General features: G+C 72.5%; 45 protein-coding genes, 2 tRNA genes and 1 pseudogene (2 of these 48 only partly in view). 41 read left to right on the forward strand and 7 right to left on the reverse strand.

The window, feature by feature from the left end; translation table 11 throughout:
* The 18 genes and pseudogenes from BLW57_RS41505 to BLW57_RS25695 form a co-directional block, all read left to right on the forward strand.
* A protein-coding gene (locus BLW57_RS41505) for a hypothetical protein (protein WP_176985715.1) crosses the window boundary here: on the forward strand, nucleotides 1–115 show its 3' portion. It extends 50 nt beyond the left edge of the window; the window shows 115 of its 165 coding nt (coding positions 51–165); the start codon falls outside the window, past its left edge; the stop codon is at nucleotides 113–115.
* Nucleotides 116–253: 138 nt separating this feature from the next.
* Entirely contained in the window at nucleotides 254–2,893 is a 2,640-nt protein-coding gene (locus tag BLW57_RS42510) for a SpoIIE family protein phosphatase (protein ID WP_256339587.1), read from the forward strand.
* Between the two features lie 65 nt (nucleotides 2,894–2,958).
* Nucleotides 2,959–3,456, forward strand: a complete 498-nt coding sequence (locus BLW57_RS25620; RefSeq protein ID WP_143051622.1) for a hypothetical protein — start codon at nucleotides 2,959–2,961, stop codon at nucleotides 3,454–3,456.
* A gap of 100 nt (nucleotides 3,457–3,556) precedes the next feature.
* Nucleotides 3,557–4,669, forward strand: a complete 1,113-nt coding sequence (locus BLW57_RS25625; RefSeq protein WP_093477702.1) for a hypothetical protein — start codon at nucleotides 3,557–3,559, stop codon at nucleotides 4,667–4,669.
* Between the two features lie 46 nt (nucleotides 4,670–4,715).
* Nucleotides 4,716–5,492, forward strand: coding sequence for a TIGR03936 family radical SAM-associated protein (locus tag BLW57_RS25630; protein WP_093477703.1), 777 nt, complete (start codon nucleotides 4,716–4,718; stop codon nucleotides 5,490–5,492).
* Nucleotides 5,493–5,755: 263 nt separating this feature from the next.
* Complete coding sequence (locus BLW57_RS25635) at nucleotides 5,756–9,919, forward strand: ribonuclease E/G (protein ID WP_176985716.1); 4,164 nt, start codon at nucleotides 5,756–5,758, stop codon at nucleotides 9,917–9,919.
* A gap of 228 nt (nucleotides 9,920–10,147) precedes the next feature.
* Complete coding sequence (gene rplU / locus BLW57_RS25640) at nucleotides 10,148–10,468, forward strand: 50S ribosomal protein L21 (protein WP_030653874.1); 321 nt, start codon at nucleotides 10,148–10,150, stop codon at nucleotides 10,466–10,468.
* 14 nt (nucleotides 10,469–10,482) lie between these two features.
* Nucleotides 10,483–10,737 carry a 50S ribosomal protein L27 gene (rpmA, locus tag BLW57_RS25645; RefSeq protein WP_093477705.1) on the forward strand — a complete coding sequence of 85 codons (255 nt, stop codon included), beginning with the start codon at nucleotides 10,483–10,485 and terminating at the stop codon, nucleotides 10,735–10,737.
* 122 nt (nucleotides 10,738–10,859) lie between these two features.
* Nucleotides 10,860–12,308 (forward strand): GTPase ObgE, encoded by a 1,449-nt coding sequence (gene obgE, locus BLW57_RS25650; RefSeq protein WP_073893898.1) that lies wholly within the window; start codon nucleotides 10,860–10,862, stop codon nucleotides 12,306–12,308.
* Nucleotides 12,309–12,428: 120 nt separating this feature from the next.
* Nucleotides 12,429–13,401 (forward strand): annotated as a pseudogene (locus BLW57_RS25655) (alkaline phosphatase).
* 767 nt (nucleotides 13,402–14,168) lie between these two features.
* A complete protein-coding gene (locus tag BLW57_RS25660; RefSeq protein ID WP_093477706.1) occupies nucleotides 14,169–15,665 on the forward strand; it encodes a bifunctional cytidylyltransferase/SDR family oxidoreductase in 1,497 nt (498 codons plus the stop codon).
* A gap of 212 nt (nucleotides 15,666–15,877) precedes the next feature.
* Entirely contained in the window at nucleotides 15,878–17,968 is a 2,091-nt protein-coding gene (locus tag BLW57_RS25665; RefSeq protein ID WP_093477708.1) for a hypothetical protein, read from the forward strand.
* 315 nt (nucleotides 17,969–18,283) lie between these two features.
* On the forward strand, nucleotides 18,284–19,444 hold the full coding sequence (locus BLW57_RS25670; RefSeq protein ID WP_093480885.1) for a glycosyltransferase family 2 protein: 1,161 nt from the start codon (nucleotides 18,284–18,286) through the stop codon (nucleotides 19,442–19,444).
* A gap of 117 nt (nucleotides 19,445–19,561) precedes the next feature.
* Nucleotides 19,562–20,695, forward strand: coding sequence for a glutamate 5-kinase (gene proB, locus BLW57_RS25675; protein ID WP_093477709.1), 1,134 nt, complete (start codon nucleotides 19,562–19,564; stop codon nucleotides 20,693–20,695).
* Between the two features lie 168 nt (nucleotides 20,696–20,863).
* A complete protein-coding gene (locus tag BLW57_RS25680; protein ID WP_093477711.1) occupies nucleotides 20,864–21,289 on the forward strand; it encodes a hypothetical protein in 426 nt (141 codons plus the stop codon).
* A 121-nt stretch (nucleotides 21,290–21,410) separates the two neighbouring features.
* Nucleotides 21,411–22,697 carry a glutamate-5-semialdehyde dehydrogenase gene (locus tag BLW57_RS25685; protein ID WP_093477712.1) on the forward strand — a complete coding sequence of 429 codons (1,287 nt, stop codon included), beginning with the start codon at nucleotides 21,411–21,413 and terminating at the stop codon, nucleotides 22,695–22,697.
* Nucleotides 22,698–22,790: 93 nt separating this feature from the next.
* Complete coding sequence (locus tag BLW57_RS25690; protein ID WP_176985717.1) at nucleotides 22,791–23,393, forward strand: SCO2584 family spore wall biosynthesis protein; 603 nt, start codon at nucleotides 22,791–22,793, stop codon at nucleotides 23,391–23,393.
* Between the two features lie 89 nt (nucleotides 23,394–23,482).
* Entirely contained in the window at nucleotides 23,483–24,550 is a 1,068-nt protein-coding gene (locus BLW57_RS25695; protein ID WP_093477715.1) for an SCO2583 family membrane protein, read from the forward strand.
* Between the two features lie 37 nt (nucleotides 24,551–24,587).
* On the opposite strand, the gene BLW57_RS25700 is transcribed toward BLW57_RS25695, so the two are convergent.
* Nucleotides 24,588–25,673 (reverse strand): M48 family metallopeptidase, encoded by a 1,086-nt coding sequence (locus BLW57_RS25700; protein WP_093477717.1) that lies wholly within the window; start codon nucleotides 25,671–25,673, stop codon nucleotides 24,588–24,590.
* A 100-nt stretch (nucleotides 25,674–25,773) separates the two neighbouring features.
* Between BLW57_RS25700 and BLW57_RS41510 the strand changes: the two genes are divergently transcribed.
* The 9 genes from BLW57_RS41510 (at nucleotide 25,774) to BLW57_RS25740 (ending at nucleotide 30,831) form a co-directional block, all read left to right on the forward strand.
* Nucleotides 25,774–25,941: a hypothetical protein gene (locus BLW57_RS41510; protein WP_093477718.1), complete on the forward strand. Its 168-nt coding sequence runs from the start codon at nucleotides 25,774–25,776 to the stop codon at nucleotides 25,939–25,941.
* Between the two features lie 165 nt (nucleotides 25,942–26,106).
* Nucleotides 26,107–26,271, forward strand: a complete 165-nt coding sequence (locus BLW57_RS41515; protein WP_093477720.1) for a hypothetical protein — start codon at nucleotides 26,107–26,109, stop codon at nucleotides 26,269–26,271.
* A 56-nt stretch (nucleotides 26,272–26,327) separates the two neighbouring features.
* Nucleotides 26,328–27,014, forward strand: coding sequence for a nicotinate-nucleotide adenylyltransferase (gene nadD / locus BLW57_RS25715; RefSeq protein WP_093477721.1), 687 nt, complete (start codon nucleotides 26,328–26,330; stop codon nucleotides 27,012–27,014).
* Nucleotides 27,015–27,030: 16 nt separating this feature from the next.
* Complete coding sequence (locus tag BLW57_RS25720; protein ID WP_093477723.1) at nucleotides 27,031–28,758, forward strand: LytR C-terminal domain-containing protein; 1,728 nt, start codon at nucleotides 27,031–27,033, stop codon at nucleotides 28,756–28,758.
* A gap of 99 nt (nucleotides 28,759–28,857) precedes the next feature.
* On the forward strand, nucleotides 28,858–29,301 hold the full coding sequence (rsfS, locus tag BLW57_RS25725) for a ribosome silencing factor (RefSeq protein WP_093477724.1): 444 nt from the start codon (nucleotides 28,858–28,860) through the stop codon (nucleotides 29,299–29,301).
* Nucleotides 29,301–29,969 (forward strand): histidine phosphatase family protein, encoded by a 669-nt coding sequence (locus tag BLW57_RS25730; protein WP_093480886.1) that lies wholly within the window; start codon nucleotides 29,301–29,303, stop codon nucleotides 29,967–29,969. The genes rsfS and BLW57_RS25730 overlap by 1 nt, the downstream gene beginning before the upstream one ends.
* 93 nt (nucleotides 29,970–30,062) lie before the next feature.
* Nucleotides 30,063–30,135: transfer RNA gene (locus tag BLW57_RS25735), tRNA-Ala, on the forward strand.
* A 285-nt stretch (nucleotides 30,136–30,420) separates the two neighbouring features.
* The gene (locus BLW57_RS40620) at nucleotides 30,421–30,594 is read left to right on the forward strand and encodes a hypothetical protein (protein ID WP_101376964.1); all 174 of its coding nucleotides are present in this window, start codon (nucleotides 30,421–30,423) and stop codon (nucleotides 30,592–30,594) included.
* A 3-nt stretch (nucleotides 30,595–30,597) separates the two neighbouring features.
* Entirely contained in the window at nucleotides 30,598–30,831 is a 234-nt protein-coding gene (locus BLW57_RS25740; protein WP_006136074.1) for a hypothetical protein, read from the forward strand.
* On the opposite strand, the gene BLW57_RS25745 is transcribed toward BLW57_RS25740, so the two are convergent.
* The gene (locus tag BLW57_RS25745) at nucleotides 30,810–32,033 is read right to left on the reverse strand and encodes a glycosyltransferase 87 family protein (RefSeq protein WP_371127813.1); all 1,224 of its coding nucleotides are present in this window, start codon (nucleotides 32,031–32,033) and stop codon (nucleotides 30,810–30,812) included. The two genes, BLW57_RS25740 and BLW57_RS25745, sit on opposite strands and share 22 nt — an antisense overlap.
* A 115-nt stretch (nucleotides 32,034–32,148) precedes the next feature.
* Between BLW57_RS25745 and BLW57_RS25750 the strand changes: the two genes are divergently transcribed.
* Nucleotides 32,149–32,221 (forward strand) — tRNA-Ala (locus tag BLW57_RS25750).
* Between the two features lie 118 nt (nucleotides 32,222–32,339).
* On the opposite strand, the gene BLW57_RS25755 is transcribed toward BLW57_RS25750, so the two are convergent.
* On the reverse strand, nucleotides 32,340–33,950 hold the full coding sequence (locus BLW57_RS25755; RefSeq protein ID WP_093477727.1) for an NADH-quinone oxidoreductase subunit NuoF family protein: 1,611 nt from the start codon (nucleotides 33,948–33,950) through the stop codon (nucleotides 32,340–32,342).
* Nucleotides 33,947–35,239 carry a ferric reductase-like transmembrane domain-containing protein gene (locus BLW57_RS25760; RefSeq protein ID WP_176985718.1) on the reverse strand — a complete coding sequence of 431 codons (1,293 nt, stop codon included), beginning with the start codon at nucleotides 35,237–35,239 and terminating at the stop codon, nucleotides 33,947–33,949. Before BLW57_RS25760 ends, BLW57_RS25755 begins: the two co-directional genes overlap by 4 nt.
* A 416-nt stretch (nucleotides 35,240–35,655) precedes the next feature.
* Here BLW57_RS25760 and leuS point away from each other — a divergent pair, with 416 nt between their 5' ends.
* The 7 genes from leuS to BLW57_RS25800 all read left to right on the forward strand — a co-directional run bounded on the left by leuS (nucleotide 35,656) and on the right by BLW57_RS25800 (nucleotide 46,331).
* On the forward strand, nucleotides 35,656–38,529 hold the full coding sequence (leuS, locus tag BLW57_RS25770; RefSeq protein ID WP_093477732.1) for a leucine--tRNA ligase: 2,874 nt from the start codon (nucleotides 35,656–35,658) through the stop codon (nucleotides 38,527–38,529).
* Nucleotides 38,530–38,716: 187 nt separating this feature from the next.
* Complete coding sequence (locus tag BLW57_RS25775; protein WP_093477733.1) at nucleotides 38,717–39,445, forward strand: hypothetical protein; 729 nt, start codon at nucleotides 38,717–38,719, stop codon at nucleotides 39,443–39,445.
* A 69-nt stretch (nucleotides 39,446–39,514) separates the two neighbouring features.
* Nucleotides 39,515–40,360, forward strand: coding sequence for a DegV family protein (locus tag BLW57_RS25780; RefSeq protein WP_093477735.1), 846 nt, complete (start codon nucleotides 39,515–39,517; stop codon nucleotides 40,358–40,360).
* A gap of 136 nt (nucleotides 40,361–40,496) precedes the next feature.
* Nucleotides 40,497–41,660 (forward strand): ComEA family DNA-binding protein, encoded by a 1,164-nt coding sequence (locus BLW57_RS25785; protein WP_093477736.1) that lies wholly within the window; start codon nucleotides 40,497–40,499, stop codon nucleotides 41,658–41,660.
* Nucleotides 41,657–44,491, forward strand: coding sequence for a ComEC/Rec2 family competence protein (locus tag BLW57_RS25790; RefSeq protein WP_256339588.1), 2,835 nt, complete (start codon nucleotides 41,657–41,659; stop codon nucleotides 44,489–44,491). Before BLW57_RS25785 ends, BLW57_RS25790 begins: the two co-directional genes overlap by 4 nt.
* Nucleotides 44,492–44,570: 79 nt before the next feature.
* On the forward strand, nucleotides 44,571–45,407 hold the full coding sequence (locus BLW57_RS25795) for an arylamine N-acetyltransferase family protein (RefSeq protein ID WP_093477738.1): 837 nt from the start codon (nucleotides 44,571–44,573) through the stop codon (nucleotides 45,405–45,407).
* 54 nt (nucleotides 45,408–45,461) lie between these two features.
* Entirely contained in the window at nucleotides 45,462–46,331 is an 870-nt protein-coding gene (locus tag BLW57_RS25800) for an IS5 family transposase (RefSeq protein WP_093477739.1), read from the forward strand.
* Nucleotides 46,332–46,407: 76 nt separating this feature from the next.
* Here the strand turns inward: BLW57_RS25800 and BLW57_RS25805 are convergent, their stop codons facing one another.
* The gene (locus BLW57_RS25805) at nucleotides 46,408–46,896 is read right to left on the reverse strand and encodes a DUF4265 domain-containing protein (protein ID WP_176985719.1); all 489 of its coding nucleotides are present in this window, start codon (nucleotides 46,894–46,896) and stop codon (nucleotides 46,408–46,410) included.
* 273 nt (nucleotides 46,897–47,169) lie between these two features.
* Here BLW57_RS25805 and BLW57_RS25810 point away from each other — a divergent pair, with 273 nt between their 5' ends.
* Together BLW57_RS25810 and holA are read left to right on the forward strand one after the other, a co-directional pair.
* Nucleotides 47,170–47,415 (forward strand): hypothetical protein, encoded by a 246-nt coding sequence (locus BLW57_RS25810; protein ID WP_093477741.1) that lies wholly within the window; start codon nucleotides 47,170–47,172, stop codon nucleotides 47,413–47,415.
* Between the two features lie 84 nt (nucleotides 47,416–47,499).
* A complete protein-coding gene (gene holA, locus BLW57_RS25815; protein WP_180361918.1) occupies nucleotides 47,500–48,489 on the forward strand; it encodes a DNA polymerase III subunit delta in 990 nt (329 codons plus the stop codon).
* 499 nt (nucleotides 48,490–48,988) lie between these two features.
* Here the strand turns inward: holA and rpsT are convergent, their stop codons facing one another.
* Nucleotides 48,989–49,255, reverse strand: a complete 267-nt coding sequence (rpsT, locus tag BLW57_RS25820; protein ID WP_073893866.1) for a 30S ribosomal protein S20 — start codon at nucleotides 49,253–49,255, stop codon at nucleotides 48,989–48,991.
* Between the two features lie 227 nt (nucleotides 49,256–49,482).
* Between rpsT and lepA the strand changes: the two genes are divergently transcribed.
* From lepA to hemW, 4 genes are all read left to right on the forward strand, one after another.
* Entirely contained in the window at nucleotides 49,483–51,357 is a 1,875-nt protein-coding gene (gene lepA / locus BLW57_RS25830; RefSeq protein ID WP_093477745.1) for a translation elongation factor 4, read from the forward strand.
* 261 nt (nucleotides 51,358–51,618) lie between these two features.
* Nucleotides 51,619–53,493: an AMP-dependent synthetase/ligase gene (locus BLW57_RS25835; RefSeq protein WP_093477746.1), complete on the forward strand. Its 1,875-nt coding sequence runs from the start codon at nucleotides 51,619–51,621 to the stop codon at nucleotides 53,491–53,493.
* A 235-nt stretch (nucleotides 53,494–53,728) separates the two neighbouring features.
* Nucleotides 53,729–55,549, forward strand: coding sequence for a SpoIIE family protein phosphatase (locus BLW57_RS25840; protein WP_176985971.1), 1,821 nt, complete (start codon nucleotides 53,729–53,731; stop codon nucleotides 55,547–55,549).
* 27 nt (nucleotides 55,550–55,576) lie between these two features.
* A complete protein-coding gene (hemW, locus tag BLW57_RS25845; RefSeq protein ID WP_093477748.1) occupies nucleotides 55,577–56,809 on the forward strand; it encodes a radical SAM family heme chaperone HemW in 1,233 nt (410 codons plus the stop codon).
* A 12-nt stretch (nucleotides 56,810–56,821) separates the two neighbouring features.
* On the opposite strand, the gene BLW57_RS25850 is transcribed toward hemW, so the two are convergent.
* Nucleotides 56,822–57,671: the 3' portion of a DUF3097 domain-containing protein gene (locus tag BLW57_RS25850; RefSeq protein WP_256339589.1), read on the reverse strand. The gene runs 11 nt beyond the window's last position; 850 of the gene's 861 nt are visible here — the last part of the coding sequence; its start codon lies off the right edge, out of view; the stop codon is at nucleotides 56,822–56,824.

Here is a 57,671-nt window from a genome sequence, read left to right on the forward strand (position 1 = left end):
GCTCAGACTCGGGGAACGCCCCAACTCCAAGGACAAGGAGCATCCACAGGGCAACGACCCGCAGTCGCAGTGGGCCGCGGTCTCGCCGCAGCCGACTCCCTGGCCCCACCCGTAACCGATGAAGAAAGCGGTCCCCGCCGGCCGGGCAGGGCGGGGGCCGCCCCTCGGGCGACCGTCGACGCGGCCCGCGAGCGGGAACGCCCATCGGCTGCCGCGCTGTTGCGCGGCGCGGCGGCCCGGCGTGGAATCAAGTGTGAGGCTCTTCGGCAGCGCCGTGTCCGCCGACCGCCCCGCTCCCGGCACCGGGGTCGGCCGGAAGGGGCTCAAGAACGACGCCCTGGGCCTGTTCTCCTCGGTCGTCATGGGGCTGGCCTCCGCCGGCCCGGCGTACAGCCTCGCCGCCACCCTGGGCATCATCGTGGCGGGGGTCGGACTCCAGACCCCGATCGTCACCATGCTGGCCTTCGTCCCGATGCTGCTGGTCGCGTGCGCCTTCCGGGAGCTCAACGCGAGCGACGCCGACTGCGGGACGACCTTCACCTGGGGCACCCGCGCCTTCGGGCCGCGCACCGGCTGGATGGGCGGCTGGGCCCTCATCGTCGCCAACGTCGTCGTCATGGTGAACCTCGCCGAGATCGCCGGCATCTACGGCTTCCGCCTGGTGGGCCTCGACGGAATGGGGGAGAGCCGGCTCTGGGTCACGGTGGCCGGCATCGTCTGGATCGCCGTGATGACCGCGGTCTGCTACGTCGGCATCGAGTTCTCGGCGACCGTCCAGCGCTGGCTGCTCTGCGCGGAAGTGCTGATCCTGGTCCTGTTCGGCGCCGCCGCGCTGGTCCGGGTGTACACCGACCCCCCGCCGACGGCGATCCACGTCTCCGCCTCCTGGTTCAACCCCTTCGAGGTCCCGTCGATGAGGGACCTGACCTCGGGCCTCCTCGCGGGGGTCTTCATCTACTGGGGCTGGGACACCGCCTTCTCGGTCAACGAGGAGACCGTCGACAGCACCCACGTCCCGGGGCGCGCCGCGGTGACGTCGATCGTACTGCTCCTGATCATGTACGGGCTGGTGTCCACCTCGGCGCAGGCGTTCGCCGGAGTGGGCGGCTCGGGCATCGGGCTCGGCAACCCGGCGAACTGGGACGACGTGTTCTCCGGGCTGGGCGAGGCCGTGTTCGGGAGTCAGGTCACGGGGCTGATCCTCTCCCGGGTGCTGCTCCTCATGGTGCTGACGTCCGCGCTGGCCTCCGCGCAGACCACCATCCTGCCCCTGGCCAGGACCGTCTTCTCCATGGCGGTCCACAAGGCCGTCCCCGCCCGGTTCGCCCGGATCCATCGCCGGTACCTGACGCCGACCTGGGGGACCCTCGGCATGGGTGCCGCGTCGATCGTGCTGCTGGTCCTGCTGTCCTCGTTCAGCCGGAACATCGTGGCCGACTCGATCGAATCGGTCGGACTCGCCATCGCGTTCCAGTACGGAGTGACCGGCTTCGCCTGCCTCTGGTACTTCCGCAGGCTGCTCACCCGCAGCTTCCGGGACCTCGTCCTCAAGGGCGTGTTCCCGGCGCTCGGCGGGCTGATCATGGTCCTGCTGTTCCTGTACGCCGCCTTCGACGTCTACGCGAACCCCGAGTACGGCGCGACCAGCGTCGACGTGCCGCTGATCGGGCCGATCGGCGGGGTCACCGTGCTGGGCCTGGGTGCCCTGCTGATCGGGCTGCTGCTGATGCCGGTGGTCACCCGCGGCCACACGGTGGCCCTCAAGCTCCAGCGGAACCTGCTCCCGCGCCGGCTGCCCCCGCACGTCGCCGTCGACTCGGCGAGCCGCTACCTGCCCGCCGACAGCGGGTCCGGCGTGGGCGGCGACTGGTACGACGTCATCCCCCTGTCGGGGACCCGGGTCGGCCTGGTCGTCGGGGACGTGCTCGGCCATGGCCTGCGGGCCGCGGCCACCATGGGACGCATGCGCACCGGCGTCCAGGTGCTGGCCCGGCTCGACCTCAGCCCGGACGAGCTGCTGTCCCGCCTGGCCGACCTGCTGGAGCAGACCGCGCGGGAGAGCGCGGCGGCCCGCGACCCGGGCCGCCCGCGGACACCCGCCGACGAGGCGCTGGGCGTGAGCTGCCTGTACGCGGTGTACGACCCCCTCACCGGCAGGTGCAGCCTGGCCCGGGCGGGCGAGCCGGTGCTGGCCGTCGTCGCACCGCACACGGGAGTCGTCGACCTCCCCGACCTGCCCACCGGACCGCCGCTGGGCATCGGCGGCCCGCCGTACCGGACCACGGAGATCCAGCTGGCGCCGGGCAGCACGGTCGCCCTCCTCACGGGCGGCCTCCTCCAGGCGGCCGACACCTGGGGCGCCGGGCTGGCACAGCTGTCTCGCATCCTCGCGGGCACCGACCGGACCCCCCTGGAGGAGCTGTGCGACCGGGTGGTCACCACCCTGCTGCCCGGGCCGGTGGACGAGGACGCGACGCTGCTGGTGGTCCGCACCCGTCTGCTCGACCGGAACAGGTTCACCCAGTGGGAACTGCCTCCGGACCCGGCCGCGGTCGGCAGCATCCGCACCGCCGTCGGCAAGCAGCTGGGCGACTGGGGCTTGGAGGACCTGGCGTTCGCCAGCGAGCTCATCATCAGCGAACTGGTCACCAACGCCATCCGTTATGTCGGCGGTCCGGTCCAGGTGCGCCTGATCCGCGACCGGACGCTGATCTGCGAGGTCTCCGACACCGGCCACACCACGCCCAACCTGCGGCACGCCGCGAGCGACGACGAGGGCGGCCGGGGCCTGTTCATCATCGCCCAGATGACCCACCAGTGGGGCACGCGCTACACCCCCACCGGCAAGACGATCTGGACCGAGCAGGACCTCTCGCCGGAGGACGGCCTCTAGGGGCAACTGCCGTCCGGCGGGAGCCCGTGGTGCCGGCGGGCGCCGTCGGCATACGGTTGCGCCCCATGGACTGGACTACGCCCGTCAGCACGCTGATCGGCGCCCTGGTGGGAGTCGGATCGACCCTGCTGAGCGAGAGCGTGCGCGCCAGGCGCGACCGGGGGAACCAGTCGCACCAGCTCAGGCGCCAGCTGTACGCCCGCTATCTCGAAGCCCTCACCAGCACCGACAGCGACCTGCAACTGCTCGCCGTCCGCGAGCGGGCACCAGTGGCGGAGGCCGACCTCCGGGCCGCCTGGCGCGGGCACTCCCTGCTCGCCCTGCACTACGAGATCGGGCTGGTCGCCCCGCCGCCGGTCACCGGCGCGGCCGACACGGCGTACCGGGCGCTGCGGGCGGCACGCAACGCCCTGGTCGCGGCCGGCGCCACCGCCGGCGACTCCGGAACACCGGACGGCCACCCCCGCCCCGCCGGGCCGCGGGACGTCCGCGGCGGGTACATCGACGCGCTGGCCGCTCTGCGCGCGGCGATGCGCGCCGACGTGGGCGACGGCCGGGGCTGAACCATCCGGCAGGACAAGGCAGAACGGCCCGCCGTGAGACGTGACGGCATCGCAATCCGGGAGCCGAACCCGGACCGGCCGCCCGCGCGTCCTTGCGGGTATGGAACCGCAGAAACCGCTGCCCGCGCCCCGGCAGCCCGAGGGGTGCCTCGTCGTCGCCATCCGGATCCCGGTGCGGATCGTCGTGCTCGTGCTCGTCGTGCCGGTGCGCATGGCGTGGGACGCGCTCGTCGTCGCCGGAAGGTTTCTGCGTGACACCGTGCTCCGACCGCTCGGCCGGGCCCTGCTGTGGGCCGGCAAGGCTCTGCTCGTGTGGCCGCTGGTGGGTCTGTGGCGCCACGTCGTCGTCCCGGTCGGCAAGGCCCTCGCTCTGCTCGCCACCGTCCTCCTCGTCGTCCCGGCGGTGTGGCTGTACCGCCGGGTGCTCACCCCCGTAGGCCACGTCGTCGTCCGGCTGGCGCGCGGGGTGCTCGCCGGGCTCTGCTGGCTGTACGCGCGGGTGCTCGCCCCGCTCGGGCACGCGCTCGCCCGGCTGCTGAAGGGCATCGGCGCCGTCCTCGCCGCCATCGGCCTCGGGTTGTACACGGCCCTCGCCTGGCTGGCACGCCACCTGATCGCCCTGCTCGCCCACTGGCTGTACACCTGGATCCTCACCCCCGTGGGGCACGCCGTCGCCTGGTGCGTGCGCGGACTCGGCCGGCTGCTGGGGCTGCTGGCCACCGGGATCGGGCTGGCCCTGTACTGGACCGTCCGCGTCCTGCTCGTCCTGCCCGCGCTCGCCCTGTGGCGCTGGGTCCTGGCACCCGCCGGCCGGTTCCTCGCCCTCGTCGCGCGGGAGGTGGGGGACGCCCTCGGGCACGCCTGGCGGATCGCGGGACGAATTTCGCTGGCCGTCGGACGAGCCCTGGCGACCCTCTTCCGGTGGATCCTCGTCGAGCCCCTGCGCTGGGTGTACCGGACCGTCCTCACCCCGCTCGGGCACGTCGTCCGGGACGCCGTCCTGCGGCCCGCCGCGGCCGGCCTGCGCGCGGTCGGCCGGGTCACCCGCGAGGCGCTGACCACTGCCCGCGCCACCGTGCGGCAGGCCCGCGCCGACTTCCGGCGGATGCTCTTCGGCGAGCCCCCGCCGCCGGTCGCCGTGGACCGGCGGGAACCTCCGGGCCCCGGGACACGTACTCTTGGTAGCAGTACGACCGCTCTCACGAAGGACTAGGACACTGGGCAAGCGACAGCCCGAAGGCCCGCCGCCCGCACCCGCGGTGCAGCGCATCCGACTGCGCTACACCAAGCGCGGCCGCCTGAGGTTCACCAGCCACCGAGACTTCCAGCGCGCCTTCGAGCGTGCGCTGCGCCGCGCCGAGGTGCCCATGGCGTACTCGGCCGGTTTCACGCCGCATCCGAAGGTGTCGTACGCCAATGCCGCACCCACCGGCACGGGCAGTGAGGCGGAGTACCTGGAGATCGCGCTCACCGCGACGCGCGATCCGGAGAAGCTGCGCGTCCTTCTCGACGAGTCGCTGCCCCCCGGGCTCGACGTCGTCGACGCGGTGGAGGCGCGGACCTCGGGTCTCGCCGACCGGCTGACGGCCTCCGTATGGGAGCTGCGGCTGGACGGCGTCGACCCGGCCGACGCCGAACGCGCGGTCGAGGCCTTCACCGGGGCCGACACCGTCGAGGTGCAGCGGATGACCAAGAACGGCGTCCGCACCTTCGACGCCCGCCCGGCCGTGGTGAGCCTGGAAACGCACGGTTCACCGGCTGATAGGCCGACCGACCGGCCCTGTGCGATACTGCGGCTGGTTGTTCGGCACGTGACGCCTGCCGTACGACCCGACGACGTCCTGTCCGGTCTCCGCGCCGTGGCCGACCTGGCGCCGCCGGTCCCCGCAGCGGTGACCAGGCTGGCGCAGGGGCTGTTCGATGAAGAGACCGGCACGGTGACCGACCCGCTCGCGCCCGACCGCGAGGCAGCCGGGGCCATGACGGCCGCATCTGCTGCCGCCGCGACGGCGCCGACGCCGGAAGGTCCCGCGTAGGGACGGACGTCGTAGCGCCGCCCTCGTACTCGGGAGCCATCTGGGTCGGGCAGCGCACCCCACCAGAAGACTTTCGCCAGGCCGTACCGACAAGGCGTACGGAACCGGCGAGACAGGACACAGAGTGCTCCCGTGCGGCGCCCGCGCCCCGGACGGCGGCCATCGCGCATCGCGCGGGCCGCGGACGTCAACGGCGGCCGGTCTCCAGAGACCGGCGCCGGGCCAGGCGCGGCGCCCGGGGGCCTGACGGGAGAAACGCCCGCATGCTCGAGCCGACCGAACCCAACGAGGGTTCCGAACTGAACACTCCCAGCGACACCCTGCCGCCGCGCAGGCGTCGCCGTGCCGCCTCCCGCCCGGCGGGTCCGCCCGTCGCGGCCGAGGCGCCCGCCGAGGTCACCGTGCCGGCCATACCGGCCGCCGACGCCGACGAGGTCACCGAGGTCGTCGAGACCGAGGCGGCCGAAGAGGCAGCGGAGACAGCGGCGACCACCGGGACCGAAGAGGCACCCGAGGAGACCGCTCCCGCCGCGCGTCCGCGCCGCCGTGCCACCCGCCGCGCGTCCGCGCCCGGCGGGGCCCCGACGGCCGCCGAGGGCGCCGAGACCGTCGTACCGGCCGCCGCCGAGGCGGAGACGCCCGCCGCAGTCGCCGAGGGCGGCGAGGTCGTCGTCGGCGAGGAGGCCGCCCCGCGCCGCACCCGCCGCCGTGCCACCCGCACCGTGGCGACGCCCACCGGTGGCGCCGCTTCCGCCGAGGAGACGGCCGCTCCCGCGGACGAGGCGGCTCCCGCCCAGGAGCCCCCCGCCGAGGCCGCTCCCGCCGCGCGTCCGCGCCGCCGTGCCACCCGCCGTGCGGCCGCGCCCGCCGGGGCCCCCGAGGCCGTCGCGGCCGAGACGGTCCAGCAGACCGAGGCCCCGCAGGAGACCGGCGCCGCCGAGACGGCCGCCGTCGCCGAGGAGGCCGCTCCCGCCGCGCGTCCGCGCCGCCGTGCCACCCGCCGTGCGGCCGCGCCCGCCGGCGCGCCGGAGGCCGCCGAGACCGCGCCCGTGGAGGAGACCCCGGCCGCCGAGCAGGCGGAGGAGACCGCTCCGGCCGTCGCCGAGGAGGCCGCGCCCGCCGTCGAGGAGGCCGCTCCGCGCCGCACCCGGCGCCGGGCCACCCGCCAGGCGTCCGCGCCCGCCGACGCCCCTGCCACCGAGACCGCCGCTCCCGCCGCGGCCGAGGCCCCGGCCGAGACCGCCCCCGTCGAGGAGGCCGCCCCGCGCCGCGCCCGGCGCCGGGCCGTGCGTCCCACCTTCGGCTTCTCCGAGCCGGCGCAGCCCGCCGCCGAGGCCGCCGAGGGCGAGGGCCGGCGCCGCCCGGCCCGCCCCTCCGTCGCCGTCTTCCAGGCGCCGGTGTTCGCCGAGCCCAAGTTCCAGACCCCGGAGCGAGCCGCCGCCGAGGCCGCCGCGGAGGCCGTCGAGGCCGTGGAGGAGCAGCCCGAGGAGCACGCGGAGGAGCGCGCCGACGCCGGTTCGCGCCGTCGCCGTCGCCGCCGGGGCGCCGACCGGGCCGAGGAGACGCAGGCCGTCGAGACCGCCGCCGAGGACGAGGAGACCGAGGAGGCCGAGGAGCCCACCGGCGAGTCCGCCGAGGGCCTCGCCGACGGCGAGGAGTCCGAGGACGGCGACGAGGCCGAGGGCTACGAGGAGTCCGGTTCGCGCCGCCGCCGCCGCCGTGGCGGACGCCGCCGTCGCCGCGGTGACGCCGGTGACGGCGAGGGCCCGGACGGCGAGGGCGACGAACTGGCCGCCGAGCAGGCCGAGCAGGACGCCGAGGACACCGCCGAGCAGGAGGAGGAGGACGCCGAGGACGCTCGTGGCGACGAGTCCGGCGGCTCCAGCTCCAGCCGCCGCCGGCGCCGCCGTCGCCGTCGCGCAGGGGACAGCGGCCCGGACTCCGAGACGTCCGCCGACGACCCCGAGCGCACGGTCGTCAAGGTCCGCGAGCCGCGCAAGCCCAGCGAGCCGTCCGACGAGGTGCAGTCAATCAAGGGCTCCACCCGTCTGGAGGCCAAGAAGCAGCGCCGCCGGGAAGGCCGCGAGCAGGGCCGCCGCCGCGTCCCGATCATCACCGAGGCCGAGTTCCTGGCCCGCCGTGAGGCCGTCGAGCGCGTGATGGTGGTCCGCCAGCACGGCGACCGCACCCAGATCGGCGTCCTGGAGGACAACGTCCTCGTCGAGCACTACGTCAACAAGGAGCAGTCGACCTCCTACGTCGGCAACGTGTACCTCGGCAAGGTGCAGAACGTCCTGCCCTCGATGGAGGCCGCCTTCATCGACATCGGCAAGGGCCGCAACGCCGTGCTGTACGCCGGTGAGGTCAACTTCGAGGCGCTGGGCATGGCCAACGGCCCGCGCCGTATCGAGGCCGCCCTGAAGTCGGGCCAGTCGGTCCTCGTCCAGGTGACGAAGGACCCGATCGGCCACAAGGGCGCGCGCCTGACCAGCCAGGTCTCCCTGCCGGGCCGCTACCTCGTGTACGTCCCCGAGGGCTCCATGACCGGCATCAGCCGCAAGCTGCCCGACACCGAGCGGGCCCGGCTGAAGACCATCCTCAAGAAGATCGTCCCCGAGGACGCCGGCGTCATCGTGCGCACCGCCGCCGAGGGCGCGAGCGAGGAGGAGCTGCGCCGCGACGTCGAGCGGCTCCAGTCGCAGTGGGAGGACATCCAGAAGAAGTCCAAGAACGGCAACGCGCCGACGCTGCTGTACGGCGAGCCGGACATGACCGTCCGGGTCGTCCGCGACATCTTCAACGAGGACTTCACCAAGGTCGTCGTCAGCGGTGACGAAGCCTGGTCGACCATCCACGGGTACGTCTCGCACGTCGCGCCGGACCTGGCCGACCGCCTGTCGAAGTGGACCTCCGAGGTCGACGTCTTCGCCACCTACCGGATCGACGAGCAGCTCGCCAAGGCGCTGGACCGCAAGGTCTGGCTGCCCAGCGGCGGTTCGCTGGTGATCGACCGGACCGAGGCGATGGTCGTCGTCGACGTCAACACCGGCAAGTTCACCGGCCAGGGCGGCAACCTGGAGGAGACGGTCACCAGGAACAATCTGGAGGCGGCCGAGGAGATCGTGCGCCAGCTGCGGCTGCGCGACCTCGGCGGCATCATCGTGATCGACTTCATCGACATGGTCCTGGAGTCCAACCGCGACCTGGTGCTGCGCCGCCTGCTCGAGTGCCTGGGCCGGGACCGGACCAAGCACCAGGTGGCCGAGGTGACGTCGCTGGGCCTGGTCCAGATGACCCGCAAGCGGGTCGGACAGGGCCTGCTGGAGTCCTTCTCCGAGACCTGCGTCCACTGCAACGGCCGCGGTGTCATCGTGCACATGGAGCAGCCGGCCTCCGGCGGTGGTGGCGGTGGCGGCGGCAAGCGCAAGAAGCGCGGCCGTGGCGGCGACGGGCAGGAGCACGTGCACGAGACGGCCGCGGTGGCCGTGGAGACCGGCGAGGCCGTCGAGCCGGAGACGGAGACCGCCGTCGAGGTGGCCGCCGAGCTCGCCGAGCCCGTGGCCCTGCCCGCGCCCGAATTCGCGCCCGACGAGGAGCTGTACAGCAGCGTCGCCGAGGCGGAGGCGGCGGCCGGCCGTGGCCGTTCGCGCCGCCGTGCGAGCCGCCGGGCGTCCGCTCCGGCCGGTGCGCCGAAGGCGGAGAAGGCCGAGCGGGCGATGGACCGGAAGGTCGAGGCCCCGCAGCCGGAGGCCGCGGAGCCCGAGGCCGCCGTGCAGGCCCCGACCGCGCAGGACGTCACCGCCGACGAGGCGGCGGCGCGCCCGGTGCGGCCGGAGCCGGCCGCCGAGGCGCTGGCCGAGCCCGCGGCCGCCGAGGACCAGGTGGTCCCGGCCCCGCAGGCCGAGGCTCCCGAGGAGGCCGCGCCGAAGGGCCGTACGCGCCGCCGGGCGACCCGGAAGGTGTCGGCCCCGGCCGGTTCCCCCGCGGGTGCCGAGGCGGCCGTCCTGACGGTGGCCGAGACCGCGCCCGCGGCCGAGGCACCGGCCGAGCAGCCGGCGGCCCCGGCCGAGGAGGCGCCCGCCGAGAGCGCCGCCCCGGCCCGCCCGCGCCGCCGTGCCGTGCGCAAGGCCACCGCGCCGACCGCGTCCGAGGAGACGGCCGTCGTGGTCGTGCCCGCGGCCGCGACCGAGGAGACCGCGGAGGCCGGCGAGGAAATCGCCGAGGCGGTCGCCACGGCCAAGAAGACCGCCCGCAAGGCGGCGAAGAAGGCGACGGCCAAGAAGGCCGCCACCAAGAAGACCGCGGCCAAGAAGACGGCCGCCAAGAAGACGACGGCCAAGAAGGCGGCCAAGACCGCCAAGACGGCCGCCGCGAAGGCGACGGCGAAGAAGACCACCACGGTCTCCACCGCCGCCGACGAGGGCTGACACCCGGGGTGTGCGCCCGGTCCGAGTGACCGGGCGCACATCCGTGGGGCCCGGTTTGACCCCCTCGGCCGTGCCCCGTAACCTGGACCGTCGGCGTGTCCACTGAACACGCCACATCCCCGTAAACCTTCTCCTCCCGGGCGCAGTACGGGCCGGGAGAGGTCGCCCCTGTTTCCTGGGCGGCTGGCCTTCGGGGGTGCCGTTTCTTCGAGCGAAAGAGAGATCCGCGTGTACGCCATCGTGCGCAGCGGTGGTCGCCAGCACAAGGTTGCTGTCGGCGACATCGTTGAGGTTGACAAGATTTCCACCGCCAAGGTGGGCGACACGGTCGAGCTCTCGACCCTGCTCGTCGTCGACGGCGACTCCGTGACCAGCGACCCGTGGGTGCTGGCCGGCATCAAGGTCCAGGCCGAGGTCGTGGACCACCACAAGGGCCAGAAGATCGACATTCTGCGCTACAAGAACAAGACCGGCTACCGCCGTCGTCAGGGCCACCGCCAGCAGTACACGGCGATCAAGGTCACGTCGATTCCCGCGGCTGCGAAGTAAGGGACTGAGGAGAAATGGCACACAAGAAGGGCGCATCGTCCACCCGGAACGGTCGCGACTCCAATGCCCAGCGGCTCGGCGTGAAGCGCTTCGGCGGTCAGGTCGTCAACGCGGGTGAGATCCTGGTCCGTCAGCGCGGCACCCACTTCCACCCCGGCGCCGGTGTCGGCCGTGGCGGCGACGACACGCTGTTCGCCCTGCAGGCCGGTGCGGTCCAGTTCGGTACCCACCGTGGCCGCAAGGTCGTGAACATCGTTCCGGCTGCCTGAATCAGCTGATTCGGCACCGAACGCATTCGCGAGGCGGACCTCACTTCCCGTTCGGGAAGGCGGGTCCGCCTTTCGCGTGTTAACACAGGTACAACCCGCATCGTTTCTGGAGGCACCCCACCATGACCACCTTCGTGGACCGCGTCGAGCTGCACGTCGCCGCGGGTAACGGAGGTCACGGCTGTGCCTCCGTCCACCGCGAGAAGTTCAAGCCGCTCGGCGGCCCGGACGGCGGGAACGGCGGGCGTGGCGGTGACGTCATCCTGACCGTCGACCAGTCCGTGACGACGCTCCTCGACTACCACCACTCGCCGCACCGCAAGGCCACCAACGGCAAGCCCGGCGAGGGCGGCAACCGTTCCGGCAAGGACGGCCAGGACCTGATCCTGCCCGTGCCGGACGGCACGGTCGTCCTGGACAAGGCGGGCAATGTGCTCGCCGACCTGGTCGGCCACGGCACCTCGTACATCGCCGCCCAGGGCGGCCGGGGCGGGCTCGGCAACGCGGCGCTGGCCTCCGCCCGCCGCAAGGCGCCCGGCTTCGCGCTGCTCGGCGTGCCCGGCGACCTGCACGACATCGTCCTGGAGCTGAAGACCGTCGCCGACGTGGCCCTCGTGGGCTACCCGAGCGCCGGCAAGTCCTCGCTGATCTCGGTGCTCAGCGCGGCCAAGCCGAAGATCGCCGACTACCCGTTCACGACGCTCGTGCCGAACCTGGGCGTGGTGACGGCGGGTTCGACCGTCTACACCATCGCCGACGTGCCCGGGCTCATCCCCGGCGCCAGCCAGGGCAGGGGCCTCGGCCTCGAGTTCCTGCGGCACGTGGAACGGTGCAGCGTGCTGGTGCACGTGCTGGACACCGCCACCCTGGAGTCCGACCGCGACCCGGTCTCCGACCTCGACATCATCGAGGAGGAGCTGCGGCAGTACGGCGGCCTCGACAACCGGCCGCGGCTCGTCGTCCTGAACAAGGTCGACGTCCCCGACGGCAAGGACCTCGCCGAGATGGTCCGCCCCGACCTGGAGGCCCGCGGCTACCGCGTCTTCGAGGTGTCGGCGGTCGCCCACATCGGGCTTCGGGAGCTGTCGTTCGCGCTCGGCGACCTGGTCGGCAAGGCGCGTGCCGCCAAGCCGAAGGAGGAGGCCACGCGCATCGTCATCCGGCCCCAGGCCGTGGACGACGCGGGCTTCACCGTCACCCGTGAGGAGTCCGGCGGCGAGCCGCTGTTCCGGGTGCGGGGCGAGAAGCCGGAGCGCTGGGTCCGCCAGACCGACTTCAACAACGACGAGGCCGTCGGCTACCTCGCCGACCGCCTCAACCGCCTCGGGGTGGAAGAGCAGCTGATGAAGGCGGGTGCCCGGTCCGGCGACGGCGTGGCCATCGGTCCCGACGAGAACGCGGTCGTCTTCGACTGGGAGCCGTCGGTGATGGCCGGCGCGGAGATGCTGGGCCGTCGTGGCGAGGACCACCGTCTCGAAGCGCCCCGGCCCGCGGCCCAGCGCCGCCGGGACAAGGACGCGGAGCGGGACGAGGCGCTGCGCGAGTACGACGACTTCGACCCGTTCGAGTAGCGGCCCCTCCGGGCCGGGCACGCGCCCGGCCCGGGCCGAGCGGCGCGGAGAGGATCCCGATCCTCTCCGCGCCGCTCTCGTATGCCGCCGTGCTCCTCGCCGGCCGGCTCCGGTCTGCCGATGTGTCGTCAGGGGCCGTGCCCTGCACGGGTGTTGCCGTGCCGTCGCGGGACCTCTGCGCTGCCCGACGGGGTGTTCACCCTCGGCGTCACCTCCGGCGACCCGCTGCGTGACGGCATCGTGCTGTGGACCAGGCTCGCGCCCGACCCGCTGAACGGCGGCGGCATGCCCGACACCGCGTTCCCGGTGGAGTGGGAACCGGCCGAGGACGAGCGGTTCCACCGGATCACCCGCCGCGGCCTCGCCCGGGCCCGGCCCGAACTCGGCCACCCCCATCAGCGGGGCGGCTCGCTGCGCGTCGCCCTCGCCGCCAGAACTGGCAGCACGGCCACTTCACGCCGTACGCGGACATGCTCGCCCAGGAGCCGGACGTCGTGCTCTTCGTCGGCGACCACGTCTACGAGTCCGCGCCCTCCCCGACGGCCGTACGGCGGCACGAGGGCGACGGGGAGCCGTACACCCTGGCAGTACCGCAACCGACCCCGACCTCGCCGCGATGCACGCCGGCGCGCGTGGGTGGTCGCCTTCGACGACCACGAGGTCGACGACGACTGGGCCGGCGAGATGCCGCAGGACCCCGGCACGCAGTCGCACGACGCCTTCCAGGCCCGGCTGACGGCCGCCTTCCAGGCGTACTGCGAGCACATCGCAACGCCCTGCTGGAACAGCTCCGCGAGGTCCGCGACCCGGTGGTGCTCAGCGGCGACCGGAACCCGACGATGATCAGCGACCTCAAGGCGGACTTCGCCGACGCGGGGTCCGACGTCGTCGGCGCCGAGTTCGTCGGCACCTCCGTCTCCGGCAACGGCGAAGGGGACCAGGCCGCCTTCCACGCCCAGTGGGACCCGCTGAAGGCGGACAGCCCGCACCGCAGGTCAGGGTCGTCGACACGGTGACCGCGCCCCGGGCGGCGGCGCGCACACTGGCCCGGCTGCAGGGGGATTCGGACGAGCCGGGAGTCCGGCTGGTGTGACGATCACCGAACCGCAGGAGCCTGGGACTCAGCCGAGTCCCAGGCTGCATTCAGTCCTGTCTCAGGCAGAGGTCTTACCTTTCGTTCACCCGGGAAACGTACAGTACGACCCCGTCGGAACGGCCACCACGGAAATTGCTTATGCGCTCCTTACAACCGCAGACCGGTTCGCCGATTAATCTCCGCCGCACGGCACGGAGCCACCGCGGCACCGGTCCGTAATGCGGGCGGCCGGGCGGCGCATTGCCGTGGAATTCACCCTCGGTATTGCCGGGTATTCCGGTACCGGTCCGCCGGGTGGTCGATTCGATGCAGCCGGAACGCGCATATGAGGAAGCCGTGTGCCGTGCGGCCCGGCGAGGTGACGACAGTCGCGCGCGCAATCCGCGGTGGCCGACGGCTGTTACCGACCGGTTCGATCAAGTGCCGTACGGGACAAGGATCTTGCCGGGAGCCGGGGCGGACCCGCCCCAGTGGCCCCGCCTTGCGCACAACGGACGCCGGACGTCGCCGGAGCAACTCCCGGGCGCACCCGTACGCCCGTGCCCGAAGCGGCAGATGAGACCGCTGAACGGCGTTCCAGGAAAGCCTGTGGACTTACTCACAGCAAATTCATGGAACTTGGAGCGGCCTGTCTCCAATCAGCTGGGGTAGCAGGTGAATGAGAGGTTGCGCGCACATATGAAGCGAAGGTCACTCATCTTGCACTGCGGTTACCGTAAGTGGGAGCCTTTCACGGCTCCCTGTCGTCCCGAGGTAGGTCACCTGTGTCTCAGCACATAGCCAAGCCCCGTACCACCGCAGTGATCCTGGCCGGTGGCACCGGTCAGCGGGTCGGTCTGTCGATTCCCAAGCAGTTGCTGAAGATCGCCGGCAAGGCGGTCATCGAGCACACGCTGACCACTTTCGAGAACGCCGAGTCGATCGACGACGTCATCGTGCTGATGGCGCCCGGTTATGTGCCGGACGTCGAGAAGATCGTGGCCAAGGCCGGTCTCACCAAGGTGAGGAGGGTCATCGAGGGCGGCTCCACCCGGAACGAGACCACGGAGCGCGCGATCGCGGCCCTCGGTGAGGGCCTGGCCGAGGGCGAGGACCGCAACGTCCTGTTCCACGACGCCGTACGCCCCCTGCTCTCGCAGCGCGTCATCGACGACTGCGTGGCGGCGCTGGAGCGGTACCAGGCCGTGGACGTGGCCATCCCGTCCGCGGACACCGTCATCGTCACCCGCACGCACGGCGAGGACGGCGAGTTCATCACCGAGATCCCGGACCGCTCCCGGCTGCGCCGCGGCCAGACCCCGCAGGCCTTCAAGCTGTCCACGATCCGGCACGCCTACGAGGTCGCCGCCGGCGACCCCAACTTCCAGGCCACGGACGACTGTTCCGTCGTGCTCAAGTACCTGCCGGACGTGCCGATCCACGTCGTCGCGGGCGACGAGTACAACATGAAGGTGACGCAGCCGGTCGACGTCTTCATCGCCGACAAGCTGTTCCAGCTCGGCACCACCGCCGCGCCCGAACGGAACGGCGAGGAGACGTACCGCGAACTGCTGGCCGGTCGGACCGTCGTCGTCTTCGGCGGCTCGTACGGCATCGGCAAGGACATCGCCGAACTCGCCGAATCCAACGGCGCGAAGGTCTACGCCCTCGGCCGCTCCACGACCGGCACCCACGTGGAGAACCCGGAGGAGGTCGACGACGCGCTGTCCAAGGCGTACGCGGAGACCGGCCGGATCGACTACGTGGTCAACACCGCCGGCGTGCTGCGCATCGGCAAGCTCGCCGAGACCGACAACGCCACCATCGCGGAGGCGCTCCAGGTCAACTACCTGGCGCCGGTGCAGATCGCGCGCACCGCCTACAAGTACCTGGCGGAGACCAAGGGCCAGCTGCTGCTCTACACCTCGAGCAGCTACACCCGCGGCCGCGCCGAGTACTCCCTGTACTCCTCCACCAAGGCCGCCATGGTGAACCTCACCCAGGCGCTGGCCGACGAGTGGGCCGGCGACGGCGTCCGGGTCAACTGCATCAACCCCGAGCGCACCGCGACCCCCATGCGCACCAAGGCGTTCGGCGAGGAGCCCGCCGGCTCGCTGCTCTCCTCCGAAGCGGTGGCCCGGACTTCTCTCGACGTGCTGCTGTCGGAGCTGACCGGCCATGTCATCGACGTCCGCCAGCAGGACCCCACCGCGGGTGCCGCCAAGGCCTCCGGCTTCGAGCAGGCGCTGGCCTCGGTGCTGGACCGCCAGGACGACATGTAGGACAACCGGACGATTGTGCGCGCTCTGTTGAATTCAGGCCTCTCCGGGTATCCGATCGCCGGGTATGCGCAGAGGCCTGAATCCGTACCCCGCGCGGGAGCCCGCACCGTAGGCGCACCACCGGAATTTCCCGGCATTTCCTGTCAGAACCGGCACTCTCCCCTCCCAGAGCAGGTTTCTCCGTGATATCCACCGCTATTCGCGTCGCCCGGGTGGGCAGCGCGTCCGAGCTGGCCGCGGCGGTCCTCGTGATGCTGGGCTTCCCGGCGCTCATGCTGGCCGCGCTGGTCCCGAGCGTTCCCGCCTTCGCGGCCGTGGCCGCAGTGACGTACCTGGCGGACCACTATCTGCACCACAAGGGCAGCTACCTGATCAACCGCCTCAGCAAGGTCCGGGCGGGTCTGTCCATCCGCTTCCTGATCCGGCAGCTGCTGCTGATCCTGCTGCTGGCCCGCCTGTCGCTCTCCACCCACCTGGTCTTCTACGGCGCGGTCGCCTGCTTCATCGCGTTCTACGGCCTCCAGGCCCCGCACGGCGCGCTGGTCACCCTGATCCGCAACCGCCGCCGGATGCCGGTCGCCACCCGCAACATCGACCTCAAGGCCCGCATCCGCATCCCCGACGCCCCGCCGCGCGGCCTGCTGCACCGCTCCGCCGAGAAGATCCTCCACCTCGACCTGTTCGCGGTCGCCGGCATCCTGGTCTCCGCCGAGCTGGGCTCCGCCGTCGCCGGTTACGTCGGCATCGGCCTCACCGTGGGCCTCGGCTGTCTGTACGTCCTCGTGCTCGTGCCGTACGTGCGCGGCACGCGGATCCCGCCGAAGGCCGACGCCGTGCTCGCCGCCATGGACGACTGGCTGACCGCCTACCGGCCCGAGACCGTCCTGTACTTCTCCGGCTCCAAGGACTCCGCGTACCAGGTCAACATGTGGCTGGAGACGATGGAGCGGCTGGACACCCGGCCGCTGATCATCCTGCGCGAGCGGGTCCTCCTGGCCGGCCTCGCACCCACCACGGTCCCCGTCGTCTGCGTGCCCGGAGGGGTGCACCTGATGAACCTGGACCTGTCGACCGTGCGGGTCGCCCTGTACGCGGCGAACGTCGGCAAGAACATCCACCTGCTGCGCGTGCCCACCATGAAGCACGTCTTCATCGGCCACGGCGACAGCGACAAGCTGGCCAGCGTCAACCCGTACAGCAAGGTCTACGACGAGGTGTGGACCGCCGGCCGCGCGGGCCGCGACCGCTACGCCATCGCCGACGTCGGCGTCCGCGACGAGGACATCGTCGAGGTCGGCCGGCCGCAGCTCGCGCCCATCATGACCCGGCGCGACCTGCCCGAGGGCGGCGTCCCCACGGTCCTGTACGCGCCCACCTGGGAGGGCTGGGACGGCAACCCCGGCAACACCTCGATCGTGCTCGCCGGCGAGAACATCGTGAACCGGCTGATCGCGGCCGACCCGCCGGTCCGCGTCCTGTACAAGCCGCACCCCTTCACCGGCACCGTCAGCCCCGAGGCCGGTGCGGCCCACCGGCGGATCACCGCCCTGGTGGAGCAGGCCGCCGCCGAACGCGCCGCCGACCCCCGCTTCACCGCCGACGGCGGCGCCACGGAACGCGCCAAGGAGGAGCTGACCCGGATCGAGGCCCGGCTCGCCGAACTGGCGGGCCCCGGCAGCGAGCGGGGCGACGAGGCCGAGGCCACCCGTGACGGCGTCGTCGACGTCCGCAGGCACGAGGAGACCGCCCGGCTGCGCGCCGAGTGGAACGACGCCTACTGGCGCTCCTTCCCGGCGTACGAGCACCGGGTCGTCACCGGCGCTGAGCCGCGCCTGTACGACTGCTTCAACGTCTCCGACGCGATGGTGTCCGACATCTCCTCGGTGGTCTCCGACTTCATCGCCAGCGGCAAGCCGTACGCCGTCACCGACTCCGCGGAACTGGGCGCCGACGAGTTCAGACGGCAGAACACGGCCGTCCGCGCCGCCACGATCCTCACCAACGGCGCGGACGGCCTGGGCGCCCTGCTGGACGCCGTGCGCGACCCGGCCGGCGACCCGCTGGCGGGCGCCCGCGCGGAGCTGAAGCGGTACCTGCTGGGCCCGGACGAGCCCGCGTCGATCGACCGGTTCAACGGTGCGGTGGCCGATCTGGCCCGCAAGGCCGACGCCCGTAACGTCGGCCAGGAATCCCGGGCGGGCGCCGCGAACGCCGACCCCGCCGAGGCGGCCGAACTGACCAACGCGGTGCCGGGCCAGCGCTCCGCGTCGGCCGGTGACACGGACGGCGTGACCGCCGGCTGACCGCCCCCGCGCTTGGCGCCGGGCCCCGAGGAGCACTCCTCCGGGGCCCTCGTCATGTCCGGCCCCGGCCGGGTCTTCCCTCGCTCTTAATCCGTCCTGAGCAACTCTTACCGCCGCTGCGTACCTTTCCGGTGAGCGTGCGCACGCCTGTGACCTGCGCCACTCCGCGCCCAGGGTGAAGCAACCGCGTCCTACGGGTGTCCGTCTAACACGTTGAGATTGAGGCGATACGGGGTGAATGTTCCGTGACTGGGGGGAAGAGTGAGCGCCGTGACGCAGCCTGACGTCAGCGTGATCATCGGGGCGTACGAAGCCATGCCGTACCTGGTGGAGTGCCTGGCGTCCGTCGAGGCGCAGACCATCGACCCGGCACGCCTGGAGGTCATCGCCGTCGACGACGGCTCCACCGACGGCACGGGGGGGTGCCTGGAGGAGTTCGCGGCCCGCGCCCCCATGCCCGTCACCGTCGTCCGCCAGGACAACTCCGGCGGCCCCAGCGGCCCCCGTAACGTCGGCCTCGGCAAGGCGGCCGGACGCTACGTCTTCTTCCTGGACGCCGACGACCGGCTCGGCCCCGAGGCCCTGGAGCGCATGGTCGCCATGGCCGACGAGAACGGCACGGACGTCGTCCTCGGCCGCGTCGAGGGCGTCAACCGCACCGCGCCGAAGTCCATGTTCGGCAAGACCCTCGGCCGGACCGACGTCCACTCCTCCAACATCAAGTTCACGCTGAGCGCGCAGAAATTGTTCCGCCGCGAACTGCTGGAGAGACACGGCATGCGGTTCGACGAGTCGCTGTGGACCGGCGAGGACGCGCTGTTCACCCTGGAGGCGTACCTGCGCGCGGACGGCGTCTCCGTCCTCGCCGACTACACGTGCTACTACCTGGTCGGCCGCGAGGACGGCAAGCACGTGACGAAGACCGGCGGCTACACGCTCCGCTTCGACTCCGCGCGCGCCCTGATGAAGCTGATCGCCGACATGGTCCCGGCCGGCGACCGGCGCGACGCCCTCATGATCCGGCCCTTCCTCATCACCCTGCTGCCGCAGTTCGGGCCCACGTTCCTCACCGACGACGAGGACGTCCGCCGGCACAAGTTCGAGCTGGCCGGGCCGCTGATGGACGCCCACTGGACGCCCGGCGTCGCCCGCCTGCTGAAGGTCCACGAGCGGCTGCGGCTGCACCTGGTCGCCATGGGACGCCCCGAACTGCTGCTGGACGTCGTGCGGTTCGTCAAGGCCAAGAAGCAGGCGCCCGCCGTCCTGGAGAAGCGCGGCACCCGCCTGTACCTCATCTACCCGCACTTCCGCTCCCGGGCGGCCGGCGTCCCCGACGAGATCTACCTCGCCGAGGCCCGCGAGGCGCGCGCGTTCGAGGGCTACCGCGCGGCCGCCGCCAACACCTTCCTGCGCCGCGCCCTGCGCAAGGCGCGGCGGATGCTGCCGATCGGAGGCTTCGGAGCGACGGCCGCCTGAGCCGCTCCGCCCCCTGTCCGCGCACTGGACCGCCGCCCGGCCCGGCGGTCCCCTTCGCGTAGATTGATGCCACGCGCGAGGGAGTGGAGACAGCACGTGGCAAGGGCAAGGCAGGCCGTGGGCGAGGCCCGCAGGATCGTCGTCAAGGTGGGCTCCTCGTCGCTGACCACCGCAGCGGGCGGCCTGGACGCCGACCGCGTCGACGCGCTCGTCGACGTCCTCGCCAAGAGCCGTGGCGGGGACGGCACCGCCCGCAGCGGCAACGGGGGAGAGCGGGAGATCGTCCTCGTCTCCTCCGGCGCCATCGCGGCCGGACTCGCCCCGCTGGGCCTGCGCCGCCGCCCCCGCGACCTCGCCCGCCAGCAGGCCGCCGCCAGCGTCGGGCAGGGCCTCCTCGTCGCGCGCTACACCGCGTCCTTCGCCCGCTACGGCGTCCGCGTCGGCCAAGTCCTGCTCACCTCCGACGACATGAGCCGCCGCGCCCACCACCGCAACGCCTCCCGCACCCTCGACAAGCTGCTCGCGATGGGCGCCTTCCCGATCGTCAACGAGAACGACACCGTCGCCACCGACGAGATCCGCTTCGGCGACAACGACCGTCTCGCAGCCCTCGTGGCCCACCTCGTCCACGCCGACCTGCTGGTCCTCCTCTCCGACGTCGACGGCGTCTACGACGGCGACCCGAGCAAGCCCGGCACCTCGCGGATAGCGCAGGTGCGCGGTCCCGAGGACCTCGCGGGCGTCGAGATCGGCAATGCGGGCAAGGCGGGCGTCGGCACCGGCGGCATGGTCACCAAGGTGGAGGCCGCCCGCATCGCCGCCGCGGCCGGCATCCCGGTCGTGCTGACCAGCGCCGTCCACGCCGCCGAGGCGCTCGCCGGCGGCGACACCGGCACCTACTTCCACCCGGCGGGCAAGCGCTCCGCCGACCGGCTGCTGTGGCTCCAGCACGCCTCCACCCCGCAGGGGGCGCTGACCCTGGACGACGGCGCGGTGGACGCCGTCGTGAAGGGGCGCAAGTCGCTGCTGCCCGCCGGAATCGCCGCCGTGGAAGGCGAGTTCACCGCCGGTGACCCCGTCGAACTGCGGGACGCGGCCGGCCGGCCCGTGGCCCGGGGACTCGTCAACTTCGACGCCAAGGAGATCCCACGGCTGATCGGGCGTTCGACCCGCGAGCTGGCCCGCGAGCTCGGCCCGGCGTACGAACGCGAGGTCGTACACAGGGACGACCTGGTGCTCCTGCACGCGTGACACTCGCAAAACCGCTCGTAAACGGGAGACGAGGACGGCCCCCGGTGGGGGACGTTCCGTAAAACCACCACGCGGAGCCCTGCGGCCTGCTCAACTTTGTCTCTGGGACATGTTGAAAGGACACGTTCCGTCAAGGGGTCGGGCGAGGCATGCGCGAAGGAGGCCGTCGTGAGACGAGTGCGCCCTGGGGCGGTGTCCCGCGGGGCTCTGACCAGTGTCGCGGCCGGGGACACCTACGAGGAGCCCAAGGACCTGCCCCGCCTGTGGCACGTCACCCTCAGCGTCTCCGGACAGAAGGTCCCCCTGCCGGACCTGCGGCGGGCCCTCGAGCAGCTCGCCCACGACCACCCCTTTCTGCTGACCAGCAGATACGCGACCGACCACGCCGAGATCCGGTACTGGGAAGAGGCCCGCGACCTGCACGACGCCGCCGCCGTCGCGCTGCGCCTGTGGGGCGAGCACCGGCAGAGCGCCGGGCTGCCCTCCTGGGAGATCGTCGGCCTGGAGGTCATCGACCGCGAGACCTACCACCAGCGCATCGCCGAGGGCTACGGCCCCGCGCCGGCGACGCCCGTCGGGGTGCACCCGTTCTGAGACCCCCGTGCCCGGACTCCCGGCGCGGGGGCCCCGGGGCCGGCCGGCTGTCCCTTTTGCGGCGTCTCGGGGTGTGGGACGACCGCTGAACGGCCCGGCGCAGCGCACTACCCTTCACCCCATGACCACGCTCTCGCCGTACGACTCGATGTCCCCGGTCACCCAGGCCGCCTACCGGGCCAAGGCCGCCGCCGCCGACCTCGCGCCGCTCCCGCGCGCCGAGAAGGACGACGCGCTGCTGGCCATCGCCGACGCCCTGGAGGTCCGGACCGCCGAGATCGTCGAGGCCAACGGCCGCGACGTGGCCAAGGCCCGGGAGAACGGCACGAGCGAGTCCGTCGTCGACCGGCTCACCCTCACCCCCGAGCGGATCCGCGCCATCGCCTCCGACGTCCGCGACGTCGCGAAGCTGCCCGACCCGGTCGGCGAGATCGTCCGCGGCTCCACCCTCCCCAACGGCATCGACCTGCGCCAGGTCCGCGTGCCGCTCGGCGTCGTCGGCATCATCTACGAGGCCCGCCCGAACGTCACCGTCGACGCCGCCGCCCTCTGCCTGAAGTCCGGCAACGCCGTCCTGCTGCGCGGCTCCGCCTCCGCCTACGAGTCCAACTCCGCCCTCGTCCGGGTCATCCGGGACGCCGTCGGCGGCGCCGGGCTCCCCGCCGACTCCGTCCAGCTCGTGCCCGGCGAGAGCCGCGAGTCCGTCCGGGAGCTGATGCGCGCCCGCGGCCTCGTCGACGTCCTCATCCCGCGCGGCGGCGCCTCCCTCATCCGGACCGTGGTCGCCGAGTCCGTCGTCCCGGTCATCGAGACCGGCACCGGCAACTGCCACGTCTACGTCGACGCCCACGCCGACATCGACACGGCCGTCGACATCCTGATCAACTCCAAGGCCCAGCGGGTCAGCGTCTGCAACGCCGCCGAGACCCTCCTGGTCCACCAGGACATCGCCGCCGAGTTCCTGCCGCGCGCCCTGGACGCCCTCGCCGAGGCCGGCGTCACCGTCCACGCCGACGAGCGCGTACTCGCCTACGGCAAGGACTCCAAGGCCACCGTGGTCGAGGCGACCCCGGAGGACTGGGAGACGGAGTACCTGTCGTACGACATCGCCGCCGCCGTCGTCGACTCGCTGGACAAGGCCGTCGAGCACATCCGGCTGTGGACCTCCGGGCACACCGAGGCGATCGTCACCACCTCCCAGCAGGCCGCCCGCCGCTTCACCCGACTGGTCGACTCCACCACCGTCGCCGTGAACGCCTCCACCCGGTTCACCGACGGCGGCCAGTTCGGCTTCGGCGCGGAGATCGGCATCTCCACCCAGAAGCTGCACGCCCGCGGCCCGATGGGCCTGCCGGAGCTGACCAGCACGAAGTACATCGTCACCGGCGACGGCCACGTCCGCCGCTGAGGTTCACCCCTTCGGCCGTACGTCCGGCAACGCCCGCGCACGGCCGAAAAGGCGTCTCATCAGGCGGATGAATTTCCATACCGTCTGCCCAAATTGACCCCCCAGGTCTACTCTGGACCCGTGCCGGAGGACGTGGGGGGCACGCCGTTCCCTGACGGCTGGGAGCCCGACGACGACCACGACCACGGGGTGTCGGACGAAGAGTTCGCCTCCGTGGTCTTCGACGAGGCGTTCGTCCGGGCGGCCACGGTCCACGAGCCGACCGCCGTCGAGCGCCTGCTGGCCGCCGCACAGGCCCGGGCCGAGGCCTCCGAGGCGGAGGCGGCCCGCCGCGCCCACCTCGCCGCCGACCGCTTCGACGACGCCTACGGCCCCGACGACGCCGATCCCGGACATGATCCGGACGACGACGAGCTGGACGATCCCGACGTCCTCGGCGACCACCACGGCCCCTTCGGCGCCTACGGCAAGCAGGTCCGCTGGCACCGCCCGGTGGCCTGGGTGCTCGCCGTGGTGATGGGCATCGGCATGGTCGCCCTGGCTTTCGCGGCGGTCTACCGGGGCGCCTCCTCGAACACCCGGGACCGGGTGCCCGCGCCCGCATCCACCGGCCTGGAACAGGGCAGCGCGGCCGCTCCCTCGGTCTCCGCCGACTACTCCGGGCCGGCCGTCCCGGCCGGCCCGCGCTCCCCCTGAGTACAGCCGTCCGCCCCGGGTGAGAAACCGTCAGAACTTGTCGTACGGCAGTGCGTTTACCCGAGGCCTCCGAGACCTACCCTGAAAGTATGGGCGGGCCTGGAGACCCACCGGAGGGGACACCCGAGGGCGGCCCCGGAGGTGCGGAGGACGAATACCGATCCGTCGTGTTCGACGAATCGTTCGTCCGCGCTGCCCGCCTCCAGGAGTACTCCGCCGAGGAGCGGATGACCGACCACGCGCCCGCCGTGCGCCGCCGCCCGCCCCTGCACCGGGGACTCGGCCGCCAGGCCCTGATCCTCGTCGTGCTGATCGCCGTCGCCTTCGGCACCGCCATCTACATGGGCGTCCGCCACCCCTACAGCTCCCCGCAGGCCCGGCGGCCCGTCGAGCCCCTGCGGATGACCGTCATCCCGCTCGCCCCGCAGGGCAAGGTGCCCGGCGCCGACGACGCCGAGACCCTCTACAGCCGCAGCCGCGCCGCCCAGTTCGCGATCGGCGCCGAGGGCGTGCCGCTGCCCGCCACGCACAGCACCGCCCACTTCTCGGACAGCCAGGTCGTCACCGCCCTCACCACCGCCAAGGACTACATCGTCCGCTCGTCCCTCTACCCCGAGGTCCTCACCGAGCGGGAGGTCAACCCCGCCCGGGCGCTCCTCGACCCCGACCAGCTCGACCAGTTCGACCAGAGCTTCGACCACCCGGCGGCGGACGGCCGGCACGCCCCCACCGGCTGGCTGGTCCGCATCGACCCCTCCCGGGCCCAGCTCGCCGGCGACCGGATCCGCGTCCAGGGCAGCCTCAACGCCACCGAGGCCGACTCGGCCACCCTCGAGGTCATTGCCGACCACACCTTCGTCTACGCCCTGCGGCCCACCGGAGCCGCCGACGCGCCCGTCTCCCTCTTCACGGTCCGCCGCGAGGTGACCTTCCGCTTCAGCCGCGACGACCTGCGCACCCACCAGGTCCAGCTCGTCACGTCGTACGTCCAGGCCGGCCCGCTGTCCTGCGCCGAGGACTCCAGCGCCTACCTGCATCCCCTGCTCGCCGGGCAGACGGCCAAGGCGGGCGGCCCCGCGGGCACCAACCCCTACGAGACGGACAACACCCCGGCCCTGTGCGGCACCCTGGCCACCCAGGCCGAGCCGGACGTCTGACCGGCCCGGACCGGCGTCCAGGGGGGCGGGCGTCGCCCTAGTCCTGGGGCGCGTCCTTCGGGCCCTCGCCCGACTGCGGCGGGCTGCGGAAGCCGTCGAAGCCCCGCCGGACCCGGCCGCCCAGGTCGCCCGCGCCGCCCGCGAGGTCCGAGACCAGCTTCATCAGCGGATCCTTGGAGCTCCTCACATCGTCGGCGTAGCTCGCCGCGGACTCCCGGAAGGACTCGCGGGCGGAGGTGTCCTTGTCCTCGCTGCGCCGCGGGTAGTGACCGTCCATGATCCGCTGGTGGTCCCGGGACTCGGCCCACTTCCTCAGCTCGGCCGCCCGGATGGTGGCGAACGGGTGCGACCGCGGCAGCACGTTCAGGATCTTCAGCACGGAGTCGCGCAGATCGCCCCCGGCCTCGTACTCCTCGGCCTGCTCCAGGAACGCGTCCACGTTCATCTCGTGCAGGTGGTTGCCGCCCGCGAGCTTCATCAGGCCGCGCATCGAGGCCTTCACGTCCTGGCCGACCAGCAGACCCGCCCGGTCCGCGGACAGCTCCGACTTGCGGAACCACTCCCGCAGCCCCGTCACCAGCGCCATGACCGCGAAATTGCCCAGCGGGATCCAGGCGACCTTCAGCGCCAGCGTCGTCAGGAACAGCAGGATCGTGCGGTACACCGCGTGCCCGGACAGCGCGTGCCCCACCTCGTGCCCGACGACGGCCCGCATCTCCTCCTCGTCGAGGAGCTCGACGAGCCCGGTCGTGACCACGATGATCGGCTCGTCGAGACCGATGCACATCGCGTTCGGCTGCGGATCCTGCGCGACGTACATCGGCGGGACCTTCTCCAGGTCCAGGATGTAGCAGGCGTCCCGCAGCATGTCGTGCAGGTGCGCGAACTGCCGCTCGGAGACGCGCACCGAGTCCGACAGGAACAGCAGCCTGAGGCTCCGCTCCGGCAGCAGCCCGCTCAGCGCCTTGAAGACGGTGTCGAACCCGCTCAGCTTGCGCAGCGCGACCAGGGCCGACCGGTCGGCCGGGTGCTCGTAGGCACGCGAGGAGATCCCGGGGAACCGCTTGCGCTGCCGGCTCGGCACCCGCTCGTGCCCCGTCCCCTGCTGGCCGTCGTCGGACATGTCCATCCCCCATGCGTGTGAGTGCCCACTGTGCCCCGAGGCAGGGCCCAGCCTAGGCGGAGATACCGTGGACGGGCAGTACAGCCGAAGGAGTCCACCCATGGAGCACCACCCCGCAGCCGCCGCCCGGCTGACCGAGGCCGCCACGAGCGCCGTCCAGCAGCACGGGGCGGGGAATCTGCTCCGCGTCGTCATCGTCGTGATGTTCGTCGGCTGTGCACTGACCGCGTGGTTCCTGCTGCGCGGCTACAAGCGGAAGGACGACTGACGGACGGCGAAGGTTCCCCGCCGGCGGATGCGGCCGCTCCTGCCGACGACACCCGGCACGCCACCGTCCGTCACCAACGGCGGAGTCGGCGTGATCGCCGCGAGCCCGCCCGCTTACGATGAGCCGACATCTTTATCCCGCCCACACGGTTAGGTCCTGCCGAAGATGAGCCTCCACCACACCGCAGCCCAGTTGGTCACCCTCGCCGCCGAGGGCGGGGAGCACGGCGGAAACCACGAAAGCCTGAACCCGGCCGTCACCGGTGGGGGCGCCCTGCTCATCCTGCTCCTGCTGCTGTGGATCACCACGCGCTTCAACCGCGACCGCTGAGCAGGGAGCCGGTCCCCGGCCGGACCTCGGAGACCGGGCCGGTAGGGTCTGCACGCATGGGAGAGCAGGACATGCCTACCGGTCCGGCACACGAGAGCGCCGACGACGCGGTGAAGCACCCACAGCACCGGCCGGGCAACGGCCCCGCCCACCCGGGCAAGCGACGCCTGGGCGTCATGGGCGGAACGTTCGACCCGATCCACCACGGGCACCTCGTGGCGGCCAGCGAGGTCGCCGCGCAGTTCCAGCTGGACGAGGTCGTCTTCGTACCCACCGGCCAGCCGTGGCAGAAGTCCCACCGCTCGGTGTCCCCGCCCGAGGACCGCTACCTGATGACGGTCATCGCGACCGCCGAGAACCCCCAGTTCTCCGTCAGCCGCATCGACCTCGACCGCGGCGGCCCCACCTACACCGTGGACACCCTGAGGGACCTGCGCGCCCTCAACCCCGACACCGACCTGTTCTTCATCACCGGCGCCGACGCGCTCGGCCAGATCCTCACCTGGCGCGACTCGGAGGAACTGTTCTCCCTCGCCCACTTCATCGGTGTCACCCGCCCCGGCCACCACCTGGCCGACCCGGGCCTGCCGGAGGGCGGCGTCTCCCTCGTGGAGGTGCCGGCGCTCGCCATCTCCTCCACGGACTGCCGGGCGAGAGTCGCCAAGGGAGACCCCATCTGGTACATGGTGCCGGACGGAGTCGTGCGCTACATCGACAAGCGCGAGCTGTACCGCGGCGAGTGAGCCGAGAGGGGCACCGGTGAACGACCGATACGACGCGGGTGAGGCCGGCCACGGCGCCGGCCCGTACGAACTCGTCGGCTACGACGAGTACGGGCAGCCCGTGTACCGGCAGGTCCCGGCGCAGCAGACGCCGCAGACGGCCTACGACCCGTACGCCCAGCAGCAGGGCTACGGCTACGACCCGTACGCCACCGGCCAGCAGCCGCCGGCTTCCTCCTACGGCCCCGACCACGGCGCCGGCCGGCAGCAGGCCGCCTACGACCCCTACGGCACCCCGGCCGGGTACGACCCGTACGGCACCGGCTCGCACGGCACCGCTCCCTACGACCCTTACGGGCAGACGGCGAGCAGCGGGCCGCAGCCCCGGGTCGCCGAGCAGACCGCCCACATCCCGCAGCAGGCCGGCCCGGCGGAGGACACCCACTCCCCGGTGGGAGCCGACCACCGGGCCGGGACGGACGAACCCGACTACCGCACCGAGCAGTTCGCGTTCGTGGAGGAGCCGACCGGCGACTCCGAGGACGTCATCGACTGGCTGAAGTTCACCGAGAACCGGACCGAACGCCGCGAGGAGGCCCGCCGCCGCGCCCGCGGCCGGATACTCGCCCTGCTCGTCGTCCTCGCCGTGTTCGCCGCCGGCGGCGTCGGCTACCTCTGGTACGCCGGCAAGCTGCCCGGCCTGTCCTCCTCCGACGGGAAGACCGGCACGGCCACGCCCACCGCCGCCCAGAAACGCGACGTGATCGTCGTCCACCTGCACAACACCGGCAAGCGCGGCACCTCCACGGTCCTGCTCGTGGACAACACCACCACGAAACGGGGCACCACCGTCCTGCTGCCCAACTCCCTCGCGCTGAGCGGCGACGACGGCTCCACCACCACCCTGGCCAAGTCGGTCGACGCCGACGGCTCCTCCGGCACCCGCGACCAGCTCGACACCGTCCTCGGCACCGACATCCAGGGCAGCTGGCGCCTCGACACCCCGTACCTGCAGAACCTCGTCGACCTGGTCGGGAACATCGAGATCGACACCGACACCGACGTGCCCGACCCGGACGCCAAGAAGAAGGGCGGCGAGCCCCTGGTGCACAAGGGCTCCGACCAGACCCTCAGCGGCAAGATGGCCGTCGCCTACGCCACCCACCGCGGCGCCGGCGAGTCCCAGACCGCCCAGCTGGAGCGGTTCGGCCAGGTCATGCAGGGCGTCCTGCGCAAGATGTCCTCCGAGCCCTCCTCGGCCACCGTGACCGTGCAGACCCTCGCCCAGATCCTCGACCCGCCGCTCACCGACAAGGACCTCGGCACCTTCCTGGCCAGGCTCGCCGACCTCGCCAAGAGCGGCGACTACCGGACCGCCCTGCTGCCCGTGCAGCCGGACGGCACGCTGAGCGCCCGGACCAGCGGCAGCGTGGTCAAGGGCATCCTCGGCGGCACCGCGAAGAGCCCCGGCGCGGGGTCCGCGGTCCGGGTCTCCGTCCAGAACGCCACCGGCGTGAAGGACGACAGCGGCAAGGCGCGCGTGGCGCTCCTGAACGGCGGCTTCACCTTCCTGGAGGGCGGCACCGCCGACGGCACCCGGCCCGTCTCGAAGGTGACCTACGCGGACGCCTCCCACAAGGCCGACGCCACCGAGGTCGCCAAGACGCTGGGCCTGCCCGCGGGCTCCGTGGCCAAGGGAACCGTCTCCTCCGGGGCCGACGTCTCGGTCGTCCTCGGGGCCGACTACGCCCCCGCCGCCTCCTGACGGCGGCCCGGGCACCCCGCGCCGCCGTAATCGCGTGGGGTGCCCAGGGCGGTCCGTGAGACCCTTGAGGTCTAACGACCGCCGACGGAAAGCCACGTAGTGACCGCCACCGACCGTTCCCTTGAGCTCATCCACACCGCCGCGCAGGCGGCGGCCGACAAGCTCGCCCATGACGTCATCGCCTACGACGTGAGCGACGTGCTGTCGATCACGGACGCCTTCCTGCTGGCCTCCGCGCCCAACGACCGCCAGGTCAGGGCCATCGTCGACGAGATCGAGGAGCGCCTCCAGAAGGAGCTCGGCGCCAAGCCGGTCCGCCGCGAGGGCGACCGCGAGTCCCGCTGGATCCTGCTCGACTACGTCGACATCGTCGTCCACGTCCAGCACAGCGAGGAGCGCGTCTTCTACGCCCTGGAGCGGCTCTGGAAGGACTGCCCCGAGCTGGACCTGCCCGCCGACGCCGCGGCCACCCGCGGCAAGGCCGAGGAGCACGCCAAGCTCCAGGCCGCCGAGGGCGACCAGGAGCCGGGCGGGGAGTGGTGATGAGCGCCACCGGTGAGGTGACCGACCGCAAGGGCCGCGGCCGCCGCGTCATCCTGTGGCGGCACGGCCAGACCTCGTGGAACGTCGAGCGCCGCTTCCAGGGCAGCACGGACGTCGAGCTGACCGAGACGGGCATCGGCCAGGCCCGCCGCGCGGCCCGGCTGCTCGCCTCCCTGGGGCCCGACGCGATCGTCGCCTCGGACCTCAAGCGGGCCGCGGACACGGCCGCCGAGCTGGCCGCCCTCACCGATCTCGACATCACCCGCGAGGAGGGCCTGCGGGAGACCTACGCGGGCGTCTGGCAGGGGCTGACGCACGACGAGATCATCGCCCGGTACGGCGAGGAGTACGCCGCCTGGAAGCGCGGCGAGCCGGTCCGCCGCGGCGGCGGCGAGCTGGAGACCGAGGTCGCCGACCGCGCCGCCCCCGTCGTGCTCCGGCACGCCGAGAAGCTGCCCGAGGACGGCACCCTCGTGGTCGTCAGTCACGGCGGCACCATCCGCACCACCATCGGCCGGTTCCTCGGTCTGGAGCCACAGCACTGGGAGAGCCTGGGCGGCCTCTCCAACTGCTGCTGGTCCGTGCTCGGGGAGGGCGCCCGCGGCTGGCGCCTGCTGGAGCACAACGCGGGTACCCTCCCGGAGCCCGTCCTCGGCGACGACGACTGAGCGCCCCGCGGCCCCGGCACCCCGGATTTCACTTTCCGGCTGGTCACAGGCTAAAGTTCTTCTTGTTCGCCCCGCCGGGCGGGAAGAACGCAAGGGGCTATAGCTCAGTTGGTAGAGCGCCTGCATGGCATGCAGGAGGTCAGGAGTTCAATTCTCCTTAGCTCCACAGATCGACACTCCACGGAGTGAGCGAAGATCGGTGACGAAGATCCCGTCCCCCTCGGGGGGCGGGATCTTCTGTCTTCCGCGACGGACTGCGGCACACTGGTGCCCACGTGCTTGAGTCACCGGAGCCCCGCGGGCGTATACCTCTGCGGAGGCGTTCTCGGTGGGTGCTCGGGCGGCGGGCGCTGTGTCCGGACTGGTACTGAGGCGTCGCTGACCGTATTGGTCCGGCCGTGGCAGAATCAAACGGCCGGAAGGGGGCGCGGCCCGACGGGAGGGAGTAGCGATGCCTGCGAGCATCCTTGAGGAGGTCGGCCACCTCCTCGGCGCGGCATTGATACGGAACACGGCGACGCGGCTCAGCTGCCCTTCCTGCGGTTCCGCGCATGTGGCCCAGGTCCTCGGCGACAACGGCGGCATCTCCTACGTGTGCACGGCCTGCGGCCACAGCTGGAGCTGATCGATGGGTGCACACAGGCGAAAGTGCGACTGGTGCGGCAGCGGTACGCCGATCGTCCGTGACATGGAGCCGATCAATCCCGACTACCAGTACTGGTGCGAGGAATGCGCCCGGGCGCTGATCATAAAAGGCGACCCGATCGAGACGTATCGGGAATTGGAGGGCGAGCCGATCTACGGCCGTCTCCTCGAGGAGCACTGCACCCTCAAGCGGTTCTATTCCTTCGTCACGGCCTGACGGGGCACCGCGCGGGAGCGGGGCCGCGGCGACGCCGTCCACGCCAGCGCGAGAAAGAGCGCACCGGCTGCCGCGTACAGAGCCGAGAGAGCCAACTCCAAGCCTCCCTGGCGCAGTTCGGGCCGGCCCGTGCCGTGGGGCACCCACCAGGGCACGTACGAGCAGAAGACCAGCAGCACGCCCACGGCCGGCGCCCTGCGGCCGCGTGTCCACAGCAGCAGGACCAGTGGCACGCACCACACCCAGTGGTGGGTCCAGGACACCGGACTCACCAGCAGCGCCGTGACCGCGCAGGCGCACACCGCCCAGGCCCGCCGGCCGCGCAACTCCGCCGCGACCGCCACCGCGAGTCCCAGGGCGGCCGCCACGGCCGCCGACGCGGTCCACAGGCCCCCCGGGTCGGGTGTGTGCAGCAGGCGGGCCAGCACGCCGCGCAGGGCCTGGTTGGCGGTCTCCTCCGCGTGGCCGACCCGGCTCGCGCGGAAGACGGCGTCCGTCCAGAACCGCCAGGAGTCGTACGGCAGGACGGCCGCCGTCAGCGCCGTCGCCCCGGCGAACGCGACGGCCGCCCCGCGCGCGTGCCGCAGCCAGGGCCCACCGTCCCGGCCGCCCAGCCGGGCCACGACGCCCGCGGCGAGCAGGAACACCGGGAACAGCGCGGGTGTCAGCTTCACCGCGGCGGCCAGCCCCAGGCCCGCCCCGGCCCAGCGGTCGGAGCCGCCGACCGGGCGGCGTGACAGGTCCCACAGCACCAGGACGGCCAGCAGCAGATTGACCTGGCCGTAGCGCAGGGTCGTCCACACCGGCTCGCACCACACGGCCGACGCCGCCACCCACCAGACGGTGTCCACGCGCGCGTGCCCGACTAGCCTCAGCGACAGCCGTACGAACACCACCAGCAGGACGAGGTTCGCCGCCGTCGCCAGCGCGCGCAGCGGCGCGGTGTCCAGCAGCGTCAGCGGGGTGAACAGCAGGGCCGCGAAGGGCGGGTAGGTGGTGGGCAGGTGTGCGGCCGTGGCGCGCAGCGCGTAGAGGTCGCCGCCCGCGCGCACGGTGGCGCCCTCGGCCCGGTAGACCATCAGGTCGATCATCGACACGTGCGCGGCGTGCTGCGCGGCCCAGAACACCGCGAAGGACACGAGGCACACGGCCGGCGCAACCGGCACCCGGCGCCGGGTCGCTGACGGCACGATCAAGGTCACGAAAGCCGACATTAGCGGCTGTACCGGCGCGAACCCGAAACCGATTTGGTGCTGCGTCCGCGGCCCTGTAATGTTTACGACGTCGCCGGGGGAACCAGGCGGAACAGCAGAATACGGGGCTATAGCTCAGTTGGTAGAGCGCCTGCATGGCATGCAGGAGGTCAGGAGTTCAATTCTCCTTAGCTCCACAGAAATCGAAGGCGGACCATCCTCGCGGATGGTCCGCCTTCGTCGTGTTCACGGGCACAAGGGCCCCCGAACGGGCGGGCGGGTCACCCGGCTCGGGTGACCCGCCCCTCGTCGCCTTCAGCGGCCGAGAGCGCGCCGGCCGCGTCCCTGGGACAGCACCGGCAGGTTGCGCGACGGCGCCTGCCCGCGCGTGTCCTCTTCCAGGCGCAGGGCCAGCGCGGGGCAGCGGCGCACCGCGCGCAGCGCCTTCGCCTCCGCGTACCGCGGCACCTGGGCCTGGGCGACGGTCGGGAACCCGTCGGCGCCGAGTTCGAACACCTCCGGGAGGATGTCGGCGCACAGGCCGTGGCCCCGGCACAGCGTCCAGTCGACGTAGATCTTCTGGCGGCTCGCGCCGGTCTCCTCGGCTTCCGGGCCGCCCGTGATGCCCGCGGGCGCCCTGCCCCCCTCGAAGAGCGGCAGAACGCCCTCCACGGGCCGTCCGCAGCCGTTCCCGAGCACATGGGCGGCCAGGTCGTCGGTGAACGCCTTGATGGTCGACTCCAGGAACATCGCCGAGCCGTCCGGGTGCGAACACGCCCCGCGCCGCTTGACGTTCTTCGCGACCTGCTTCAGCGCCTCCAGGGCGGCCGGTCCGCCGCCGTTGAGGATGTCCTCCAGCCCGCGCGCGGCGGCGGGCAGTCCGAGGTAGCACGGGCCGCACTGGCCGGCGCTCTCCTCGGCCAGCCACTGGGCCACCCGCAGCGACTCGCCCAGCGGGCAGGTCTCCTGAGTGATCGGCAGGATCGCGCCCGCGCCCAGCGCACCGCCCACCGCGTCCAGGGAGTTCCGGGAGACGATCGCCTCGTCGACCGTGGCCGCGTCGATCCACTTGCCGTGGTAGCCGCCGGTCAGCACACCCTGCGGCACCGGCGGGGCCCCGGCGAGCTGCAGCACGTAGCGCAGCGGCACGCCGGTGGGGACCTCGAGCACCATCGGGCGGGCGACCGCGCCGGACACGGTGAGCATGACGGTGCCGGGCTCGTCGTACAGGCCGGTGTTGCCGTACCGCTCGGGGCCGATGCGGGCGGCGATGGCCAGCTGGGCGAACGTCTCCGCGTTCGACAGCAGGGTCGGCGCGCCGCCCACGCCGGTCTGCGACGCGCTGATCTTGCGGCCCGGCGGGATGGCGGGGCCGCCGTCGATCGAGCGGATCAGCGAGGCCGCGGCGCCGGTGACCATGCGGACCGGGTTGCGCTGCACCCACGCGCGCAGCGCCGATCGCCGGCTGTTGCTCAGGCCGCGTTCGGCGAGCGCGGCCTCCATGGAGCGCTGTGTGGACTCGCGCGTGACACCGATCACGAGCGTGCGGGCACCGAGCGCCTCGGCGCACAGCAGCGCGCCGTCCAGGATGAGGTGCGGGGCGCGGTTGATGAGGACCGTGTCCTTGCGGCAGGCCGGTTCGTCCTCACTGCCGTTGACGACGACGACCGGCCGTACCCCGCGCTTGATCGCCGACTCGGCGACCGAACGCAGCTTCTTGTGGAAGGGGAAGCCCGCGCCGCCCCGCCCCTTGAGGTTGATGCGTTCGGCGAGCTGGGCGAGCTGTTCGCCGCCCAGCGGGTCGAGCGGCCCGTGCACCTTCAGATGCATGGGCAGGTCGAGCCGCTCCACAAGGTCGAAGCCCGACGTGAGCTGGGGAAGCCCGACCACGCGGACTTCGGGTACGTCGGGCAGGGCCTCGTTCACCTATAGCCTCCGGAAGGCATGTTCCAAGGTTCGCCCGAACCCGGTGCCTCGTAGGAGGCGCCGGGGGTTGGTTCAGTGGCGGGACCGCTGTTGAACGTGTCACCCGGGTTGTACGTGCCGTAGTACCCGTTCGTCTCACCGGTGTCGTACACATCACTTCCGCCGTATCCGGGCGTGCCCGGATTGCCGTAGGCCGGGATGGTGTATCCGGTGTCCTGCAGCGGGTCGTACGCGGACGGCGGCGCCTCGCCGACCGGCGGCGGGGACGGGACAGGCCAGCTGCCCGACGTGCTGGAGGGGCCGTCCACGCGCGGGACGGCCTGCGTGGGCTGGAGGTCCAGCGGCAGGTCCATGCGAGCGGTCTGCCCGGTCGCGTAGGGATCCTGGCCGCGGCCCGGTGTGGACACCGCGCGGTAGGCTGCCGCGAAACCGGCGCCGGACTCCGCGGGTGACTGGTAGAGGGGCGCGGCGCCGGCCGGAGCGGACGCCCGCGACCTCGCGTCGCGCCGCCCCTCGCGTTCCCGGCGGCCCTCGTAGCCCGGCATGCCCTGGCCGCCGGCCCGGGAACGGCTCGCGTCCAGCTCCTCCAGGCCGGGCCGCTCCGAGCTGCCGAACAGGGCCACCAGCCGGTCGGCGACCTTGCGCTTGACCGGGCGCGGGGCGGCGCGCAGGGCCAGGGCGCCCATCACGCCGAGCAGGGACAGGCTGTAGAGGATCACGAAGACCGGCTTGGCCGTGCGACCCGCGTAGAGCCCGTGGATCAGCGCGGCGCACCAGGCCGGATAGGCCAGCATGTGCATGGCGCGCCAGCGCGCGGCGACCGGTGCGGGGGTGGCGAAGTTGCTGCGCAGGGCGCCGGTGACGCCCACGAAGATCATCAGTAGGCCGGCCAGGGAACCGAGGCCGATCAGGCCCGCGATCCCGGTCAGGCCGAGTGAGAAGGGGATGATCGCCGCGATCAGCGGTGCGTGGCCGAGCGCCACCTTGGTGGTGATGTGCAGCAGCAGGAACGCGATCGAGGCGACCGCGGTCGTCCGGTGCACCGCCTGGCCGACGATGCGCTGGCGCGTGTTCAGGAAGATCCGGTCCTGGGCGAACAGGCCCCAGATCACCGAGCAGCTCAGCGACACCAGCGACAGCACGCCCGCGCCGAAGTTCAGGAAGGACTGGAACTGGTCGCCTCCGACCAGCACGAGCACGGGTATGAGCAGCAGGACGACAGCGGACGCCACCCCGTAGGCCGAGCGGCCGGGCCGGGGGAGCGAGCTGGTACTACGACGAGGGTTCATGGGGGCACTCCGAGCAGTTCCGGGAAAGCGGTCCCGCTGCCGAACTCTAAGTGGCGTCATACTGATCAGTACGAGGCTTTGCGTTATTGCGTTGTTATCAACGCACAATCTGATTGCCGGGGTGCCCCTTAAGGGGCGGTTCGCGAAGTAATCCTTGACCTTGGTTCCGTTCCGTCGGGGTTCCTGGCATGTCCACAAGGGATACGGAAGCGCGTCGCGGCTTGCTCAAGGCCTGCGGTACCCTAACGCCATGCGTGCCGTACGCCTTCTGCTTAGCGGGCCGCGCTGATCAGTACCGACCCCCGGTCGAACCGTGAGGTCGGCATCGGCGCGGCGTCCCCTCCTGTGTGAGGGGTTTTTTCGTTTCTCGGATGACGCAGCCGCAGGCAGAGACGATCGATGGAGCTTTGAGGATCATGAGCGAGACGAACCCCGCTGCCGCGTCCGCGGAGGCCGCGCCGCACCGCTACACGGCCGCCATGGCGGCCGACATCGAGGCACGCTGGCAGGACTTCTGGGACGCCGACGGCACCTACGAGGCGCCGAACCCGACCGGCGACCTGGCGGGCGACTCCGAGCTGGCCGCCAAGCCCAAGAAGTTCATCATGGACATGTTCCCGTACCCCTCCGGTGCGGGCCTGCACGTGGGCCACCCGCTGGGTTACATCGCCACCGACGTCTACGCCCGGTTCCAGCGCATGACCGGCCACAACGTCCTGCACACCCTGGGCTTCGACGCCTTCGGCCTGCCCGCCGAGCAGTACGCCGTGCAGACCGGCACGCACCCGCGCGTGTCCACCGAGGCCAACATCGAGAACATGAAGGCCCAGCTGCGCGGGCTGGGCCTGGGCCACGACAAGCGCCGGTCCTTCGCCACGATCGACCCGGACTACTACAAGTGGACCCAGTGGATCTTCCTGCAGATCTTCAACTCCTGGTACGACGAGGACGCGAAGAAGGCCCGCCCCATCGCCGAGCTGATCGCGCGGTTCGAGTCCGGTGAGCGGGCCGTCCCGGGCACCACGCGCGCGTGGAGCGAGCTGAGCGGAACCGAGCGCGCCGAGGTCCTGGGCGAGTACCGCCTGGCCTACGCCTCCGACTCGCCGGTCAACTGGTGCCCCGGCCTGGGCACCGTGCTGGCCAACGAGGAGGTCACCGCCGACGGCCGTTCCGAGCGCGGCAACTTCCCGGTCTTCAAGGCCAAGCTGCGCCAGTGGAACATGCGCATCACCGCCTACGCCGACCGGCTGCTGGAGGACCTGGAGGAGCTGGACTGGCCCGAGGCCATCAAGCTGCAGCAGCGCAACTGGATCGGCCGCAGCGAGGGCGCCCGCGTCGACTTCCCGATCGACGGCGAGAACATCACGGTCTTCACGACCCGCCCGGACACCCTGTTCGGCGCCACCTACATGGTGCTGGCGCCCGAGCACCCGCTGGTCGAGAAGTTCACCCCCGGCGCGTGGCCCGAGGGCACGCACGACGTGTGGACCGGCGGCCACGCCACCCCGGCCGAGGCCGTCGCCGCCTACCGCGCGCAGGCCGCCGCCAAGTCCGACGTCGAGCGCCAGGCCGAGGCCAAGGACAAGACGGGCGTCTTCATCGGCGCGTTCGCGACCAATCCGGTCAACGGCGAGCAGGTCCCGGTCTTCATCGCCGACTACGTCCTGATGGGCTACGGCACCGGCGCGATCATGGCCGTCCCGGCGGGCGACCAGCGCGACTTCGAGTTCGCGCGCGCCTTCGAGCTGCCGATCCACTGCATCGTCGAGCCGACCGACGGCCGCGGCACCGACACCTCGACGTGGGAGAACGCCTTCGCGTCCTACGACGCGAAGATCATCAACTCCTCCAACGACGAGATCTCCCTGGACGGCCTGGGAGTCGCCGAGGCCAAGGCCCGCATCACGGACTGGCTGACGGAGCGGGGCATCGGCGAGGGCACCGTCAACTTCCGCCTGCGCGACTGGCTGTTCAGCCGTCAGCGCTACTGGGGCGAGCCCTTCCCGATCGTCTACGACGAGGACGGCGTCGCCCACGCGCTGCCCGAGTCGATGCTGCCGCTGGAGCTGCCGGAGGTCGAGGACTACAGCCCGCGCACCTTCGACCCGGACGACGCGGACACCCAGCCCGAGACCCCGCTGTCGCGCAACGAGGACTGGGTCAACGTCACCCTGGACCTGGGCGACGGCCCGAAGAAGTACCGCCGCGAGACCAACACCATGCCCAACTGGGCCGGCTCCTGCTGGTACGAGTTCCGCTACCTGGACCCGCACAACGACCGGAAGCTGGTCGACCCGGAGATCGAGCGGTACTGGATGGGCCCGCGCGAGGGCCTGCCGCACGGTGGCGTCGACCTGTACGTCGGCGGCGCCGAGCACGCCGTGCTGCACCTGCTGTACGCGCGCTTCTGGTCCAAGGTGCTGTTCGACCTGGGTCACGTCTCCTCCGCGGAGCCGTTCCACAAGCTGTTCAACCAGGGCATGATCCAGGCCTACGTCTACCGCGACAGCCGTGGCATCGCGGTGCCGGCCGCCGAGGTGGAGGAGCGCGACGGCGCCTACTACCACCAGGGCGAGCAGGTCAGCCGGCTGCTGGGCAAGATGGGCAAGTCGCTGAAGAACGCGGTGACCCCGGACGAGATCGCCGCCGAGTACGGCGCCGACACCCTGCGCCTGTACGAGATGGCCATGGGCCCGCTGGACGTCTCCCGTCCATGGGACACCCGCGCGGTGGTCGGCCAGTTCCGGCTGCTGCAGCGGCTGTGGCGCAACATCGTCGACGAGAACACCGGCGAGGTCACCGTCACCGGCGCCGAGCCCGACGAGGAGACCCTGCGCGCCCTGCACAAGGCGATCGACGGCGTCCGTCAGGACCTGGAGGGCCTGCGCTTCAACACCGCCATCGCCAAGGTCACCGAGCTGAACAACCACCTGACCAAGGCCGGCGGCGCCGTGCCGCGGTCGGTGGCCGAGCCGCTGGTGCTGATGGTCGCGCCGCTGGCCCCGCACATCGCCGAGGAGCTGTGGCGCGCGCTGGGCCACACCGACTCGGTCGTCCACCAGGACTTCCCGGTCGCCGACCCCGCCTACGTCGTCGACGAGACCGTGACCTGCGTCGTGCAGATCAAGGGCAAGGTCAAGGCCCGCCTGGAGGTGTCGCCGGCCATCTCCGAGGCGGAGCTGGAGAAGGCGGCGCTGTCCGACGAGAAGGTCGTGGCGGCACTGGGCGGCGCCGGCATCCGCAAGGTGATCGTGCGGGCGCCGAAGCTGGTCAACATCGTGACCGCGTGACCCGCGTGATCGTGTGACCGCGTGATCGTGTGATCGTGTGAGGGGGTGACGTCCCGGGCCGGGCGCGACCGGCGTCGGGGTAGTCCCCTACGGGCAGGTTCGGGGTTCATCCGGAACTCCGGACCTGCCTGCTGCGTTTACCGTGGAGAGCACAGCGGTACGCGCTGTGCCCATCGGAGGAGGCGTCGTGGAAGCAGTGATCGCCGTGTTCGCCCTTCTCTTCCTGCTCTTCATCGGCCTGGGCGCCTACGCCACGGTCAAGGCGGTCGGCGCCGCCAAGCGCGGGGTGGACCGGACCATCGCGCAGGCCCGCCGCACGGTCGAGGACCACACCCTGCGCGCCAAGTCCTTCGCCCAGCTCGGCCCGGCCGGCGAGATCGCCCAACTGCGCCTCGCGCTGCGCACCTCCATGCGCGCCACACAGGACGCCTTGCAGGCGGGCGCGGCCGAGGACGAGTCGCTGAAGGAGTCCGTCGGCCTCTTCGAGCGGCTCAGCGCGCACGGCCACGAACTGGACGCGGACCTCAAGCGCCTGGAGACCGAGCCGGACCGGGCCACGCTCACGGCGCGCCTGCCCGAACTGCGCGAACGCACCGAGCGCATCACCAAGTCCGCCGACTCGCTGCGCTGGGCCGTCCGCGACCGCGCGCGCCGCTTCGCCGAGGACGACCTGGGCTCGCTGAGCGCCCAGATCGACATCGAGGCGGACGCCCTGCGCCACTGGACGCGGACGGACATGGGCCGGAATTCCGCGCCGTGGCCGGAGGACCCCGCCGCCGACGGACCGGCCGCCTCCCGGCAGCGCACGCCCGGCTCCGCCCCCACGGAGGAGCCCGCCCCCCAGGCGATCACCCCGCCGTCGCCGCGTCCCGCCTACCCCTGGCAGAAGAAGCCCCGCCCCGAGAGCACCGCCTGAGGCGCGGTTCCGGGCCCGCACCAGGGGCCGGGCTGCCACGCGCCCGGTACGGCAGGTAACCTCCAGCTCATGTCCCGCCATGTCGCGATCGTCACCGATTCAACGGCCTACCTGCCGACGCGGATGATGGAGCGCCACGGCATCACCGCGGTACCCCTGACCGTGGTCCTCGGCGACCGGGCGCTCGAAGAGGGCACCGAGATCTCGACCCGCTCCCTCGCGCAGGCGCTGCAGAAGCGGCGTTCCGTCACCACCTCCCGGCCCAGCCCGCAGGTCTTCGCGGAGACGTACCGCAGGGTCGCCGAGTCCGGTGCGTCCGGCATCGTCTCCCTGCACCTGTCCGCCGAACTGTCCGGCACCAACGACGCGGCCGTCCTCGCGGCACGCGAGGCGCCGGTGCCGGTGCGGGTGGTGGACACCGGGATGGTCGCGATGGCCCTCGGCTTCTGCGCGCTCGCCGCCGCCGAGGTGGCCGAGGCCGGCGGCACGATGGACGAGGCGGTCACGGCAGCCGAGAAGCGGGCCGCGGGCACGTCCGCCTACTTCTACGTCGACACCCTCGACTATCTGCGCCGCGGCGGCCGCATCGGAGCCGCGCAGGCACTCCTCGGCTCCGCACTCGCCGTCAAACCCCTGCTCCAGCTGGACGGCGGCCGCATCGAGCTGCTCGAGAAGGTACGTACGGCGTCGAAGGCGATCGCCCGGCTCGAGGAGATCGCCGCGGAGCGTGCGGGCGGCGCGGAGGTCGACATCGCCGTCCACCATCTCGCCGCCCCGGAACGGGCCGCCGCGCTCGCCGACCGGCTGCGGGCACGGGTGCCGGGCCTGGCCGACCTGCATGTCAGCGAGGTCGGAGCGGTGATCGGGGCGCACACGGGCCCCGGGTTGCTCGGAGCGGTGGTCTCACCCCGCTGACGGGGGCGGCCCGTCGGCTGGGGCCAGGTGGTTCGGACCGGCTGGTGCGGGTGACGGAGTTGTCCACAAGTCGGCGGTCGTCCCCGGGAATTGACCAAGATCATTGCGAAGCGGTGGGATGTTCCATCCTCGTCGCATGGCACTTCGATCACGTTCCCGCACAGCCACTCCGACCAGCGGTCCCGGCCGCGGCCCGGCCTCCGACGGCCGCGTCCGGAGCCATCGTGACTCCGGGTTCCGCCGTGGCACCGGCCACCGGCGGGGCAGCGAGCACCGCCGCGTCCGCCCCCGGCCTCCGGCACCGGCGGAGGAGCTGCGCCGCCGCGCGGAACTGCTCTTCGGTGAACGAGCGGTGCGGCCACGGGAGTCGGACAATGGGCCGCCGGACGGGGCGGGGCTTCCGGCGAACGCGACGACGTCGACGGCGGCGACAGCGTCGACGGCGGCGGGGACGGCGACGACGAGGGTGGAGGGTCCGGCGCCCGGACCGAGTCCGCTCCGTACGGCGACCGCACCGGTGCCGCCGACGGCTCAGGAACCCGAAGCGGTGGACACCGATGTCCTGTTGGAGCCGGAGGCGGCGCCCACCCCGCTGAGCCGGCGGGAGCGAGCCGGGACGGCGCTGCGGGAGCGGATGCCGCTGTGGCTCCAGGCGCGGTGCGGCGTCGAGCGACGGGGAGTCGTGGCGCTCACCGTGGTGCTCGTGGCCGCCGCCGTGTTCGCCGTGCAGCACTTCTGGACCGGCCGCACCCAGTCCGTGAGCGCCCCTCAAGTGGTGCGTGCCGAGGCGCCCTTCGCCCGGGAACGCCCGGACGCCAAGGGCTCGGAGGCCGTGGTCGCCTCGGCGGCGCCCGGCAGCCGGATCGTCGTGGACGTCAGCGGCAAGGTCCGCGAACCCGGCATCCACCGGCTGCCGGCCGGCTCGCGGGTGGCCGACGCCCTGCGAGCCGCGGGCGGCGTGCGGCCGGGCGCGCGCACCGACGGGCTCAACCGGGCCCGATTCCTGGTGGACGGCGAGCAGATCGTCGTCGGCACGCCCGCCGGGGCGCCGGCACCACCGGGTCTCCCCGCCGGCACCACCCCCGGAGGCGCGGGCAGGGGCCCCGCGGCTCCGGTCTCCCTGAACACCGCCACCGCCGACCAGCTCGACGCCCTGCCCGGGGTCGGCCCGGTCCTGGCCCAGCACATCCTGGCCTACCGCACCCAGCACGGCGGCTTCCGGTCGGTGGACGAACTCCGTGAGGTCAACGGGATCGGCGACCGCCGCTTCTCCGATCTGCGGAACCTGGTCCGGCCATGAGCCGGGTGCTCGACGAAGCCGCCCCCGGCGCAGGGCCCGAGGAGCGCGAGGAGGCCGGTCCGGACCGGGCGGGCCCCCTGGACCTGCGTCTCGTCCCGCCCGCGCTCGCGGCCTGGGCCACGGCGGCCTCGACGCTGGACGCACCCGCGAGCCGGGCCGCCGGGCTCGCGGCCGTGTGCCTGGTCGGCGGGCTCGTCCTGCTCTGCGCGCGGGGCATCGGACAACGACGTACGGCTCGGACCGGGCAGGAGCGGACCGGGCGGAGTGCGCCGGTGCCTGGGGCGAGCCCGCGGACGGACCTGGCCGATCCGGGCGAGCGGGCGGGCGGCCGGTTCGGGTGGGCCCGCCCTTCGGCCGCCGCCGTTCTGCTCTGCGTCGCCGCGGCCGCCGCCTCCGCCGGACTGCACGGCGCGGACCTGCGGCGCGGGCCGGTGCCCGAGCTGGCCCGGCGGTTCGCGACGGTGACCGCAGAGGTGGAGCTGAGCGGCGACCCCTGGCTGAGCAGGCCGCGGGTGCGCGGCGACCGCACGGCGTCCGAGGCGGTGCTGATCCGGGCGGAGGTGCGCCGCGTGGAGGAGAGCGACGGGACGGGCGTGCGGACCCGGACCCCGGTGCTCCTGGTGATCGACGCGGACGTGCCGGCGCCGGCCGGGGGAGCCCTGCTCGGTCCGGGTGCACCGGGGTCGTCGAGCACCGCCGCCGGGGAGACACCCGGTGGGGACGCCGAGCACGAGCACGAGCACGAGCACGGCGACGGTTCGCGGGAGTGGCCGGCGGCCGCGGGCGCGGGCGGATCCACAGGGGTGCCGTCGACCCGATTGCGTGGCAGCGTGCCGGGCGGGCGTGCCGCCTGGCTGGGACTGCTGCCGTCCACGCGGCTGCGGGTCGGCGGGCGGCTGGCGCCCGCCCTGACGGATGGTGACCGGACCGCGGCCGTGCTCCGGGTGCGGGGGCGGCCGGGGCCGCGAACCGTGGCCGGGCCCAGCGGGCCGCAACGGCTCGCGGGGCGGCTCAGGGCCGGGCTGCGGCAGGCGACCGACGGCCTGCCGGGGGACGCGCGGGCGCTGCTTCCCGGACTGGTCGTCGGGGACACCGCACGGATCACGCCCGAGCTGGACGGCGCCTTCAAGGAGACGGACCTGGCGCACACGCTCGCGGTGTCCGGCAGCAACCTCACGGTGCTGCTCGCCCTGCTCATCGGCCCACCGGGCCTGGCCCAGCTGGCGGAGCGCCGTGGCCTCGCCCCGCGCCTGGGGCTCTCGCTGCGGGCGACCGCCCTGTCCGCGGGAGCACTGACGCTGGCGTTCGTCGTCGTGTGCCGCCCCGACCCCAGCGTGCTGCGGGCCGCCGCCTGCGGTGCGGTGGCACTGCTCGCCCTGGCCACCGGGCGCCGCAGATCCCTGGTACCGGCGCTGGCGGCGGCCGTGCTGCTGCTGGTGCTGTACGACCCGTGGCTGTCCCGCAGTTACGGCTTCCTGCTCTCCGTGCTGGCCACCGGCGCGCTGCTGGTCCTGGCCCCGGGCTGGACCGAGGCGCTGCGACGGCACCGGGTACCGCCGAGGCTGGCCGAGGCGCTGGGGGCCACCGCGGCCGCGCAGGCCGTGTGCGCGCCGGTCGTGGCGGTGCTGTCGGCCCGGGTCAGCCTGGTGGCGGTGCCGTGCAACCTGCTGGCCGAGGCGGCGGTGGCGCCGGCCACGGTGCTGGGGTTCGCGGCGCTCGCGTCGGCCCAGGTGGCGATGCCGGCGGCCAAGGCATTCGCCTGGTGCGCGAGTTGGCCCGCGGGATGGATCGCCGGGGTCGCCCGGACGGGGGCGGCGCTGCCCGGCGCCGGGGTGGACTGGCCCGGAAGCTGGGCGGGAGCGCTGCTGCTCGCGGCGGTCACGGTGGCCGTCGTCCTGACGGGACGGAGGCTGCTGCGGCGCCCGTGGTGGTGCGGACTGCTCGGGCTGCTGCTCCTGCTGGCGGTGGTACGGCCGGCACCTCTGACGCGGGTGATCACGGGCTGGCCGCCGCCGGACTGGCGGTTCGCGATGTGCGACGTGGGACAGGGGGACGCGACCGTGCTCGCGGCGGGGGAGGGAGCCGGGATCGTCGTGGACGCGGGGCCCGATCCGGCACCGGTCGACCACTGCCTGCGGCACCTGGGCATCACCCGCATCCCCCTCCTCGTCCTGACCCACTTCCACGCCGACCACGTGGCCGGACTGCCGGGTGTCCTGCGGGGGCGTTCGGTGGCCGAGATCGAGACCACGGGATTCGAGGAACCCGCCGGCCAGGCCGCGTTCGTCAGAAGGGAGGCCGCGGCGCGGCACATTCCCGTCACCCGTGCCGTCGCGGGGGAGGAGCGGCGCAGCGGACCGCTCGCCTGGCGCGTGCTGTGGCCCCCGCCGAGCGTCCGGCCGCCTCCGGGCGCACCGGCACCGGCGCCGTGGCCGGGCGCCCCGCCGGAACCGGACGGACCGAACGACGCCAGTGTCGCGCTGCTCGTCCGCACCGGTGGAATGCGGCTGCTGCTGCTCGGAGACCTCGAACCCCCGGCCCAGCAGGCGCTGCTGAGGTCCCCGGCGGCGGCGGACCTCGCCGGTGTGGACGTGCTGAAGGTGGCCCACCACGGCTCGGCCTACCAGGAACCGGAGTTGATGCGACTGGCGGCGCCCCGGGTGGCCCTCGTGTCCGCCGGTGCCGACAACCCGTACGGCCACCCGGCGCCGTCGACGCTGGCAGCGCTGCGGTCCGGTGGCGCGGTGGTGCTGCGCACCGACCGGGACGGAGCGCTCGCGGTCACGAGGGCCCGGGGAGCGGGCGGGGAGGTGCGGGTGACGAAGGAGTGAGGAGCGCGCCCCCCCATGCGCCGGGGCCGATACGAACCCGGCCCGCGCCCGCGGGCGGGCGGTCGCCCAGACTGGTCCCATGAACTCAGCACAGGTCGATGCCTACCTCCTCCGGCTCGGGGTGGTGCGCCCGCGGCGGCCCACCGGTGAGGCCCTGCGCGAGCTGCATCTGCGGCATCTGCGGACCGTTCCCTTCGAGAACCTGTCGATCCACCTCGGCGAGGAGATCGTGCTGGAGGAGAAGCGGCTGCTGGACAAGGTGACCGGCACGCCACGTGGCGGCTTCTGCTACGAACTGAACGGCGCCTTCGCGGCGTTGCTCACCGCGCTCGGCTACGAGGTCGAGCTGCTCGCGGCCCGCGTGTACGGCGACGAGGGGCGGCTCGGCATCCCCTACGACCATCTCGCGCTGCGGGTGGGGACGGCGGACGGCGGGACCTGGCTCGCGGACGTCGGGTTCGGGGCGCACAGCCACTACCCGTTGGACTGGGCCGAACGCGGCGAGCAGGACGATCCCGGCGGGCGCTTCCGTCTGGTGGCTGCCGGGCCCGACGCGGCGGGCGCGCTCGGTGGGGGCGACGCGGCGGGCGCCGGGGACCTGGACGTCGTACGGGACGGCAGGCCGCAGTACCGGCTGGAGACGCGGACCCGGGTGCTCGCGGACTTCGCGGCCGGTGCCTGGTGGCACAGCACGTCACCGTTGTCGCACTTCACGAGGTCGCTGGTCTGCTCCCGGGTCACCGAGGACGGCGGGCGGATCACACTGGGCGGGCGCACGCTGACGACGACGGCCGCCGGCGGGTCCCGCGAGAAGCGGGAGCTGAAGAGCGACGAGGAGGTGCTGGGGGTGTACCGGGAGCGGTTCGGGATCGAGCTGGACCGTGTACCGGCCGTGCGGAACGGCGACCGCACCTAGTCCGTGTTTTGGAAGTCGGTTCTACTCTTCGCCTTTCATCGTGATGATCGCGGTGTGGGGCGAGGGGATCTTTCTGACAGGCAGTGGGCGGTGCTGGAACCGCTGTTGCCGATCGCGAGGCTGGGGCGGCCGTCGTTGGGCCGGCGGAGGCTGATCAATGGGATCCGGTGGCGGGTGCGGACCGGTGCTCCGTGGCGGGATCTGCCGTCGGAGTACGGGCCGTGGCAGACGGTCTACGGACTCTTCCGCCGCTGGCAACGCGACGGCACCTGGCCCGAACTGCTGACCCGCCTGCAGGTCCGGGCCGACGCGGCAGGGTTGATCACGTGGGAGGTCAACATCGACTCCACGATCTGCCGGGCCCATCAGCACGCCGCGGGTGCCCGCCGCCACGGCCAGTTCCAGAAGGAGCCGCCGGGCGGAACCCGCACCGAGCCGGACGACCACGGCCTGGGCCGGTCCCGGGGAGGCTTCACCACCAAGATTCATCTGGCCTGTGAACAGGGGCAGCGACCGCTGTCGTTGCTGGTCACTGCAGGTCAGCGTGGCGACAGTCCTCAGTTCGCCGCCGTCCTGGAAGGCATCCGAGTGCCCCGCACCGGACCAGGCCGTCCCCGTGTGCGGCCGCTGCGGGTGCGGGGCGACAAGGCGTACTCCTCCCACGCCAACCGGGCCTACCTGCGAAAGCGCGGGATTCGCTGCACGATCCCGGAGCCCGCAGACCAAACCGCCAACCGGAGGCGGCGAGGAAAGGCCGGCGGGCGGCCTCCGGCCTTCGACTGCGAGGACTACAAGGCCCGGCACGCGGTCGAGTGCGGGATCAACCGGCTCAAGCGAAACCGGGCGGTCGCCACCCGGTTCGACAAGCTCGCGGTCCGCTTCGAGGCCACCGTCCTGATAGCCGCGATCGGCGAATGGATATGACGAACCTGAGCGGACGGTTCCTGCACGAGAACGATGCAACCTGGCTCACTGCAGGCTGGAACGGGGGCCGCTGCCCTCACGGTCGCACAGTGGCTTCCCAGGCGGCAGTGACACACCCTTCTTCCCAGTGCCACCACTCCTTCGTCTCGCCGTGCTCCAACAGCTCGCGAATTTTCAGCAGGTCTGCCTGAGGCGGGACGTCCAAGGCCACCATCCCGAACCGCTCGATGCCTTCGCCCGTCGTGCCGAGGCGATGGAAGACCTCCAGCACGCTCTGCCGGGCAGCGGCAGAGCCGTCGTCCTTCAGCACGATGAGCCGGATGGTGCAGTTCTGCGAAGGCTCCACTGTTTCTCCGGCCCAGAGAAGACCGTCATCATCCGGTTGAACCCTGATGACGTCACCACTGGCGACTCCGCGGACGAACCAGGGAGTGTTGTCCAGGCGCACCGTGCCATCGCCCAGGTCGACAGCCCACAGACTCTCGACACTCGCTGGCGGCCATCCGTCCCCGTCTATCTCCATGCGGAAATGGACCTTCACGTGGTCGTCACTGATGTTCGTCACCGAACCATCATCCACTTCGCATCCAACAGACCAGCCTGCGGAGCACGCAGGTGCGTGCCGCCGGGCCCGGCTGGCAGCTCGCGAAGATCGCCGACCGTCGCCAGATGATCGGCTTCTAAAACACGGCCTAGCCGGCGACCGCCCCCGGCCGGCCACTGGACCTGGCCCGCAGCCGTACTTGGCCGGCGACCGCATCCGGCGCGGGACCGCACCCGGCCCGGGACCGCACCCGGCCGGGGCCTCGCCTCTCTGCCCGTGCCGGAGAATGGGCCCGTGAGCGATGTGAGACACGTGCTGGTGCTGCCCGACCGCGATGCCGCCGAGGAGGCCGCCGAGGCGTTCGGGGAGCGGTTCGGGGCCGCCGAGGAGCCCCGGCTCGTCCGGGACGCGCTGGCCGGTGAGGACGACGCCGAGGACGCCCAGTGGCTGCTCGTCCTGCGGGACGAGGACGAGCGGCTGGACCCGGCGGAGCTGGACGCGTTCGCGGGGGAGTGGGACGGCTGGCGCGAGGAGCCGTGATCCCGAGGCGGAGCCGGGAGACCGGGGGCCGCTCCGGGTGCGCGGCCCGTCTCGTTGTCGGTGCCGCGTGGGATGCTGTGGGGGATGGCCAGGAAGACTGAGAATGACGACCCTCTCGCCCCGGTGACCCTCGCCGTGGGCCAGGAGGACCTCCTGCTCGACCGTGCCGTGCAGGAGGTGGTGGCCGCCGCCAGGGCCGCCGACGCCGACACGGACGTACGCGACCTCACCCCGGACCAGGTGCAGCCCGGCACGCTCGCCGAGCTGACCAGTCCGTCGCTCTTCGCCGAGCGGAAGGTCGTGGTCGTACGCAACGCGCAGGACCTGTCCGCCGACACGGTCAAGGACGTGAAGGCGTACCTCGGGGCGCCCGCCGAGGAGATCACCCTCGTGCTGCTGCACGCCGGCGGGGCCAAGGGCAAGGGGCTGCTGGACGCCGCGCGCAAGGCGGGTGCGCGGGAGGTGGCCTGTCCGAAGATGACCAAGCCGGCGGACCGGCTGGCCTTCGTGCGGGGCGAGTTCCGCTCCTTCGGGCGGTCGGCCACGCCCGAGGCGTGCCAGGCGCTGTGCGACTCGATCGGCAGCGACCTGCGGGAGCTGGCCTCCGCGGTGTCCCAGCTCGTCGCCGACGTGGAGGGGACGATCGACGAGGCGGTCGTCGGGCGGTACTACACGGGCCGGGCGGAGGCCTCCAGTTTCACGGTCGCCGACCGGGCCGTGGAGGGGCGCACCGCCGAGGCGCTGGAGGCGCTCAGGTGGTCGCTGGCGACGGGTGTCGCGCCGGTGATGATCACCAGTGCGCTGGCGCAGGGCGTGCGGGCCATCGGGAAGCTGTCCTCCGCGCGCGGCGGCCGGCCCGCTGATCTCGCGCGTGAGCTGGGCATGCCGCCGTGGAAGATCGACCGGGTCCGGCAGCAGATGCGGGGCTGGACGCCGGACGGGGTGGCGACGGCGATGCGCGCGGTCGCCGAGGCCGACGCGGGCGTCAAGGGCGGCGGCGACGACCCCGAATACGCCCTGGAGAAGGCGGTCGTGGTGATCGCCCGAGCGGCCCGCTCCCGCGGCCGCGGCTAGCCGCTCCGCCCCGTGCGGCCGGCTCCGCGGAGCCGGCCGCGCCGCCCTGGGCAGCCCACCCCCAGCGGTGCCGGTCACTCCAGCACGAGCGCGTAACGCAGCGGAGCCGCTCCCGCGGCCGCGGCTGGCCACTCCGTCCCGTGCGGCGGCTCTGTGGAGCCGGCCGCTCCGACTCGCGCAGTCCCCCCCGGGGGGTGTCGGCCGCTCCGGCACGAGCGCGTAACGCAGCGGCGGACGGCCGACCGAACGCCTGCGGGCGCCCGCCGACCGATCACGCTGGACGCCCGAACAGCCCGAACAGCCCGCAGACCCGTGGTCCGGAATGCCGGAACCCCGGCTGCCGCCCTGGGGAAGGGAGGTGGCCGGGGTTCCGGTTGAAGCTTGCGAGCCCGTTCCCGCGTGGCGAACGCAGGCCGCGAACAGGCTCTTGGGTGCCGGACGGGAGCGGATGAGAGAGGGCCCGCTCTGGGTCCCTCCGGCGGTCAGATCAGAAAGGGTTTCAGCCCTTGAGAGCGACGACCTTGGAAGCAAGCGCCGACTTCTTGTTGGCGGCCTGGTTCTTGTGGATGACGCCCTTGGAGACGGCCTTGTCGAGCGCACGCGCGGCAGCGCGCTGCAGCTCGGTGGCCTTCTCCACGTCACCCGCGGCAGCGGCCTCACGGGCCTTGCGGATCGCGGTCTTCAGGGAGGACTTGACGGCCTTGTTGCGCAGCCGAGCCTTCTCGTTGGTCTTGATCCGCTTGATCTGGGACTTGATGTTCGCCACGAAGGAGCCTTTTCAGGTTCAGGTGCCGGGCCGGGAGAGATCCCGTACCGGTGATCCAAATTTTCTCTGACGTGCCTCGCGCTGAGAGGGCATGAGGCACAGCCATCTACAGTACCAGTGGCCCTCCGGACGGCCCAAAACGGCCCCCGGTCGCTCCGCGTGGGACCATGGAGACTACGTAACGATCCGACCCGAGGCATAAGGCGCCTCAAGAGACAGGACCCTGCGTGCCCGCGACCCCTAACAATGTGCCCGCGCCGAGCCGTACCGCCCCGGCCCTGATCCGCAACTTCTGCATCATCGCGCACATCGACCACGGCAAGTCCACGCTCGCCGACCGGATGCTCCAGCTGACCGGTGTCGTCGAGCAGCGGCAGATGCGTGCTCAGTACCTCGACCGGATGGACATCGAGCGCGAGCGCGGCATCACGATCAAGTCCCAGGCGGTGCGTCTGCCCTGGGCCCCGACCGAGGGCCCCGACCAGGGCACGACCCACATCCTCAACATGATCGACACTCCGGGGCACGTCGACTTCACCTACGAGGTCTCGCGGTCGCTGGCCGCCTGCGAGGGAACCATCCTCCTCGTGGACGCCGCCCAGGGCATCGAGGCGCAGACCCTCGCCAACCTCTACCTGGCGATGGAGAACGACCTCACGATCATCCCGGTGCTGAACAAGATCGACCTGCCGGCCGCGCAGCCGGAGAAGTTCGCCGAGGAACTGGCGAACCTGGTCGGCTGCGCCCCGGAGGACGTGCTCAAGGTCTCCGCGAAGACCGGTCTGGGCGTCGACGCGCTGCTGAACAAGGTCGTCAAGGAGATCCCGGCGCCTGTCGGGGTCGCCGACGCGCCCGCCCGCGCGATGATCTTCGACTCGGTCTACGACTCGTACCGCGGTGTCGTGACGTACGTCCGTGTCATCGACGGCCAGCTCAACAAGCGCGAGCGCATCAGGATGATGTCGACGGGCGCCACGCACGAGCTGCTGGAGATCGGTGTCAGCTCGCCCGAGATGCTGCCGGCCGACGGCCTCGGCGTCGGCGAGGTGGGCTACCTCATCACCGGTGTGAAGGACGTCCGCCAGTCCAAGGTCGGTGACACCGTCACCAGCCAGAGCAAGGGCGCCACCGAGGCACTCGGCGGCTACAAGGACCCGAAGCCGATGGTCTTCTCGGGTCTGTACCCGCTCGACGGCTCGGACTACCCGGAGCTGCGCGAGGCCCTCGACAAGCTCCAGCTGAACGATGCCGCGCTGGTCTACGAGCCGGAGACCTCCGCCGCCCTCGGCTTCGGTTTCCGCGTCGGCTTCCTCGGCCTGCTGCACCTGGACGTGATCAGGGAGCGGCTGGAGCGCGAGTTCGGCCTCGACCTGATCGCGACCGCGCCGAACGTGGTCTACCGCGTGCTCATGGAGGACGGGACCGAGCACACGGTCACCAACCCCAGCGAGTTCCCCGAAGGCAAGATCAACGACGTGTACGAGCCGGTCGTGCGCGCCACCATCCTGGCGCCGACCGAGTTCATCGGCTCGATCATGGAGCTGTGCCAGACCAGGCGCGGCACCCTGCTCGGCATGGACTACCTGTCCGAGGACCGGGTCGAGATCCGCTACACCCTCCCGCTCGCGGAGATCGTCTTCGACTTCTTCGACCAGCTGAAGTCCAAGACCCGCGGCTACGCCTCCCTCGACTACGAGCCCACCGGCGAGCAGACGTCGAGCCTGGTCAAGGTCGACATCCTGCTGCACGGCGACAAGGTGGACGCCTTCTCGGCGATCACGCACAAGGACGCGGCGTACGCGTACGGCGTGCGACTCGTCGCCAAGCTGCGCGAACTCATCCCGCGGCAGGCGTTCGAGGTGCCCATCCAGGCGGCCATCGGCTCGCGGGTCATCGCCCGCGAGACGATCCGTGCCATCCGCAAGGACGTCCTCGCCAAGTGCTACGGCGGCGACATCTCGCGTAAGCGCAAGCTGCTGGAGAAGCAGAAGGAAGGCAAGAAGCGGATGAAGATGGTGGGTTCCGTGGAGGTTCCGCAGGAAGCCTTCATCGCCGTCCTGTCCAGTGATGACAGCGCGGGGTCGGGCAAGGGCAAGAAGTAGTCACGGGTAACTCCGGGTCACGTCCGCAAACCGGGCACGAGGGGGCTCGTCGTACGAAAGTGCGGCGGGCCCCTACGCGCGCGTAGCGTCGCTCTGCGTGGAAAGTGACAGGCCGAAGCCTCTTACGCAGCGGCCGGTCGCGGCTTACTCTGATCCCTGCTCGATAGTTACTCGCGAGTTAAACAACAGCTCGAAAACCCACCGTGAGTTAACCCAGCCGCACCGAGTCAGCCGCACCGTCGCGGGCCCCCGGAGGATGTCGTGAGCGACACACAGACCCTGATCGAGAACCGTCCGCCGTCCGTGGCGGCCCTCTTCCTGGAGCGCGTCGCGGCCACACCGGACGCCGAGGCCTACCGGTACCCGGTGCCGTCGGCCTCCGGGCAGGGACCCGACGAGTGGAGGTCGCTCAGCTGGGCCCAGGCGTCCGAGCGCGTGTACGCGATCGCGGCCGGGCTCATCGAACTGGGCGTGCAGCCCGAACAGCGGGTGGCGCTCGCCTCGTCCACCCGGGTGGAGTGGATCCTCGCCGACCTCGGCATCATGTGCGCCGGCGGCGCCACGACCACGATCTACCCGCAGACCAACGCCGACGAGTCGGCGTTCATCCTCTCCGACTCCGAGAGCCGGGTGCTGATCGCCGAGGACGCCGCCCAGGTCGCCAAGGCGGTCGAGAAGCGTGCCGAGCTGCCCGAGCTGGCGAAGGTCGTCGTCGTCGACCCGGCCGGTGTCGAGTCGGACGACTGGGTGATCACCCTCGACGAGCTGGAGCGGCGCGGCGCCGCGTACCTGGAGAAGCACCCGCAGCTGATCAAGGAGCGGGTCGGCGCGATCACCAGGGAGCAGCTCGCCACCCTCATCTACACCTCCGGCACCACCGGCCGCCCCAAGGGCGTGCGCCTGCCGCACGACAACTGGGCCTACATGGCGAAGGCGATCGCGTCGACCGGCCTGGTCACCCTGGACGACGTGCAGTACCTGTGGCTGCCGCTCGCCCACGTCTTCGGCAAGGTGCTCACCTCCGGGCAGATCGAGGTCGGGCACGTGACCGCCGTGGACGGCCGCGTCGACAAGATCATCGAGAACCTGCCGGTGGTGCAGCCGACGTACATGGCGGCCGTGCCCCGCATCTTCGAGAAGGTCTACAACGGCGTCGCCGCCAAGGCCCGGGAGGGCGGCGCCGCCAAGTACAAGATCTTCCAGTGGGCCGCCGAGGTCTCGCGCGAGTACGCCAAGGTCACCCAGGACAACTTCCGCCGCACCGGCACCGCCTCGGTACCCTTCGGGCTCGCCGCCAAGCACAAGGTCGCCGACACCCTCGTCTACGCCAAGCTCCGCGAGGCCTTCGGCGGCCGGCTGCGCGCCTGCGTCTCCGGCGCCTCCGCGCTCGCCCCGGAGATCGGTTACTTCTTCGCCGGCGCCGGCATCCACATCCTGGAGGGCTACGGCCTCACCGAGTCCTCCGCGGCCTCCTTCGTCAACCCCGGCGAGGCATACCGCACCGGCACCGTCGGCAAGCCGCTGCCCGGCACCGAGGTCCGCATCGCCGACGACGGCGAGATCCTGCTGCGCGGCCCCGGCATCATGGAGGGCTACCACGGGCTGCCCGAGAAGACCGCCGAGGTGCTGGAGTCCGACGGCTGGTTCCACACCGGTGACATCGGCGAGCTGTCGCCCGACGGCTACCTGCGGATCACCGACCGCAAGAAGGACCTCATCAAGACCTCCGGCGGCAAGTACGTGGCGCCGGCCGAGGTCGAGGGCCAGTTCAAGGGCGTGTGCCCGTACGTCTCCAACATCCTCGTGCACGGCGCCGACCGGAACTACTGCACCGCCCTGATCGCCCTGGACGAGCTCGCGATCCAGGACTGGGCGAAGGAGAACGGACTGGCCGGCAAGTCGTACGCGGAGATCGTCGCGGCGCCGCAGACCGTCGAAATGGTCGACGGTTACGTCCAGGAGCTCAACGCGGGTCTCCAGCGCTGGCAGACCATCAAGAAGTTCCGTCTGCTGCCCCGCGACCTCGACGTGGAGCACGGCGAGATCACGCCGAGCCTGAAGCTCAAGCGGCCGGTGGTGGAGCGCGAGTACAAGCACCTCATCGACGGCATGTACGCGGGCACCCGCGAGGGCTGAGCGGCCGCCCCGGCCCCGGGAGGACCCCGTCCTCCCGGGGCCGGGGCGCGCCCGGAACATCCGCATTACCCGTTCGCGGCGCCGGGCGGAAGCCCTGCCCGGGGGTTGCTCGAACCCGGTCGGATTTCCGACCGTCTTCGCACACTCACGTAGCACAGTTCTCACCCGTGACGGTCCACTTCGGTCACTGACCGCTTATGCGTGCCGTCGTTGTGTCACCCTGAGCCGCATGGACATGGCGGCCATACCCGCGCAGCGGGAGAGCGAGGCCCCGCACCGTGAGGTCCGGGGCCGGACCACGCTGCCCGGGAGCCCCCTCGCGCCGGGGTCGGCCCGCGGACTGGTGCGGGCCGCGCTGGCCGAGGTGCCCGAGGTGTCCGCCCGGCTCGCCGACGACGCCATGGCCGTCGTCAGCGAGCTCGTCACCAACGCCGTCGTGCACGCCGGCACCGACGTGGAGGTCGACTGGCGGCTGGAGGAGACCGGCGCGTTCGTCGTGGAGGTCCGCGACCGGCACCCCTCCCGCGCCCCGCGCGACCCCCTCGGCGGTGAGGTGCCCCACGACGCCGCCGAGCACGGCCGTGGGCTGCGGCTGGTCGCCACCCTCGCCGAGTCCTGGGGCGTCACCTACCGCAAGGGCGCCAAGACGGTCTGGGCGCGGCTTCCCCCGGGCGGCAGCGAGGCGACGGACGGCCCCGCATCCGGCCCGGCCCTGGACGTCGCCGAGGACCTCGCCCCGCAGCCGCCCCGCACCGGCGGCGACCGGGACTGGCTCGGCCGGGGCGCGCTGTCCTTCCTCGCCGAGGCCTCCGATCTGCTCGCCGGACAGCTGGACGAGAACCTGGTCGCCGCCCTCACCGGCCAGCTGATCGTGCCCCGGCTCGCCGACTGGTGCGCGATCTGGCTGGAGGACGAGGCCTCCGCTCGCGGCGGCACCGGCGGCGGCCCGGCACGGGTCTGGCACGCCAGCGAGGCCCGCATCGAAGAGCTGCGGTGCGCCCTGGAGAAGGATCCGCCGTGCCCCCGGGACGGGCTGCGCTCCGGCCCGGAGCACTACCCCTGGCCCGGTGATGCGCTCGGCCCGCGGGGCGCCGACGGCACGGCGCTCGCGTACCGGCTGATCGCGGGTGGCCGGCCGCTCGGCACGCTGGTCATCGGCCGCTGCGGACCGGCCCGGTTCCCCGACGAGGTCACCGGGCTCGTGGAGGACCTGAGCAGGCGGGTCGCCCTCGCCGTCGGCGCGGCCCGCCAGTACGCCCGCCAGGCCACGATCAGCGCCGTCCTCCAGCGCGGCCTGCTGCCCGGCGCGGTCGCCGAGATCCCCGGTGTGCGCAGCGCGCTCGTGTACGAGCCGTGCGACAAGGGCGGCCCGAGCGGGGACTTCTACGACCTCTTCCCGGCCGGCGACGGCCGCTGGTGCTTCGCCGTCGGTGACGTTCAGGGCAAGGGCCCCGAGGCCGCCGTGGTGATCGGTCTCGCCCGCCCCTGGCTCCGGCTCCTGGCCCGCGAGGGCTACCGCGTCGCCGACGTCCTCGACCGCCTCAACCAGCTCCTCCTCGACGACGCCACCGAGGCCGCCGACGCCGCGGCCCGCGCCCTGGTCGCCGCCGGCGGTCGGCCCGTGGTGCCCGGCGACGGCCCGCAGACCCGCTTCCTGTCCCTGCTCTACGGCGAACTGACACCGCACGAGGGCGGGGTCCGCTGCACCCTCGCCTCTGCCGGGCACCCGCTGCCGCTCGTCCTCGGCCCCGACGGCGGCGTGCGCTCCGTCGCCCGGCCGCAGACCCTGCTCGGCGTGGTCGAGGACGAGACGTACACCAGCGACACCGTCGACCTGCGGCCCGGCGACAGTCTGCTGTGCGTCACCGACGGGGTGACCGAGCGCCGCTCCGGCTCCCGCCAGTTCGACGACGACGACGGCCTCGCCCGTGCCCTGTCCGGCTGCGCCGGGCTCGGCGCCGAGCTGATCGCGGAAAGGATCCGCCGCCTGGTCCACGACTTCGGCGGCGGCCTCCCCGAGGACGATCTGGCCCTGCTGGTGCTCCAGGCGGAGTGACGCCCGCGGTGCTGGACAATGGAAGGCATGCCTTCCGCACTTCCCGACGGCGAGCCCGTCCCCGACGACGGCGCGCTGCCCGTCCCCGCGCTCGCCGGCGCCGCCGAGCGGCCCCTCGGGTTCTATCTGCACGTCCCGTACTGCGCGACCCGCTGCGGCTACTGCGACTTCAACACCTACACCGCGACCGAGCTGCGCGGCACCGGCGGTGTGCTCGCCTCCCGCGACAACTACGCGGACACCCTGATCGACGAGATCCGCCTCGCCCGTAAGGTCCTCGGCGACGACCCGCGCGAGGTCCGCACGGTCTTCGTCGGCGGCGGCACGCCCACGCTGCTCGCCGCCGGCGACCTGGTCCGCATGCTGGCCGCCGTCCGCACCGAGTTCGGCCTGGCGCCGGACGCGGAGATCACCACGGAGGCCAACCCGGAGTCGGTGGACCCCGCGTACCTGGCCACCCTCCGCGAGGGTGGCTTCAACCGTGTCTCCTTCGGCATGCAGAGCGCGCGGCAGCACGTACTGCGGACACTCGACCGGACCCACACCCCGGGCCGCCCCGAGCGCTGCGTCGCCGAGGCACGGGCGGCAGGCTTCGAGCACGTCAACCTCGACCTGATCTACGGCACCCCGGGGGAGAGCGACGACGACTGGCGGGCCTCGCTGGACGCCGCGATCGGTGCCGGACCGGACCACGTCAGCGCGTACGCGCTCATCGTCGAGGAGGGCACCCAGCTCGCCCGGCGCATCCGCCGGGGCGAGATCCCGATGACGGACGACGACGCCCACGCCGACCGGTACCTGATCGCGGACGAGACCCTGTCGGCGGCGGGCTTCGCGTGGTACGAGGTCTCCAACTGGGCGACCTCGCGGGCGGGCCGGTGCCTGCACAACGAGCTGTACTGGCGGGGCGCCGACTGGTGGGGCGCGGGCCCGGGCGCCCACAGCCACGTCGGCGGAGTGCGCTGGTGGAACGTGAAGCACCCGGGCGCGTACGCGGCGGCGCTCGCGTCGGGGCGGTCGCCGGGCGCCGGGCGTGAGGTGCTGTCGGACGAGGACCGCCGGGTGGAGCGGATCCTGCTGGAGCTGAGGCTCAGCGAGGGCGCGCCGCTGGACCTGCTGAAGGAGGCGGGCCTCGCGGCCTCCCGCCGCGCCCTGTCGGACGGCCTGCTCCAGGCGGGGCCGTACGACGAGGGGCGCGCGGTGCTCACGCTGCGCGGGCGGCTGCTGGCCGACGCGGTGGTGCGGGACCTGGTCGACTGAGCCCGCAGGCCGTCACGCCGGCGCCGTGACGAAGTCGATCAGTTCCTCCACGCGGCCCAGCAGCTCCGGCTCCAGGTCCTTGTAGGACCGCACCCGGGACAGGATCGACTGCCAGGCGGCGCCCGTGTTCTCCGGCCAGCCCAGGGCCCGGCACACGCCCGTCTTCCAGTCCTGGCCGCGCGGTACCGTCGGCCAGCCCGCGATCCCCAGGGACGACGGCTTCACCGCCTGCCAGATGTCGATGTACGGGTGGCCGACCACCAGCGCGTGTCCGCTCGTCACCGACTCGGCGATGCGCCACTCCTTCGTGCCCGGCACCAGGTGGTCCACGAGCACGCCCAGCCGCGCGTCCGGGCCCGGCGCGAACTCGGCCACGATCGACGGCAGGTCGTCGACGCCCTCCAGGTACTCCACGACCACGCCCTCGATGCGCAGGTCGTCGCCCCAGACCCGCTCGACCAGCTCGGCGTCGTGCCGGCCCTCGACGTAGATGCGGCCGGCGCGGGCCACGCGCGCGCGTGCGCCGGGCACGGCGACCGAGCCGGAGGCGGTGCGGGTGGGCCGTACCGGGCCCGCGGCGGGCCGCACCAGGGTGACCACCCCGCCCTCCAGCAGGAAGCCGCGCGGCTCCAGCGGGAACACCCGGTGCTTGCCGAAGCGGTCCTCCAGGGTCACCGTGCCGGCCTCGCAGCGGATCACCGCCCCGCAGAACCCGGTACCGGCCTCCTCGACCACCAGCCCTGGGTCGGCCGCGACCTCCGGGACCGGCTTCGGCTTCTTCCAGGGAGGAGTCAGGTCGGCGGAGTACGCACGAGGGCGCGGGCCCGAAGGGCCCTCGGGGGAAGGGCGGTGGTGGGAGGCG

Origin of the sequence: Streptomyces sp. 1222.5 (assembly GCF_900105245.1) — a bacterium.
Classification (GTDB): Bacteria; Actinomycetota; Actinomycetes; order Streptomycetales; family Streptomycetaceae; genus Streptomyces; species Streptomyces albidocamelliae.

Bases quoted from the DNA above. Each gene is read 5' to 3' on its own strand.
- BLW57_RS25620 (WP_143051622.1), top strand. From the start codon at position 2,959: ATGGACTGGACTACGCCCGTCAGCACGCTGATCGGCGCCCTGGTGGGA.
- BLW57_RS25625 (WP_093477702.1), top strand. From the start codon at position 3,557: ATGGAACCGCAGAAACCGCTGCCCGCGCCCCGGCAGCCCGAGGGGTGC.
- BLW57_RS25635 (WP_176985716.1), top strand. From the start codon at position 5,756: ATGCTCGAGCCGACCGAACCCAACGAGGGTTCCGAACTGAACACTCCC.
- rpmA (WP_093477705.1), top strand. From the start codon at position 10,483: ATGGCACACAAGAAGGGCGCATCGTCCACCCGGAACGGTCGCGACTCC.
- obgE (WP_073893898.1), top strand. From the start codon at position 10,860: ATGACCACCTTCGTGGACCGCGTCGAGCTGCACGTCGCCGCGGGTAAC.
- BLW57_RS25670 (WP_093480885.1), top strand. From the start codon at position 18,284: ATGCCGTACCTGGTGGAGTGCCTGGCGTCCGTCGAGGCGCAGACCATC.
- BLW57_RS25685 (WP_093477712.1), top strand. From the start codon at position 21,411: ATGACCACGCTCTCGCCGTACGACTCGATGTCCCCGGTCACCCAGGCC.
- BLW57_RS25695 (WP_093477715.1), top strand. From the start codon at position 23,483: ATGGGCGGGCCTGGAGACCCACCGGAGGGGACACCCGAGGGCGGCCCC.
- BLW57_RS25700 (WP_093477717.1), bottom strand. From the start codon at position 25,673: ATGTCCGACGACGGCCAGCAGGGGACGGGGCACGAGCGGGTGCCGAGC.
- BLW57_RS41510 (WP_093477718.1), top strand. From the start codon at position 25,774: ATGGAGCACCACCCCGCAGCCGCCGCCCGGCTGACCGAGGCCGCCACG.
- BLW57_RS41515 (WP_093477720.1), top strand. From the start codon at position 26,107: ATGAGCCTCCACCACACCGCAGCCCAGTTGGTCACCCTCGCCGCCGAG.
- nadD (WP_093477721.1), top strand. From the start codon at position 26,328: ATGGGAGAGCAGGACATGCCTACCGGTCCGGCACACGAGAGCGCCGAC.
- BLW57_RS25730 (WP_093480886.1), top strand. From the start codon at position 29,301: ATGAGCGCCACCGGTGAGGTGACCGACCGCAAGGGCCGCGGCCGCCGC.
- BLW57_RS40620 (WP_101376964.1), top strand. From the start codon at position 30,421: ATGCCTGCGAGCATCCTTGAGGAGGTCGGCCACCTCCTCGGCGCGGCA.
- BLW57_RS25740 (WP_006136074.1), top strand. From the start codon at position 30,598: ATGGGTGCACACAGGCGAAAGTGCGACTGGTGCGGCAGCGGTACGCCG.
- BLW57_RS25760 (WP_176985718.1), bottom strand. From the start codon at position 35,239: ATGAACCCTCGTCGTAGTACCAGCTCGCTCCCCCGGCCCGGCCGCTCG.
- leuS (WP_093477732.1), top strand. From the start codon at position 35,656: ATGAGCGAGACGAACCCCGCTGCCGCGTCCGCGGAGGCCGCGCCGCAC.
- BLW57_RS25780 (WP_093477735.1), top strand. From the start codon at position 39,515: ATGTCCCGCCATGTCGCGATCGTCACCGATTCAACGGCCTACCTGCCG.
- BLW57_RS25785 (WP_093477736.1), top strand. From the start codon at position 40,497: ATGGCACTTCGATCACGTTCCCGCACAGCCACTCCGACCAGCGGTCCC.
- BLW57_RS25790 (WP_256339588.1), top strand. From the start codon at position 41,657: ATGAGCCGGGTGCTCGACGAAGCCGCCCCCGGCGCAGGGCCCGAGGAG.
- BLW57_RS25795 (WP_093477738.1), top strand. From the start codon at position 44,571: ATGAACTCAGCACAGGTCGATGCCTACCTCCTCCGGCTCGGGGTGGTG.
- holA (WP_180361918.1), top strand. From the start codon at position 47,500: ATGGCCAGGAAGACTGAGAATGACGACCCTCTCGCCCCGGTGACCCTC.
- BLW57_RS25840 (WP_176985971.1), top strand. From the start codon at position 53,729: ATGGCGGCCATACCCGCGCAGCGGGAGAGCGAGGCCCCGCACCGTGAG.
- hemW (WP_093477748.1), top strand. From the start codon at position 55,577: ATGCCTTCCGCACTTCCCGACGGCGAGCCCGTCCCCGACGACGGCGCG.